The following is a 55901-nucleotide window of genomic DNA, read 5'->3' as shown; positions in this document are numbered from 1 at the left end:
TCCTTGATATCGCAGGTCTTACAGTGCACGCAGTTTTGCGCGTTGATCTGGAAACGCGGATCCCCACCCGGTTCGACGACGATCTCGTAGACGCCCGCCGGACAGTACCGCTGAGCAGGCTCGGCAAATTCGGGCAGGTTGATGGCAACGGGCACACGAGCGTCGGTAAGCTTAAGGTGAACCGGCTGGTTCTCCTCATGATTGGTACCTGAGAACGACACGTTCGTGAGGCGGTCGAAGGTCAGCACGCCGTCGGGTTTGGGGTAGTCGATGGGCTTGGCGTTCTGCGCCCGCTTCAGGGTGGCGTAGTCGGGCTTTTTGTGGCTCAGCGTGAAAAGGCCGCCGGGGATCAACGTGTTGATCCACATATCGAGACCGCCCAGGGCAATGCCGAGATAGGTGCCAAAGCGCGACCAGAGCGGCTTGGCATTACGCACCGGCTTCAGGTCGGCGGCGATGTCACCTTCCAGGACCGCGGTCTCATAGGCTGAAAGCTCGTCCTGCTGGCGGCCTTCGGCAAGGGCTGCGAATGCCGCCTCGGCGGCGGCCATGCCGGAGAGGATGGCGTTGTGACTGCCTTTGATGCGGGGAACGTTGACGAAGCCCGCGGCGCAGCCGAGCAGGGCGCCACCCGGGAAGGTCAGTTTCGGGATCGACTGCCAGCCGCCCTCGGTGATGGCGCGGGCGCCGTAACCGATGCGCTTACCGCCCTCGAATGTGCCGCGGATTGCGGGGTGGGTCTTGAAGCGCTGGAACTCGTCATAGGGCGAAAGGTAGGGGTTCTCGTAGTTGAGGTGCAGCACGAAACCCACCGCCACGAGATCCTCGCCGTAGTGATAGAGGAACGAGCCGCCGCCGGTGCGGTCATCGAGCGGCCAGCCGAACGAGTGCTGGACGAGGCCCGGCTGGTGCTTTTCGGGCGCGATGCGCCACAACTCCTTGAGGCCGATGCCGAATTTCTGCGCATCGCGGCCATCGGAAAGACGGAACTGCTCGATCAGGCTCTTGGTCAGCGAGCCTCGTGCGCCTTCGGCGAAGAAGGTGTACTTGCCGCGCAATTCCATGCCGCGCACGAACGCGTCGGTCGGCTGGCCATCGCGGCCGACGCCCATGTCGCCGGTGGCGATGCCGACGACGGCGCCGTTGTCGTCATAGAGAACCTCGCTGGCGGCGAAGCCCGGATAGACCTCGACGCCCATTTCGGCTGCCTGCTCGCCGAGCCATGTGACCAGCGCGCCGAGGCTGACGATGTAGTTGCCGTGGTTGCTCATGAGCGGCGGCATGAACATGTTGGGCAGCCGCAGAGCCTTGGTCTTGGTGAGGAAGTAGAAGCGATCGTCGGTGACCGCGGTCTCGACGGGGGCGCCCTTCTCTTTCCAATCAGGAATGAGGCGGTTGAGGCCTTTGGGGTCGATGACGGCGCCCGAAAGGATGTGGGCGCCAACGGCGGAGCCCTTTTCGACCACGACGACGGAGACATCGCTGCCGGCCTCGGCAGCGAGCTGCTTGAGGCGGATCGCAGCCGCCAAGCCCGCGGGGCCTGCGCCGACGATGACGACGTCGAACTCCATCGCCTCTCTGGGCGGCAGCTCGGCTGCGTTTTCGGCCTCGGCCATATTGGATGTCACCTCGCTGTCGGGGATTTTCAAATATGTCTAAAGTGGTCGTAGGTCTGGAGGGGCGGCAGCGTCAAGCGCCGCGGAGCCGCGAATTGCCGCGACTTGCCATAAGGCGCCGGCGATGACGCTGTCAGGCAAAGGCAGCGTGTTATAGGGTCCCGGCATGATCGAGGACGAGACAATTCGGAAGGCTGCCGGCCGGCTCCTCGCCTGGTACGAGGCGATGGGGGTCGATGCCGCCCTGGCGGATGAGCCGGTGGACTGGCTCGCCCGCGGTGAGACGGCGCCGGGGGCTCGCTTCGCTTTGCCGGGGATGGCAACCGCTCCAGAGACCGCGCCGGGACCCCCAGCAGCTCGGCCTGGCGCTGCACCTGCGCCTCGGCCTCCGCTCAACGCACGCCCCCCGACAACGACACGGCCGGCACGACAGTTCCCCGCGAAGGCGCCGGCGGCCGGCGACGCTGCGCCTGATGTCGCAGGCGTTGCCAATCTTGCTGAGCTCAAGGCGCGGCTCATGGCATTCGAGGGGTGCGGGCTCAAGGCGACAGCGAAGAACCTGTGTCTCTACCGGGGCGCGGAAACGGCTCCGCTGATGATTATCGGCGAGGCGCCCGGGCGTGAGGAAGACCTCGAAGGAAAACCCTTCGTCGGCCGTGCCGGACAATTGCTGGACAAGATGCTGGCTTCGATCGGCATGGACGAGACGAACACGCACATCACCAACATCGTCTATTGGCGCCCGCCGGGGAACCGCACGCCGACACCGCAAGAAGCCTTGGCATGCCGGCCGTTCCTGGAACGGCAGGTTGCGCTGGTGCGGCCGAAGGTGGTGCTGGCACTTGGCGGGGCATCGGCGAAGCATCTATTCGACGCAGCCGACGGCATCATGCGCATTCGCGGCAAATGGCGCGAACTCAATATCGGCGGGACCAGCGTGAAGGCGATGGCGACGCTGCACCCCGCCTACCTGCTGCGTACACCGGCGGCGAAGAACATGGCGTGGCGCGATCTGCTCGCCGTGAAGGCAGAGCTGAAATAGCAAAGAACGACAGATGGCAAAGATCGACGAAAGCTTCGAATTCAAGCCGGTGCGCTTCGCAACGCTGACGGTGTCGGACACGCGCGACAAGGCCACGGACAAATCCGGCGACACGCTGGAGGAGATGATCCGCGCGGCGGGGCATGCGCTGGTGAAGCGCGAGATCGTCACCGACGACATCACGCAGATCCGCGCCAAGGTCGAGAGCTGGATCGCCGATCCCGGCATCGAAGCGATCATCACCACCGGGGGCACCGGCTTCACGGGCCGCGACGTCACGCCGGAAGCGGTGAAGCCTTTATTCGAGAAGGAGATCGAGGGCTTCTCGGTCATCTTCCACATGATCTCGTTCAAGACCGTGGAGACGTCGACCATCCAGTCGCGCGCGTGCGGTGGCACGGCGAACGGCACTTATATCTTCTGCCTGCCGGGTTCACCGGGCGCATGCAAAGATGCGTGGAACGGCATTCTCAAGTGGCAGTTCGACAGCCGCCACCGGCCATGCAATCTGGTCGAGATCATGCCGCGGCTGAAAGAGTCGCGCGGCTGAGCCTGGTTTCAGGCGGCGGCGCGGGCGCGCTGGATGGCGGTCGCTTCCAGCGTCGCGTTGGCGCTTTCGAACAGCGCAGCCGCGAGCTGGCCGCCGACCACGAACACGAGGCCGAAGAGGACCGCCGGTAGCCCGAGCATCACGCCGAACGGCGCACCGAACAGGCCAAGAGCGGAAAGCTCGCCGACGAGGCCAGCAAAGCCAGCAGCAGCCGCGAAAATTCCGGAGAGAAGCATCAGCCAGCCAGCGCCGCTGAGCATATGCGCGAACGCCTTGCCGACACCGAAGCGTGCTTCAAACGGGACCCGCTGATCCGCGGGGGCGTGCTGACGCGAGATGATCTGCGGCAGGTTGCCAGCGGCGGGCCGCTGTTCTTCGCTGGCGTAGCCAGCCTGCTCGTTGTTGGCGACGTTGTAGACGCGCTGGCCGGTGGTTGCACTCGGCGGCGTCTGCGGTGGCTGCGGCCCGGTTGCGGCGGCGCCACCGGCTTCCTTGCTGCGCGCGACGCGCGCTTCGCCCCAGCGCCACTCGGCGATGCGGAAAAGACCTTCGCGTGCTTCCTGAGCTTCAGGCGTGCCGCCATGCTGTTCGACGAGATGGCGATAGAATTGGAGGGCGTAGTCCATCTTGCCCTCAGCTTCCGCGCGCCGCGCGGCCTGAAGCACTTGCGCGGGCGTGAACTGCACCGAAGAAGAAGAAGAAGTCTGCACCATGACGCAACCCCCTGACACTCAAACAAGTGGTGCAACGCTACCACTGTCAATTGCCGAAGTCCGCATCAATGCTGCGGGATGCACGGCAAAACCACCAACTTTGCTAACGCCACGGCCGACAGATTGTCGCGGCCACGCCGCAGTTCGTATTGCTAGAGATCGTGCGGCTGTTCGAGGCGGGCGATATGTAACCCCGGAAAGCCGACAAGAGTTTCAGTGAGACGATCGCCATTCGCGCTCGTCCGATTGCTTGCTGGACGCACCAGCCAATATCCGCGCGCGCCGCGTGCCTTCAGCGCTGCGCCGACATGCTCGACCTTGAACGAAGGAACGCCCGACGCAACGATGAGCACAGGCACATCGAGCGGCATGTCGCTGACGCGCGGGAGACGTCCGGTTTCGATGGCGAGCTTATCGGCGGTGTCTTCGTCGATCAGAAGGAAACGTCCGGCCGCGGAGCGAGCGACGGGCTTGCGACGGCGGACGGGTGCGGCCCGAGGCGGCAGCGGCAGAGAAGACAGACGCGATGAATTGCTGGTGGACACAGCTTTTACCCCCGTAAAGCGCTGAGCGTTCTTAAGTCACCTAAATCTAACGGCAAAATTACGACCGCACGAGAGCGCGAATGCGGCGCGGGCGAGTTTGCTGTCGGAATTGTAAGCTGCCGTCAGGTGCGCATGGCGCGCGGAGCGAGCTGCGGCGCGAGATTGCCGAGCGCACCGCGCATGTAGCCATCGCGGCGATAGCGGGTCGCGTCGGAAATAGCGCGGGCCGACAGCACGCGCACACGGCGCGGGCCGATGCGGCGGATGAGATCGACGTCCTCGCGCGCGGTCAGCGGACGATGGCCGCCGGCCTCGTCGTAGTGGCGGCGTGAAATGAGCAAGCCCTGATCACCGTATGGCATGTGCAGGAGCGCACAGCGCAAACGGGCAATGCCTTCCAGGGTGCGCGGTGCGAATCCTTCATCGTCGAGGGCATAGCGGAAGGCTGCAGCACGGCAGCGCGTTGAGCCGCGGTCGACGCGCTCCATGAAGTTGTCGGCCTCGCGCTCCCACCCGGCCTCGAGAACCGTGTCGGGGTAAAGGAACAGCAGCCAGGGGTGACGGGCGGCGTGGGCGCCGGCGCGCATCTGGGCGCCGCGATTGGCGGGCGTTGTAATGAGGTCTGCGCCGGCGTGGTCGGCGATCATGCCCGTGTGGTCGGTCGAGCCGCCGTCGACGACGATCACCTCGCGGACGACGCCTTCCAGCGCCGCCGGGACCAGTGCGGTCAGGGTCGCCGGCAGGCTCGCTTCAGCATTGAGGGTGGGAATGATGACCGAGATCATAGGCTTCTGTGCCACAGGCTGAGCCAAGCCAACAACAGGTAATGCGAGAGCTGATCGATCTTAAGTCATGTTCTTGCTTTGTTCGCAATGATGCGATAGCCTCGCGGGTACACAAGCCTGAGAGGCGAAGGTGCGGAAGCGACAGCGGGAAAAGCCGACAATCGATGCGACGCCTGGCGGCCTCGTCGACGATGAGCGTCGGCGCGGGCGAGGTGCGCGCTCGAACCACACGGGGCGTTTCGAGGGAGAGCGGCGCGAGACATTCGACGACGGCTGGGAAGGGCTAGGCGACCTCGACGCCTTCAAGACGACCGTGTTCGATGATCCCGCGCGCACCATCATTACGCGCAACGACAGCCCGGACATCTCATTCGATCGCTCGATCAATCCATATCGAGGCTGCGAGCATGGTTGCATCTATTGCTTCGCGCGGCCAACACACTGCTTTCTGGGGCATTCAGCCGGGCTCGACTTCGAGACAAAGCTCTATGCGCGCACCAACGCGGCGGCGCTGCTGGAGCGTGAGCTGGCCAATCCGCGCTATCAGCCGGCCTGCATGGCGATCGGCACGAACACAGATCCCTATCAGCCGATCGAGCGCGAGCGGCGCATCATGCGCTCGGTGCTGGAGGTGCTGGAGCGCACCAATCATCCGGTCGGCATTGTCACGAAGTCGGCGCTGATTACGCGCGACATCGACATTCTGACGCGCATGGCAGCGAAGGGGCTGGCGCGGGCGGCGATCTCGGTGACGACGCTCGACGCAAAGATTGCGCGCGCGATGGAGCCGCGGGCGCCGACGCCGCGACGCCGGCTCGATGCGGTGCGCCAACTGGCAGAGGCCGGCATTCCGACGACGGTCATGGTGGCTCCGATCATACCCGGCCTCACTGACCCGGAGATCGAGCGCATCCTCGAAGCGGCCAAGGAGGCGGGTGCGCGCTCGGCGGGGTACGTGATGCTGCGGCTGCCGCTGGAGATCAGCGTGCTGTTCCGCGAGTGGCTGGCCGGCGCGTTCCCCGACAAGGCCGACCGCGTGATGCATCTGATGCAGTCGATGCACGGTGGACGCGATTACACGTCGGAGTTCGGCATGAGGATGCGCGGCTCGGGGCCCTATGCCGAGCAGATCGGCGCGCGGTTTCGGCTGGCCGTCAAGCGATTGGGACTCAACGCAGATCACAGCGAGCTGCGGGTCGACCTGTTCCGCCGGCCCGTGCTCGCGGGGCAACAAATGCAGCTTTTCTGACGCTTTTCCTCAGGGAGATGAAGACGCCGCTTTGACTTGGCGGGAGCGACGGCCGAATGATCGGCGGTCATGGGAACGCCTGTCGCCGAGCCACGTCCGAGACCGACCTTCGAATTGGAGGCGGCCGAGCTGCAACTGCACGGCGGCCCGGTAGCTGGCGTCGACGAAGCCGGGCGCGGTCCCCTCGCGGGGCCGGTGGTCGCCGCGGCGGTGATCCTCGACCCGGAACGCATCCCCGACGGGATCGATGATTCCAAGGTGCTGGACGAGGACGCACGGGAGTTCCTCTACGGGCGCATCAGGGCAACTTCGATCATCGGCGTCGGCATCGCCAATGTCGAAATGATCGACGAGATCAACATTCTGCACGCCACGATGTGGGCGATGGCGCAGGCGGTGTCGCAACTGCCGCAGCTGCCAAAGCTGGTCGCCATCGACGGCAACCGAGCGCCGAAGCTGAATTGTCAGTCGCGCACTGTGGTGAAAGGCGATGCGCGCTGCCTGTCGATTGCGGCGGCGTCGATCATTGCCAAAGTCACGCGCGACCGGATCATGGTGAAGCTCGGCACGAAGCATCCCGGCTACGGTTTCGAGCGTCATAAAGGCTATGGCACGCCAGAGCATCATGATGCGATCAAGCGGCTCGGCGTGACGGTGCATCACCGGCGCTCGTTCCGCACCGTGCAGCTTGCGCTCGGCCTCATCACGGAAGACGTGAAAGTCCTCTGAGCGCTTCGCGCATCGATGATGCGCCGTTATTCCCAGAAGTTCTTGATCGCACCCGCTTCGCGCTTTCGCGCGAAAGGCATCCAGCGGCGCCCAGGCTTCCGCGTTGTATAGATTCCTCAAGCATGCCAAGTGCTTGAATAGACTCGCCTCTGCATCGACAACCGAGAAATCGCTGGTCAAGGGAGTCCACGGCCCGCTAGACTCGGGGCTGTCGAGGCGAGTTGGAAGCTCGGCTCGACGCGTGTTCCCCCGTTGTTTGAGAGTTGCGTTCCCATGGTTCTGCGTCGTTCGCCTGCGGCCCAATCGGCCAATCGCATCATCGTCGGTGATTGCCTTGCGGCCCTGAAAAAACTGCCCGACGCTTCGGTCGATCTGGTCTTCGCCGACCCCCCATACAATCTGCAGCTCTCAGCGGACCTGATGCGTCCGAACAATACGCGCGTCGATGGCGTCGATGACGAGTGGGACAAGTTCGCGAGCTTTGAGGACTACGACAAGTTTTCGCGCGCGTGGCTGACCGAGTGCCGGCGCATTTTGAAGCCGGATGGCGCCATCTGGGTGATCGGCTCCTATCACAACATCTTCCGCCTCGGCGTGGCGCTGCAGGATCTCGGCTTCTGGATCCAGAACGACATCGTCTGGCGCAAGGTGAACCCGATGCCGAATTTCCGCGGCAAACGCTTCACCAATGCACACGAAACGCTGATCTGGGCGGCGCGCGATCAGCGGGCGCGGGCGACGTTCAACTACGAGAGCCTGAAGGCACTCAATGACGACTTGCAGATGCGCTCAGACTGGCTGTTTCCGATCTGCTCGGGGCCGGAGCGCCTGAAGGATGACGGCGGGCGCAAAGCGCACCCGACGCAGAAGCCGGAAGCGCTGTTGCAACGTGTTCTGCTCGCCTCGACGAAGCCTGGAGATCTGGTCCTCGATCCTTTCTTCGGCACGGGTACGACCGGTGCGGTGGCCAAGCAGCTTGGCCGCCGGTACATCGGGATCGAGCGGGATGCCGACTATGCGAGGGCGGCCGAGGAGCGTCTCGCGCGGGTGCAGCCGCTGCCGCTATCAGCGCTGCAGACGGTGAAGGGCAAGCGCGCCGAACCGCGCGTTCCGTTCGGGACCATTGTGGAGATGCGGTTGCTGACACCGGGCGCGATGCTGCTCGATTCACGCAAGCGTATCAAAGCCGAGGTCAAAGCCGACGGTACCCTCGCATGGGGCGGAAACCAGGGCTCAATCCACCGTCTGGGGGCGATGGCCCAAGGCAAGAGCGCGTGCAACGGCTGGACCTATTGGCACTTCGAGGTCGAAGGCAAATTGAAGCCGATCGATATCCTGCGCGACGAGGCCAAGAGGCAACTGGGATTGAGCGACACGCCTACGGTCATTGCTGCTGAATAAACAATGACTTTGAGCGAGACATCCGCTCCTATTTGAGACAATTTGGCCCCGATGCGCGTTCGTAGACTGACGTAAATCGGGGCCAATCAGCCGTGCTCGTCGCCGGGCGATGACACCGCAGTAGACTGATAACCCTTCTCGGCGTAAGGCAGTAGCCCTTCACATCGATATTCCTGGGACGGGCATGCGTCGCAACTCGGTGAGAACCGACCGCTTGCTGGTAATCGGAGCGGGGCCAATCGGCTTGGCTATGGCGGACGCGCTGAAGCAGCGCGGGGTCGCTTTCGATCACGTTGACGTCAGCGACGGAATTGGAGGCCTTTGGCGCCACGGCGTCTATCAGGGCGTCCATATCGTCTCGTCGAAAAAGTCGACCGGCTACACGGATTATCCGATGCCGGCGCACTATCCCGACTTTCCCTCCAGCGCGCAGATGCTGCGATATCTCGAGAGCTTCGCGCACGACCGTAGCCTCATGGACGGCCTGGAGCTGCGCCGCAGGGTGGTGCGGGCTCAGCCGCTCGCGGACGAGAGCTGGCAGGTGACTTTCGATGACGGCGAGGAGCGCACCTACAAGGGCGTGGTCGTCTGCAACGGGCATCACTGGGACAAGCGCGAGATCGACTATCCGGGGCGCTTCACGGGCACTCTCATTCACTCCGCGGAGTACAAGGAGTCCCGGCAGCTGGCCGGCCAGCGCGTACTGGTGATCGGAGGCGGCAATTCGGGCTGCGATATCGCATGCGAGTCGGCCAGGGTTGGCGCGTCGTGCGACTGGAGCCTGCGTTCGGGCTACTGGTTTCTGCCGAAGACGGTGTTCGGCGTTCCGCTGACGGACCTGCCAATCTGGAACCTTCCCGTTACGCTGCAACGGTTCATCCTGCATTCCGCCGTGCGCATTTTCATCGGCGACTATCGCCGCTACGGGCTGCAGAAGCCGGGGCACAAGCTGTTCGCGCGACACCCTGCGTTCGGCACGGACGTGCTCAACTATCTGCGCCAGGGCCGCATCAAGCCGCGGCCGGATATCGAGCGGTTCGCGGGCACGAAGGTGCACTTCGTCGATGGCAGCGTGGGCGAATACGACGTGGTGGTCGCCGCCACGGGCTTCAAAAACTCGATCCCGTTCCTGCCCAAGAGCCTGGTGCCGATCGAGAACGACGTGGCGCACGTCTATGGCGGGGCGTTTCCGGCCAACGTGAAGAACCTTTACATCGTCGGCTGGGCACAGGCACGGAACGGCTTCGGCACGATCATCTCGCCGGCATCGAAACTCTACGCGGACATGATCGCGCTACAGGACGAGATGGAGCTGCCGATCGGCTTCATCCTGAAGTGGCGCGGCTTCAAGATTCCGGAAACGCAACTGCTCGATCCGGGCGCGACACGGCGCACGATCTGGGTGGCGCGACGGATCCTGCCGCTGCTGAAGCGGCGCTCGCGGCTGCTGGCCGAGAAGGGGTTGCGCGAGCCGTTCGATCCGGCACGCTATCCGTTCGAGGATGAGGACGGTCGCATCCAGGCGACGCAGGCTTAGTTGCTAGGCGACGCAAGCTGAGAGAAGCTTGATGTGCGGCGGGCGTCACGCACGCTGAGATCCGGCGCTCACGCCGGGGCGCCTTGCGCCCTTGCCGCCTGAGGCGGCGTTTTTCTTGGTGACGCGAGCTGAGAGAAGCTTGATGTGCGGCGGGCGTCACGCAACGCTGAGATCCGGCGCTCGCGCCGGGGCGCCTTGCGCCCTTGCCGCCTGAGGCGGCGTTTTTCTTGGTGACGCGAGCTGAGAGAAGCTTGGCCGTTGGGCAGCAGACAACGGTTCATGGCCGCGGAAGCGGCCATGATGTTCAGCTAGAGGGCGTTCGCCCGTTTAGCGCTGGACGCGCTCGCGCTGCGGCACGTCGGTGGGGCGCAGCTCGCCGGTGCGCTCACGATAGGCGAGGCCCGGATAGTACGGGTAAGCGTAGCCGCGATAATAGAAGAGGTATGGGCCAGTGGCGTAGTTCTGGTCCGGACGGCGATACTTCACCTCGCCCGACGGCGTGCGATAGAACTCGGCCTTGGCGGGGGCTTGTGGGACAGCGATGAAGGCCAGCGCCGCGAAGGCCGCCGAGCCAAGTGCTAGGGTAATCCGCATTATTCGCCTCGTTGATCCTGAATAAGGACCACGGAACATCGTTCCCCCCGGGTCCGCCTCATTTTGAGAAGGTAACAACGGACGCTTAACTAAGGGTGACTGCAATGCCACGCATTGCGGGCAATGCGCAGCGGAACGGGCGTCACAAGGGAGCGTTCGCAGGTGCGAGACAGGCCCGCGGGTTGACCCTGCCAAGGGACCATGAGGGGGGGCGGCGCCCCACGCTCGCGGCGGGTTGCCGCTACCCTGAGGAGGGCCCTCCCCTGAGGTCGATGCCGGGCGGCCGACTGAGCCGGCGAGGCAGCGGCCCGTCACCCGACCGGGCACCTGGACGGGCCAGAAGGAGACGACTGCTGCTAGGTGCAGCAATCCTCCGCGTCAGGAACTTTTCTGTTATCATTGGCGTCATAAGGTGGGGGTCGCGTTTCCCCCTGAGTTGCGGAGCTTACTATGGCCGCGCGTGCATACTGGAAGGGCTTTCTCCGGCTCTCCCTCGTTTCGATTTCGGTCGAGCTCTACAACGCCGTCGAGACGAAATCGGAAATCTCCTTCAGACAGATCCATAAGCCCTCGGGGCGGCGCATCAACTACACCAAGACGGTGCAGGGCGTCGGCGAAGTGAAGAGCTCGGACATCGTCAAGGGCTACGAGGTCGATCAGGACACCTACATCACGCTCGAGCCTGACGAGATCGAGGCGGTGAAGCTCGAGAGCAAAAAGACCATCGATCTGGTCAAATTCGTCGATGCGACCGAAATCGATCCGCGTTACTTCGAGCGGCCCTACTACATCACGCCAGCCGACAAGCACTCGGCGGAAGGCTACGTCGTCATTCGCGATGCGCTGAAGAAGACCGGCAAGGCGGGGCTTGCCCAGCTGACGATCGGCGGGCGCGAGTGGCTGGTGGCCATCACGGCGCTTGGCGACGGGCTGCTGATGGAAATGCTGCGCTATGCCAACGAGCTGCGCGAGCCGGCCGACTTCTTCGATACCGTGCCTTCGCTGAAGCCGGACAAAGAGATGGTCGATCTCGCGGTGGAGCTGATCGATCGCAAGGCCGGAAAGTTCACGCCCGATCAGTTCGAGGATCACTACGCGACGGCGCTGCACGACCTCATCAACAAGAAGATGAAGGGCCAGAAGATCAAGGCGCCGCACGAGGAGGTTTCGCCGGGCGGAGCCAAGGTAATCGACCTGATGTCGGCGCTGCGCAAGTCGATCGGCGAGAGCAGCGGAGCCAAGCAGAAGAGCACGAAAACCGCGAGCCGGCGTGCACCAGCTGCCCGGCGCAGCGCGAAAAAGCGCGCCTGATCTTCTCGCCGGAGCAGCGTGCGATGGCTTCGAAAAAAGCGGCGGGGAGCGACGGCAGAGGCAAAGCACCGCCTCGGCCGGAGCGTGATCCACGCAAACTGATCAGCTTCGATCCTGAAACTCTGCAGGCGCTGGAGTTGCTGGGACGCGACTCCATGAAGGACATGCAGGATCTCGCAGATGAAGCGTTCCGCGACCTGTTGAAGAAGCACGGCCGTCCGAGTTCGCTGAAGGAAGCGCTGAAGCAGTCGACGCGGCAGATTCCGGCCAACGATGGGGCGGCAAACTCGCGGCGAAAGTCGCGCTGAAGCATCCGGCCGAAGCTTCGTATGCGCGCTTTGCATGAGCGCGATACTTAATGGACAGCGTTAAGCGCAATTTCTTGATCACTCGTACAAAAGGCGATCAAAGCGCATTATTGCGGGGCCCGCTCTAGTTAACAGAAGGTATATTGCAAATCGTTTCAACTCTTTGAAAGAACTCCCTATTCCCTTCCTGCGTTTGGGATGCAACGAAGCCCCCGTCTGCAACAACTGAGGGAGTTCACATGCAAGCCCTACGCGCTGGAATGCTCGCCGCCGCGGTCGTGCTGCCTTTCGCAGCCGCCCATGCTCAGACCGGTATCGCATCGCACTATTCGGACCTGTCGACGACGGCCAGCGGACGTTCGTACAGCTCGGGCGCCATGGTAGCCGCGCACCGTAGCCACCCGTTCGGCACCAAGCTGCGCGTCAAGAACCTCCGCACTGGCAAATCCGTGATCGTTACGGTCGTGGACCGCGGGCCTTTCGTGAAAGGCCGCATTATCGATCTGTCCAAGGGCGCGGCCAACGCGCTCGGCTTCTCCGGCCTGCAGCGCGTCGAAGTCGCTGTCGTCGGCAAGGGCAACAAGTAACGGACAGAAAGCCGAAGCTCCCGAGCTTCTGCCTACTTCGGTGCAATGCCGAGGGAAAAGAGGCCTCCCGGTCATGTCCGGGGGGCCTTTTTCGTTTATCGGGCCGCGTCGGAGGCGATGATCGGGCTGGGATGAACAACAGTTAGAAGGTGAAAAGTCGAAACTGGCGCTTTGGGAGGCCGGCGGAAAACGTACATTGCCGGTGTAGGGGGCTCGGTTTTGCGTAGCGAAGGAGCAGGCGAGGGCAAATAATTCCGGGGGCGCCGGTGGCTTTGGCTTACCGATCCGATATCGACGCCATGCGCGCGGTCGCTGTCGTCATTGTTTTGTTGTTTCATTTTGATTTTGCGATCGTTCCGGGCGGATATGTCGGCGTCGACGTGTTCTTCGTCATTTCCGGCTTTTTGATCACGTCCATCATTCTCAGCGAGCGCGACACCTTCTCGATTGCGACGTTCTACGCGCGGCGCGCGCGACGAATCCTGCCGGCATTGCTGCTCGTCATTGGAACCTCTCTTGCAGCGGCGATGGTGCTCTTCATTCCGCAGGACCTGGCGCGTGCGGCCGAGAGTGCCGTGGCGGCAATTTTCTTCGTCTCCAACTTTCTGTTTCAAGACCAGTCTGGCTACTTCGATGCGGCCGGCCATCTGAAGCCGCTGCTGCACACGTGGTCCTTGGCGATCGAAGAACAGTTCTATCTCGTCCACCCCATCTTCCTTCTGGCGCTGGCGAAGTTGCCGTGGCGCGGGGCGATGGTTGCAGGGCTGATGGCTGTCTTTGCGGCGTCGCTGGCCATCAGCGCGATTACGACCTTCACCGACCCGCTTGCGGCTTACTACCTGCTTCCGGCGCGAGCCTGGGAGCTGGCAACAGGCTCGCTTTTAGCCCTCGGTCTTTTTGGGCAGCCGAATTCCGGCAGGACTGCTGCGCTGGCAAGTCTGTGCGGACTTGCCTTGATCATCACTGCCGCGACCACGTTCAGCGAGAGCACAGCGTTCCCAGGCGTCGCGGCTCTCATGCCGGTGGGGGCGCGGCGATGATGATCTGGGCGGGACAGCGGCCATCGGCGCTGACGCCGGCGCTAGCGTGGCGACCGTTGGTGTGGATCGGCCTGATCTCGTACTCGCTCTACCTATGGCATTGGCCAGTGCTGGTGTTCGCACGCTACGCAAACGGGGGCGAACTCGATGCCGTGCAGACGGCGCTGGCTCTCGCGATGGTTCTCGTGCTCGCGACCGGCAGCTACTTTTTCGTCGAGCGGCCGGCCCGCGCCTGGACGTTGCCCGACCTGTCGCGCGCGCTCGGCGGCGGTGCCGCCCTTGTTGGTGCAGCGGCGTGCATTGCGTGGCTCAGCGGCGGTCTACCTCAGCGCCTTTCGCCGGAGACGGCTGCGGTTCTCGGCAAATCCGAAAGCTCGCCGCGGCTCGAATGCGTCGATCGCGGTATCTCGACGGAAAGCGGCAGCAGCTACTGCGTGTTCGGTGCGAAGGGACGAACGCCCTCGTTCGTGCTGGTTGGTGACAGCCACGCCAACGCGGTAGCCCCGGCCGTGTTCAAGGTGGCAGCCGACATCGGCCGAGCAGGATATTTCATCTGGGCTCCCGGATTTTGTCCGCTGCCGGGCGTTACTGAGATCCGAAACCCGGACTATAGCCGGCCAATGCCGGACTTCATCGCGCTGATGGCGAAGGCTCCGCAGGTCAAGCGCGTAGTGGTCGTCTGTTACTGGGGCCTGCATGTGAGCCCTGAGCGGCAATTCAGAAAGCTGGAATTTCGAGATGCGGGATACGACGGCTCCGGCCGCGCCTATAACAGGACATCTCTAGCGCGGGGGCTTTCGCGACTGACGGAAGCGCTGCCGGGCCGCAGCCTCGTGCTGTTCGAAGACGTGCCGACGGGAGCTGAGCTCGATCCAAAAGCTGCGGCGCGGCTGATGCACGTTTGGGGAGATGCTGGCGCTGGCGGCATCGGCCTCGACCGGAGCGCGTACGAGCGGCAGCGCTCGCATTATCTGCCGATCCTGCAATCCGTCGCCGCCGAAAGGCCCGAGGTCGAGATCATGCCGGTCTCACAGTATCTGTGTGGCCCGACTCGGTGCCTTGGATGGCTCGATGGGCAGCCACTCTATCGCGACGACGATCACATCGCGCGCGATGGTGCAATGCTCATGGCGGATGCGTTCAGGCGAGCTATTGCGCCATCGCCCGCGATAGAGCCCGCAGCGAGTGACGCGATCATCACCGGAGCTATCCCGAAGGCAAAGACAAATAGCTCGGCATTCTCGCTAGATCGAAGTTGCTGGAACAACAATGCATTAAACCCGGTGTGCCACGACGGCGGGCGTTGAACCCGCAGGAGACTGGCGCCACCACGCGCTCCACTCCCAAACGGGCCAAAGTCTGTCCTCAAAGGGAGATGCACATGTCGACTAATCTGGTTGCGAGCGTTGCCAAGCTACTCACCCCCGAACTGCTATCGCGCGTCGCCCAAGCGCTCGGCATCGACCAGTCGATGATCGAGAAGGCTGTTTCGGCCGGCGTGCCTGGATTGCTGGCTGCGTTCATGTCGCTGGTGAACAAACCGGGCGGCGCGACGAGATTGGCCGACGCTGCCTCGCAAGTGCAGCCGGGAGCGCTGGCCGAATTTGCCAACAACGGACCGGCGGGCCAACGCGATGCGATGGACATGGGGCTCGGCGCGATCTCTTCGTTGCTGGGCGGGAATACGGTGTCCACGCTCGCGCAGTCACTGGGGCGCTATTCCGGCATCGGCGAAGGCGCATCGAAGGGCCTCATCGGCTTGCTCGGTCCAATGGTGCTTGGCGTGCTCGGGCAGCAGCAGCGGGCGAGCGGTCTCAGTGCCTCTGGGCTTGCGAACCTGCTGCAGTCACAGGCAGGCAACATCTCTCGTGCGCTTCCATCCGGATTTGCGCGGCAGCTCAGCGACGCCGGTATTCTCGATCAGCCAACGAACGTGACGGGTATGAGCCGCACGCGTGCGGACGATCGTTCGCAGTGGGGTTGGGTCGCGCCGGCACTCGCGGTGGTCGCGCTCGGTGCGCTGGCCTGGTACCTGTTCGGCCGGCCGCACGAGACGACTACGGTTGCCAACGCGCCGTCCGCGGTAGAGACACCGATGCAGGCTCCAGTAGCGCGCGACCTGACGGTTACGGCCGCTGACGAGCCGCGCTGGATCGGTCGCCCCATCTTCAGCCGCAACAATGAGAAAGTCGGCGAGATTGCCCAGATCAAACGCGGCGCGGACGACAAGATCACCGACATCTTCTTCGACGGCGGCACGTTCCTGGGCATGGGTGACCGGCGCTATCACATCACAGCGAACCAAATTCAGGAGACGCGCCCAGACGGCGTGGTTCTGACGCTCGATGAAGCGCAGGTTAAGTCGCTGCCGGAAGCTCAGGGTGCGATGAAGCCGCAGTGAGAGATCGCATCTGCGGACGCTTGCTGACGGCGAGCGTCCGCTAGGTCTCGCTCAAGGCGTGGGAGATGATCTTGCGCATGACACTGGGAATGGCGGCGCCGTGCATGTCGCGGCGCGCGACCCATTGGCAGCGGTCGGGCTCGGCCCAGAAGTTGAGCGTTGCATCGTTCGGCACCAGAGCGCGATAGACGACCACCTCAAGCCGGAAGTGCGTGAAGACGTGCACAACCGTGCCCGGCACCGCCCACCAGTCGGCGCGCACGGGCGCTGTGCGGAGCGCCTCCTTTACCGGAGGGAGAAGGTCGCCCCAGTGGGTTCCGGGCACCTCCAGCATTCCACCGAGAAGACCTGCTTCGGCGCGCTTGCGCAACAGCACGTGGCCATCCTCGCGAAGGGCGACGAAAGCGTAGCCGACACGTTGCGGACGCTCGGCGCGCTCGAGGCGCATCGGCAATTGCTCGGCGATGCCGTGCGCAGAGGCGGCACAGTCCTGCTGCACAGGGCAAACAAGACATGATGGGCGCTTGGGTGTGCAGATGCCCGCGCCCAGGTCCATCATCGCCTGGGCAAAGTCGCCGGCGCGGCGCTGCGGCGTGAGGCTCGCGGCAAGACGCTTCAATTCGGTTTTCGCTGCAGGGAGCGGCTGTCGCACCGCGAAGAGGCGCGCGACGACACGCTCTACGTTGCCATCGACCGGAGTTGCCGCCTCACCGAAGGCGATGGCGGCAATGGCGTTGGCTGTGTAGGGGCCGATGCCCGGCAGCTTCTGCAGCTCTGCGACGGTGGAAGGGAATTTGCCGCCGAGTTCGGTGGCGACCACCACTGCGCACTTATGCAGGTTGCGGGCGCGGCTGTAGTAGCCGAGGCCAGCCCAGGCCGCGAGAACGTCGTCGAGCGGTGCCGCGGCCAGCTTTTCCACAGTCGGCCAGCGGACGAGAAAGCGAAGGTAGAACGGGATGACGGCTTTCACCGTGGTCTGCTGCAGCATGATCTCGCTGAGCCAGACGCGGTAGGGATTGGCGCGCTTTCCAGGGGCGACGCGCCATGGCAGGTCGCGGCGCTCTTCGTCATACCAAGCGAGCAGCGCGTCGACCGTATCGGGGCCGGCCGGCCGTAGCGGCAGTTGCTTTCTCGCAACAGCAGTCAAGGGATGATCTCCCGGCGCCCGCGAATCGATCCCTTGATGGTAATCGTCGAAGTCATCGCTGGATACGTCCTCGCCCGGGTTCCTCACATGGCTGTCACCGCATCGCAGTTTCGCCGACCATATGCGCCGCAGACTCGCGGGCAGGGTTTCATATCGGCGCGGGCCGTCGGCAGCTACGTTCCGAAGCTAACGCATAAGGCCTTCGAGAAGTACGGGTTTGCAGCGGCGGCGCTGATTACCGATTGGGCGGTGATCGTCGGCAAAGAGGTTGCCAGCTATACCTTGCCGGAGCGGCTGAAGTGGCCGCGCGGGGTGGATTTCGGCGCCGAGGCGGACGAGATGCATTCGGGCCGTCCCGGCGCTACGCTGATCGTGCGGGTGGAGCCGGCGCGGGCGCTCGACGTCCAGTATCGGGCACAGCAATTGATCGAGCGCATCAACGGTCATTTCGGCTATCGGGCCGTGGCAGAGCTGCGCATTCTGCAGGCGCCGTTGCCGGAGCGGCCCGCTCCGCGCGCTCCAGTTGCAACGGGGCCGGTATCGCAGATTCCAGCGCCGGAACTATCCAGCGTGGGCGACGAGAGGCTGCGCACGGCGTTAACAGCCCTCAAAGCAGGCCTGCTGCGGCGCGGCGAGACCCGCTGAGCGGGCGCGCTCAATCCCCTGAAACGAACCAAACTTACGCTTCATTCACTTGGACGGCAGCGCGTTTTGCCTTATTCCGACGCCCGATAGCGTGGTAGTCGGGGGTGGACCCCGGCGCCCGCAGACGGCGTCGTGAATTCAGGCAAGGAGCACACACGTGTCCGCATCGAAGTCCTCATTTGGCCGATTTGAGCTTTCGCGGCGTAGCGTGCTCGCCGTCATGTGCGCAGGCGCTGCTGTCGCCGCCGCGCTGCCGGCCCTCGCCCAGTCACGTGGGCCCGCCGAAGTCCCTGTCGAAGAACTGATGAAGCCGGTTGGCCTGCCCGACCTGGCGCTCGGTCCGAAGGACGCGAAGGTTACGATCGTCGAGTACGCGTCGATGACGTGCGGTCACTGTGCGCACTTCACCAAGGACGTGTGGCCCGAGTTGAAGAAGAAGTACGTCGACACCAACAAGGTGCACTACGTGTTCCGCGAGTTCCCGCTCGACAATCTTGCGGCGGCCGCCTCGATGCTGGCGCGCTGCACCGGCGAGGACAAGGCGTTCTCGCTGATCGAGGTGCTGTTCGAGAAGCAGAACGAGTGGGCGTTCGGCGAGGGCAACCCTGTGCCGCGCCTGTTCGAGATCGCCAAGCAGGCGGGCTTCACGCAGGAATCGTTCGACAAGTGCCTGACCGACCAGAAGCTGCTGGATGAGATCACGGCGGGCCGCACGCGCGCCGGCGAAGTGTTCGGCGTCAGCGCAACGCCGACGTTCTTCATCAACGGCAAGAAGCTCGATGGCGCGCCGACGATGGAGAAGTTCGACGCGATGATCGAACCGCTGCTGGCAAAGAGCTGAGCGGGGCAATCGTGAAAAAGGCGGGCGTCGTCGCCGCACTGTTGGTGCTGTCCTCGCTGCAAGGATGCGGGGGCAGTTCCTTGGTGAACACGACGGCGCTGACGCCAGAACAGGCCGATGCCGGCGGCGCCGGCTCGGCTTTTGCGTCTTCAGAGGGGAGCAAGGCGGAGGAACGTTTCAATCCGTTTGCTGATCCTAACGAGCGGTCGACGGGTGGCCGCGAGGTGCTCGCGGATCCGACGTTCGCCGACGTCATGAAGACGGGGCCGCTACCGGAGATGAGCTTCGGGCGCGCCGATGCGCCGGTGACGATTATCGAGTACGCGTCGCTGACGTGCCCGCACTGCCGGCACTTCCACATGACGACGTATCCGGCGTTCCGGAAGGAATTCATCGATACGGGCAAGGTGCGCTACATCCTGCGCGAGTTCCCGATCGGCAAGACGTCCGGCGCGGCGACCATCGCGCTGCGCTGCGCGCCACCAGACAAGTACCTGACTTTGTTTGGTAAATTCATGGAGCAGCAGCCGTCCTGGGTCTCCCAGGAGGTGCGGCTCGACCCTATATTCAAAGTCGCCTCGCAAGTGGGGATGACGCGTGCGCAGTTCGATGCGTGCCGCGAGAATCAAGCCATGATCGAGGGATTGAAGTGGGTAAAGGACCGCGGACGCACGCTCGGCGTCATCGGCACTCCGAATTTCTTTGTCGGGAACAAGCTCGTGAAGAAGGAGCTCTCGATAGAGGATATCCGTGCCATGGTCGGACCGCTCGTGGCAGCGCGTGCCACGGCATCGGCTGATACGCCGCGCTAGTCGTTCACAGCAGCCCATTCCTGTTGTGGCGCAGGCCGTCTGCGCTTGGGAACCGCTATGAAGATTACGCGCCTCAGACTTCTGGGCTTCAAATCGTTCGTCGAAGCGACCGAGCTTTTGATCGAGCCCGGACTGACCGGCGTCGTCGGCCCGAACGGCTGCGGAAAGTCGAACCTGCTCGAAGCGCTCCGCTGGGTGATGGGCGAGACGTCGCACAAGAGCATGCGCGCGGCGGCGATGGACGACGTCATCTTTGCGGGCACGAACGGGCGGCCGGCGCGCAACTCGGCGGAAGTGACGATCTTCCTCGACAACACCGCGCGGCGGGCGCCGGCTGAATTCAACAACGCCGATCACATCGAGATCACACGACGCATCGAGCGCGAAGCGGGCAGCGCCTATCGCATCAATGGACGCGAGGCGCGGGCGCGTGACGTGAAAATCCTGTTCGAAGATGCCGCGACGGGGGCGCGCTCTCCCGCGCTGGTGCGGCAGGGGCAGATTGCCGAGATCGTCAGCGCGAAGCCGGAACAGCGGCGGCGCATCCTGGAGGATGCCGCGGGCGTCGCCGGGCTGCACAGCCGCCGACACGAGGCGGAATTACGCCTGAAGGCAACCGAAGCCAATCTTGCGCGCCTCAACGACGTGCTGGGCCAGCTCAACACGCAGGTGGAAAGCCTGAAGCGGCAGGCGCGGGCGGCGCGACGCTACAAGGAGATTTCCGAGGCGATCCGCCGGCAGGAGGCGCTGTTAGGTCACCTCTCGTGGATCGACGCACAGGCGCACGTCGATAGCGAGGAAGCGGCGTTGCGCGATGCCGTGGTGTTGCAGGCCGCGGCAACGGAAGCGGAATCGCAGGCGCTGGTCGAAGAAGCACGACTGGCAGAGGGCATGACCCCGCTGCGCGAGGAGGAAGCTAAGCGTGCGGCGATCCTGGGCCGGTTGCGTATCGAGCAGGAGAATTTCGAGCAGGAAGCCGAGCGCGTCGCAGAGCGTGAGCGCGAGCTAAGAGCGCGCGCCGAGCAGCTTGCTGCCGACGCCGCGCGCGAGGAAGCGCTGATCGCCGAAGCCCACCAGATCCTCGGCGATCTCGAAATCGAGATCGAGGATCTGGCCTCAGCGGAGGTCGAAGCCGGCGATAAGGAACGGGCGGCTCGCGAGCGGCTGGAAGAGGCTGAGGAAATCCTCGCCGAAACGGAAGCGCGCCTTGCTGAACTGACCACGAAAGTTGCCGAGCACCGGGCGCGCAAGCAGAGCGCGGAGGCCAGCGTCAGCGAGCGCCAATGGACGGTAGAAAAGCTGACGCGGCAGCTTGGCGAACTCGAAGCGCAGGCGCGCGAGATCATGGCGCGGGCGCCGGACGCGCACAAACTGCAGCAGATCACCGAGGCGGGGCAGCAGCTCGCCGACCAGATCGCCAAGTTCGAGGTGCAGGCGCTGGCGGCGGAGGACAATGCGCGTACGCTGCTCGTTGCTTCTGACGAAGCGCGCGAAGAAAGCAGCAAGGCGCGGCTGCGGCTCGCGTCTCTGCGCACCGAGCGCGAGACGCTGGTGAAGCTGCTGATCGGCAATCAGCCGACGCAGTATCCGCCGGTCGTCGATCGCATGAGCGTGGCGCCCGGATACGAAGCGGCGCTCGGCGCGGCACTGGGCGATGACCTGGAAGTGCCTGCCGCCGAAGAGGCGGCCGTGCACTGGCGCCATGTGGATGTGCCACGCTCCGATCCGGCATTGCCCGCGGGTGTCGAGCCTTTGGCCGCGCGGGTCGAGGCACCGCCGGAGCTCGACCGGCGCTTGCGGCAGACCGGCGTCGTGGCCGGGCGCGAACAGGGACACAAGCTGCAGCCTTCGCTAAAGCCGGGCCAGCGGCTCGTCACGCGGGCGGGCGACCTTTGGCGTTGGGATGGGTTCACGGCCGCCGCCGAAGGCGTGACACCCGCGGCGCAGCGCTTAGCGGAGCGCAACCGGCTGTCGTCGCTGGAACTGGAGGAAGCGGAGGCGCGCACGGCTGCTGCCTCCACCGCCGAGGCCGAGCAGGCGGCGGCGCAAGCGCTGGCGGCGGCACGCTCCGAGGAACAACGTCTGCGGCAGCTCGGCCGCGAGGCGCAGGCGATGCTTGCGAAGACGCGCGAGAGCCTCACCACAATCGAACGTGCCGCACGCGAAACGGAAGCTAAGCTCGCTACCGTTTCGGGTGCCCGGGCGCGCGCAGAAGAAGAGCTGAAAGCGGCGCAGGAAGCGTTGGAGGAAGCAGAAGCCAGTGTCGAAGCTCTGGCGAGAACCGAGAACCTCGAACCGTCACTCAATGCGGCCAAGAGCGAAGCGTCGGTGCAGCGGATCACGGTCGCGGAGGCGCGTGGCGCAGTTGGCGACATCGAGCGCGAGCGGCGGGCGCGGGCCGATCGCGGTGCCGCCATCGGCATCGAACGCGATCGGTGGACGATCCGCTCTTCGGGAGCCGAGCGGCAGATTGCAACGTTGAGAACGCGTCTTGGCGAAACCAAGACCGAGTTGGAGAGCCTTGCCGACATTCCGGCGATGCTGGAGGAAAAGCGCGGCAAGCTGATGAGCGCGTTGTCGGACGCAGAGCGCGAGCGGCAGGTTGCGGCCGACGCGCTGGCGGAAGCCGACAGGGCGCTCCGCGCCAGCGTGCAGGCGTTGCGCGCGGCACAAAATGCGGTGTCGGAAGCGCGCGAAGGGCGCGCACGTACGGAAGCGAAACTGGAGGCGGCGCGCACGCGGCGACAGGATGTTTCGCGCCTCATCCGAGAGAACCTCGGCATCGCGCCGGAAGGTTGCCTGGAGATGGCGCAATTTCCCATCGGGGAGAGGCTGCCAGCCCTGCCAGACGTCGAGCGCAAGCTTTCAAACCTCAAGGCCGATCGGGAACGCCTTGGCGGCGTCAATCTCGCGGCCGACGACGAGTTGCGGCAGCTCAGCATTCAATCGGCAGGGATGGAAACCGAGAAGGCGGACGTCGAGAATGCGATCGCCAAGCTGCGCAGTGCTATCGGCCAGCTCAATCGCGAAGCACACAAGCGGCTGAACGAGGCGTTCGAAGCTGTGAACACGCATTTCGGGCGTCTGTTCACGACGCTGTTCGGCGGCGGCGAAGCGCGGCTGGAGATGATTGCGGGCGATGATCCGCTGGAAGGGGGCCTCGAAATCATCGCCAAGCCGCCGGGCAAGAAGCCGGCGACGCTGTCGCTGCTTTCGGGCGGCGAGCAGTCGCTGACGGCGATGTCGCTCATCTTTGCGGTGTTCCTGACCAATCCATCGCCGATCTGCGTGCTGGACGAGGTCGATGCGCCGCTCGACGATGCCAACGTCGATCGCTTCTGCCGGCTGCTCGAGAGCATGGCGGACGAGACGGCGACGCGGTTCCTCGTCATCACGCATCATCCGATGACGATGTCGCGCATGAGCCGGCTGTTCGGCGTGACGATGGCGGAGAAAGGCGTATCGCAGCTCGTGTCTGTCGATCTGCAGACGGCGCAGCGTTACCGCGAGGCGGGCTGACACCCGCTGCAAATTGAAGACAATGGGGGAAGGAACGATGCGGTTCGTATTGATCGCAGCAGCACTGATGCTTGCGGGCTCGGCACATGCCGAAGGCTATGACCGCAGCCTCGCAGAGGCGACGCCGGCGGCGGCGGACTTGATCCGCGGCAAAGCGCACGACTGGCGCCAGGCTCCGGAAATCGTCAAGGACCGCGCGGGCGACATGATCTTCGAGGCGGGCAAATTTCCATACAAGGGCGACATGAACCCCGACGATATGATCGCGTGCCTCGACGAGCTGGCGCTCAAGTCGAACGCGGCCCGCACGGTCGATACGATGATTGCCGAGTGCGGGGGCGTGCCGGGCTTCGCGGACGTGGACTAATCGCGCGGTGAGCCGTCGCGGCGGGCGCCGAGGTGCTGCAGCACGGGCTTGCGGAGCGCACGCACCTTCATCGGTTTGCCGATGGGGGCGACGAGTTCCTTGCTGGCCTCGACGATGAGCACGCCGCAAAAGGCCGGCGATACGCCTTCGCCGACGCGCTCCCACGCGGTGGCTGAGCGGAGCAACATACGGCGGCCGATCGGCGGGAAATAGAGCGCGCCGCCCCAATCGAGCGGCGAGAACATCGCAGCGGTCAGCAAGTGATCGAGCTGGCGCCGGCTGTAGGGGCGGCCCTGTCCGAACGGCGTGTTGTCGAGCCGTGCCCACACACCGCGGCGGTTGGGGACGACGAGGATGACGCGTCCTTCGGGCGCGAGCACGCGCCACATCTCGCGCAGAAGGTGCCGGGTGTGCTCGGCCACCTCCAGACAATGCACGACGAGGAGCCGATCGACCGAGCCATCGGCCAGCGGCAGACGGTCGTCATCGACGAGCACGGTGTGGGACGCGCCTTCACGCGGCCAGCGGGCCGCGCCCTGACTGTCAGGCATAAGCGCGCCGAGGCGGCGCACCTCGCCGCGAAAGGCGCCAAGGTAAGGCGACGCATAACCAAGGCCGACTAGCGTCGATTGCTGCAGCCCGCGCCAGCGCGCGCGGATGCGATGGGCCAGCAGGCGGCGCACCGTCTGGCCGAGCGGCGTTCCGTAAAATTCCTGCAGTTCGTCGACGTCCAGCAGCATGCTGTCTCGAGACTATTCGCGTTGCCCGTCAATCTGACGTCTCTGCGCGGCATTTCAAGCCTCGCCTTGGGCTACGCGTTGTCTTAATGACGGCGCGCGGATACCCTCTTGGCGTCGCCCGACATAGCAATGAAGAGAGCCGGTCGTTATGCCGAAGCTCGAAATCGAGCAATTCCTTTGTCTTTCCGACAACTATGGCGTCCTCATTCACGATCCTGAGGCGGGGGTTACCGCTGCGATCGACGCGCCTGACGCCAAGACCATCCTTGCGCAGCTCGAAGCCAAGGGATGGACGCTGACACACCTTTTCGTGACGCACCATCACGGCGATCACACGGGCGGCAACCTCGCCCTCAAGGAGGCAACGGGCTGCACCATCTATGGGCCGGCCGCCGAAGCGGAGCGGATTCCGGGCATCGATGTCGAGGTTACGGATGGCGACGTCATCAGGTTCGGTGATTTCGACGTCAAGGTGATCGAGACGCCGGGGCACACGATCGGGCACATCGCCTACTGGATACCGGACGCGAAGGTGGCGTTCGTTGGCGATACGCTGTTTGCGCTCGGCGCGGGGCGGGTCTTCGAGGGCACGGCGGAGGTGATGTGGCGGTCGCTGCAGAAGCTGATGCGGCTGCCGCCGGACACCGAGATCTATTGCGGACATGAATATACCCAGGCGAATGCGCGATTTGCGCTGACGCTGGAGCCGGATAACCTCGCGCTGGTCAACCGCGCGAAGGAAGTCGACCTGTTGCGGGATCAGGGGAAGCCGACGCTGCCGACACGGCTTGATCGCGAACTGGAGACAAATCCGTTCCTGCGCCCGAACGTTACCGCGATCCGGGCGAAGCTCGGGATGCTCTATGCGCCTGATTGGCACGTGTTTGCAGCGATCCGCGAGCGCAAGAACAAGAGCTGACCTGAATGGCCGAGCCCAGCGCCGAAGAAATCATCCGGATGCTTGATCTGAAGCCGCACCCGGAAGGCGGGCACTATCGCGAGACATTTCGCGACGATCGCGGCGATGGAAAGCGCGCAGCTTCAACGGCGATCTATTTTCTGCTCGCGGCAGGGGAAGTCTCGCACTGGCACCGGGTCGATGCCGCCGAAGTGTGGCTGTGGCACGCGGGGGCGCCGCTGGAGCTGGCGATCGCACCTCCCGATGGCCCCGCGAGCAGGTCAGTCTTGAGCGCCGATCTTGCCGCCGGGGAACGGCCGCAGGGCGTTGTTCCTCCGGGGTTTTGGCAAAGTGCAAAGAGTCTGGGCGAATGGACCCTGGTGAGCTGCACGGTGGCACCGGGATTCCAGTTCGAATCGTTTGAGCTGGCACCGAAAAGTTTTGCTCCGCCCGAAGCTTAGGGTGTTGCATGTGCGGCGCAACCGGCTGTTGCGCACAAAGCTCATAATCGAGTTTTCCACCGCTAATGCTCAGCCACAAAAGCTGCTAAGCGACCGATCTCGCAGAGTTTTCCCCTGGGCTTGAAGGAGTGACGGTTGCCGCATCCCTGCGACTCACCAAAGAGTCGTTGCAACTCAATATTCCTACGGCCACGCGGGGGATGCCGGTTATGAAGCGCGAGTCATCAGGGCCAATTCTGACCACGGTGTTCGTCGATTACGACAACGTCTATCTTTCTCTGAAGCGCAAGAACGAGGAAGCAGCCAAACGCTTCTCGAAGGATGCCGGTCTCTGGCTCAAGGAGATTGCGTCGGGCGCGCTGATGACGCCGACGAATACGCCGGCTCTCGATGTGGAGCGCCGCATCGCCATCAGCCGCTGCTATGGCAACCCCGTGCCGCGCCGGAACCAGAGCGACAACTCGACCGACATGAGCTCGTTCCCGTTCGTGCGCCATCACTTTCTGCGCGCGGGCTTCGAGGTCGTCGACTGCCCGCCGCTGACGCAGCAGCTCAAGAACTCCGCGGACATCCGCATGGTGATGGACGTGCGCGACTTGCTCACGCACGACACGCGGTTCGATGAGTTCGTGATCCTGTCGGCCGACGCCGACTTCACACCTGTGTTGCATCGCCTGCGCTCGCATGCGCGCCGCACGGTGGTGTTCTCCAACGATCACACGGCGACGCCGTATACGGCGATCTGCGACGCGGAGATCCGCGAAGCCGACTTCCTGTCGCTGCTGATCGATGGGCAGCTTCCGAACCGCAATCAGGGTCGTGGCGAACAGGCGGCACTGCCGAGCGCGGCTTCCATCGAGACGGTGCGCAGCGAAATCCTCGCCGAGGTGGCGACGGCCGTGCGGACGGCAGACCAGCCGCTGGCGCTCGAGGCTCTGGCCGATCGCTGCGTGCGCGTGCTCGGACACGACAAGACAGTCGGCTCGGCGTGGGGTGGCACGGGAAGCTTCCGTGATCTGCTTTCGCGCGGGCTGCCGGACGACATCCGCCTGACCGGTCAGCCGCCGTATTTCGTCTATGACGCCAACCGCGCCATCCAGGACGACGCTCCTCGCATCGAGAAGCGTGTTGAGCCACGCATCGACACTCCTCGCGCAGATGTGCGTCCGCAGCCTGCGGCGCCGGCTGCACCGTCCGAGACGATGCGTGCAGAGCCTTCGATGATGCAGCGTGCGCTAGCGCCTTTGCTTGGTGCCCAGTCCACTGCACGTCCGGCTGGTCCGGCGCCCGAGATGCAGGCTCCGATGCAGCGCGCGCCGATGGGACCGATGCATGCAGATCCGATGATGGGCCAGCCGATGCAGGTGCGGCCCGCAGCGAACCCGGGTGCACCGCAACCGCAGCCGCAGCGGACCGCGCAGGGCGCCGCAGCGATCCAGCAGTCGATCGCACGCATCCACGAGGCGAGCCAGGCACCGACGCTGTCGCCGCAGGACTACCGCACGCTGTTCGACGTGATGGCGCAGGAGATCGCTGCCAACGGTCTCGCGGGCCAGCAGACGCTGACGAACATCGTCAAGCGTGCGGAAAACCATGGCATCGACATTCGGCGCGACGACGTGCGCTTCGTGCTCGATGTGGTGAGCGAAGCCGATCCCTGGTTCGACCAGGGCGCCTCTCCGAGCCTCTTTGCCTCGCGGTTCCGCAACTTCGTGGTGGCGCGCTGCCGTGGCCAGGGGCTCAACCTTTCGGCCGACGAACTCGATCTGATCGAAGCGTGGTTCGCCGCTCCGGTTTCGCAGCAGCAGCCGCAGCGCAACGTTGCACCGGGTGGTCAGCCGGCTCCCTCGCGTCAACCGCAGAGCATGAGCGCGATGGTTTCTCCGCAAGAGCCAGTGCAGCAGGCCGTCGGCGGCGGAATGGTCGACAGTGGACAGCAGGAGCGCTGGTGGAACTACGGCGAGGCGCAGCCGCAGGGCAACGCCGACCAGGGCGACGATTATCCGAGGATCATCCGCACGCGCCTCAGAGGCTGAGGGGCGGAGCGAGAAGCAGATACAAAAATGGCCGGGCAAATGCCCGGCCATTTTCTTTTGTCGATTGATACGACCGATCAGGTCGCCATGTAGTGACCGCCGTTGACGTCGAGGCAGGCACCGGTGACGAAGCCGGCGTTGTCCGAAGCCAGGAAGGTCACCGCACGCGCGATCTCCTCGGACTCGCCAAGGCGGCCGACGGGGATCTGCGGGATGATCTTGGTGTCGAGAACTTCCTTCGGCACCGCGGCGACCATCTCGGTGGCGATGTAGCCCGGCGCGATGGTGTTGACGGTGATGCCCTTGGCGGCGCTCTCGTAGGCGAGAGCCTTGGTGAAGCCGTGCGTGCCGGCTTTGGCCGCGGAGTAGTTGGTCTGGCCCATCTGGCCCTTGCGGCCGTTGATGGACGAGATGTTGATGATGCGGCCGAAGCTGCGCGCGCGCATGCCGTCGATGACGTGACGGCACATGTTGAAGAGGCTGTCGAGGTCGACGTTGATGACCTCGTTCCACTGCTCCTTCGTCATGCGGTGAAGCATGGCGTCGCGCGTGATGCCGGCGTTGTTGACCAGCACGTCGACGGGGCCGACCTCTTTCGTCACCTGAGCGATGCCGGCGGCGCAAGCGTCGAACTCGCCGACGTTCCACTTGAAGACGGGGATGCCGGTCTCGGCCTGGAACTGCTGCGCGGCGGCGTCATTGCCGGCGTAGTTGGCAGCAACGCGGTAGCCTGCGTTCTTGAGCGCGACGGAAATGGCGTGGCCGATACCGCGCGTACCTCCCGTCACCAGGGCGACACGAGCCATGAAGAACCTCCCTCGGATGGTCTCTTGTTGATTTGATCAGGGGTGGGCGGGCGCTCCGGCCGCTGAGGGCCGGAGCGGATTTCGACGAACTTCTATCAGTCGCGCGCAAGGCACATGGCGATGCCCATGCCGCCGCCGATGCACAGCGTGGCAAGGCCCTTCTTGGCGTCGCGGCGCTTCATTTCGTGCACCAGCGTCGTCAGCACGCGGGCACCGGAAGCGCCGATCGGGTGACCGATGGCAATGGCGCCACCGTTGACGTTGACCTTGTCGGTATCCCAGCCGAGGCCCTTGTTCACGGCGCAAGCCTGCGCAGCGAAGGCTTCATTGGCTTCGACGAGGTCGAGGTCCTGAGCGGTCCAGCCGGCCTTTTCCAGCGCCTTCTTGGCGGCGGGGATCGGACCGGTGCCCATGATCGAGGGATCAACGCCGGCCTGGGCCCACGACACGATGCGGGCGAGCGGCTCGATACCGCGCTTCTTGGCCTCGGCCGCCGTCATCAACACAACAACCGCCGCGCCGTCGTTGATGCCAGAGGCATTGGCAGCGGTGACTGTGCCTTCCTTCGGGTCGAAGGCCGGGCGCAGCTTGGCGATGCTGTCGAGCGTGACGCCGTCCTTGATGTACTCGTCCTGGTCGACGACGGTGTCGCCCTTCTTGCCCTTGATGACAACGGGGACGATCTCGTCCTTGAACTTGCCGGCCTTGCGGGCGGCCTCGGCCTTGTTCTGCGAGGCGACGGCGAAGTTGTCCTGGTCCTCACGCGTGATCTGCCACTGGCGCGCGACGTTCTCGGCCGTGGTGCCCATGTGATAGTTGTTGAAGCTATCCCAGAGGCCATCCTTGATCATCGTGTCGACGAACTTGACGTCGCCCATCTTGGTGCCGTTGCGCATGTGAGAAGCATGCATCGACTGGCTCATGCTCTCCTGGCCACCGGCCACGACGATCGAGGCGTCGCCCGCTTTGATCTGCTGGGCGCCGAGCGCTACTGCGCGCAGGCCCGAGCCGCAAATCTGGTTGACGCCCCAAGCCGGCGCGTCGACTGGAACGCCGGCGCCAATGGCCGCCTGGCGGGCTGGGCCCTGGCCCTGACCGGCGGTCAGTACCTGTCCCAAGATGACCTCCGAGACGTCGCCCGGCTCGACCTTGGCGCGCTCGAGAGCGGCCTTGATGACGATCTCGCCCAGCTTGGAAGCGGGAAGACCAGCGAGGGCGCCGTTGAACGAGCCAACTGGGGTGCGTGCCGCACTGGCAATGACGATGGTGTTGTCGTCGCTCATCCGTAAAGGCTCCTCCTCGAGCATGCGGATTCTTATAGATCGGGCTAGCGCCGAGGCGACGGTGCCCGTTTTCAGGGGCCCGGCTGGCCGCGGTGCATAAACCACGTATTACCAAAGCTTAGGCTTGCCGCCAGCTAATGCGCCAAATGACTGCGCCGGTCAACACAAACGGCTGGCACCGGTGGGCGGGGGTGTGTTACGCTGCCGCAGTGCAAAAATCTTCTGCAACGGCCCAGCAATGTTGAACAAACCCGACGCGCCAGCCGACAAAAGAGAAGCGGTTGTCATAAAGAAATATGCCAACCGGCGACTCTACAATACCGAGACGAGCACCTACGTCACGCTGGAGGATCTGGCGTCGATGGTGCGGTCGGATCGAGATTTCGTCGTCTACGATGCGAAGACGGGCGATGACCTCACGCATTCGGTGCTCACGCAGATCATCGTCGAGCAGGAGAACCGGCAGGGCGGTCAGACGCTGCTTCCTGTCCCGTTCCTGCGCCAGCTCATTCGCTTCTACGATGACAGCATCGGACGCATGGTTCCGGGCTACCTGCAGTTCAGCCTAGAGAATCTGGTGAAGGAGCAGGAGAAGATCCGGGCTCAGTTCGCCACTGCGTTCTCGAACCCGACCGCTGCGTTCGAGGTCTATCAGGACCAGGCACGCAAGAACATGCAGATGTTCGAGCAGGCGCTGTCGATGTGGAGCCCGTTCACCGGCGTGCCCGGCACCGGCAAGATGCGGACCGAGGGCGAGAAGCCGGGCGCGAAACCCGGTGAAGCCAGCGAGATTACCGAGCTCAAGGCGCAGCTCGCGAGCATGCAGCAGAAGATCGACAAGCTTTCGGGCGACAACTGATCCTTCTGCACTGACGCCAAAGTCGGAATCAAAAAAGCGACCGTCAATGCGGTCGCTTTTTTTATTTCAGTGGTCGCCGCGGCGCTGCGCGATCAGTCGACCGCGCCGCCGATGGCGAGGTCGCGACGGGCGACGCGGATGCCGATGGTGAAGCCGGCGACGACGTCAATGGCAGTCGCAACCATGATGAGGAAGAAGGTCGACGTCGCAGCCTGCGGCACGAGCAAGAATTCGACGATGCAAGCGATGAACACGACCATCGACAGGCCGTGATCAACGAGCGAGGAGGTCGATGTGTACGTCGACTTCACGATCTCGGCGAAGAGGAGGAACAGGGTCAGCAGAACGATGAGATCGCCGACCGTGAACTGCCAAACGCCGCCGCTCAGCATGTTCAATTCGAACAGCGAGGACTTCAGCACGTCGGTGCCGCCGGAGACGAAGACCACGACGTTGTACAGAATGAACGCGAGGATGATTGACGGCAGCGACCTAAGCGACATTACGCAGTCCCCCTGTTCGGCGCGTGTGGCCGGGCTATGACAAATCTATTGCCACGGGGGCCTTGCTGCTGCAACGCCGAATGCCCCCCGAGCATCGGCGCAATGTCCCCTGCCGTCAGGGCCTTTTTTAGACGTCGGCCTTCGGCTCGAGAATCTGACGACCGCGGTACTTGCCGGTCTTCAGGTCGATGTGGTGGGGACGGCGAAGCTCGCCCGACTCCTTGTCCTCGACGTAGGCCGGCGCGCTGAGCGCGTCGTGCGAGCGGCGCTGCCCGCGCTTCATCGGGGAAACCTTCTTCCGCGGAACTGCCATAGTCCTGAACTCCGTAGTCTTTTCCGGGGAAAGGGCTAAATTCGCCCCGCTCGGGCCCAAAGGCCCGCCGAAACCCCGTTTGTGGGAAATTTCCGTTGCACAGCCCGGCGCAGGGTTCACCCCGCCGGGCACATGGGCGCGCCTTATACCGACATTCTAATGGGAGTGCCAGAGGCAAGCTGAGCGTTAACGCTGGATGTCGACGCAGGCTGAAGCCGAGCGGCCCCGGGCGGCCCGGGATTGGATGACCGAAGCCTTGCGGGCGGTGCGGGGTCCTGGCGAGCCGGCATCGCGGATGATCGGGTTGGGCAGGACTGCCGCTAACTGGGCCGCCTGACGCGGACTGAGGCTGGCGGCGGAACGGCCGAAATGGGCGCGGGAGGCCGCTTCGGCGCCGAACACGCCCGGGCCCCATTCAACGATGTTCAGATAAACCTCGAGGATGCGCCGCTTGGACCAGGCCAGCTCAATCGCGAAGGTGAGGGGAATCTCTACAGCCTTGCGCAGGTAGCTCTTGGTTGGCAACAAAAACAGGTTCTTGGCGACCTGCATGGTTATCGTGCTGGCCCCGCGCGGGTAGCCGTCGGAGGCGCGCCGCAGCGCGTTGGCAGCCTCGATGAAGTCGACGCCCCAGTGCTGACAGAAGCGGCCATCCTCAGAGACGATGACGGCGCGCTGGAGGTTGGGCGAGATGCGCTCGATCGGCACCCACTGCTTGTTTATCGAGTTGCCGGTGAGGAAGCGCTGGACCATCAGCATTGAGATCGGCGGGTTGACGAAACGGTAGGCGACGATCAGCACGAGCACGGCGATGAACCAGCCGGCGAATACAAGGAAAAGGGCGTGCGCGGCGCGACGCGCCAGATCGCGCCAATCGCGGCGGCCCGGTGCGATTGAGACGGGTGGCGCCTCGGCATCGACGGCGGATACGGGCCGGACGGCGAAATCAAACGATGGATCGGGGCGCGGAACGGGTGGCGGCGGCGGCGCGGACGGACGTGCGGCTGGCGGGGGCTGAGGCCGCGGTGGCTCGCTCCAGCGTGACTGATCGCCGGGGAGAGCCGGCGGTGACGCCGGCATTGGCGGCACGGGCGGGCGCGGCGGAGGTTGATATCCGCGGGCGAAGGGCGGCGGGGCGGCGACCGGCCTCGGCGGCAGCGGCGGTGGCGCGGCGTTGGGACGTGGAGCCAGCGGGCTAGGCTGCTGGGGTACTTGCGTCTGCGCGGGCAGCGGAGGCGGGGCGCTCTCACGCACCTTCTCCGCGGCCGGTGCGGCGGGTATCGGCTCGGACGCGATCGGCGGCGGGCTCTCGGATTTGCTCTCGGGCCGCAGGGCGGCATCGGGCCGGGGTTGGGGCTCGCGCTCGGGCTCCGCGCCAACCGTCCCGCGCGACGCCGACGCGTCCGGGATAGACGGCGACGCTGGCTCGGGTGACGCCTGCTGCTCGACATGCCGCTCATTTGGCGGGTCGGTCTGCTTGGCTGCGATGCTGGCTTCGACCTGCCTCTCCGTTTCGGGTGCCGCGCTCGCGCTCGGAGGCTCGACAGGAGATGCGGGCGCGGGTGCTGCTTGCGCGGGTGCGACCGAGGCAGGCTTAGACGGCGGCTGTGCGGGGGGCGAGGGTTCTGTCCGACGCGGGACCTGCGGCAACGGTCGATCCGACGGCCGGGGCACGGCAAAGGGCTGCGGCTCGAACGTGCGCGAGATCGGCGGCACATCGGGCTCGGAATAAGGCTCGGGCTCTGGCTGGGGCTCTGGGTCTGGCGTTACCGGGGCTTGCGGCGGCTCCGGATCGGCGGGCTGGTGCGCTGCGGCGTCTCTGTTCAGTGGAGCGGGGCGCGTCTGCTGGTCGAAGAGCGGCACACCGGCATAACGGCGCACGGGTTGCGTCGTGTCGCGTTCCAGATGATCGAAATAGGCGCGTTCCGCTGCATCCGCTTCCGTCTCCCCGAAGCGGGCCGGATCCTGCACCGCGGCAGTCTCATCGGACGTTGCTTTGGAGTGATGTTGCTCGCCGGAGGGCTTTTGCGCCTCGGCGTCGGCATCTGCCTTGTTGCCGGGTCGTGCGCGCTGAGGATCGGACCTGTCCATACTTTGCTTGCATCGCCCCGATGCTGTATCCGCTCGCGTGTCGCTTGTGCCGTATGGCACCGGCGGCCTGGCCCGGCTCTAGATCTTTGTCTTGTCGCGCTTCTTCTCGGAAAACGGGTTCCCACTTTTCCGGAAGCGCTCTAGGTACTCTGAGAATGACGTTCATGCAAAGGCTCGGCGCTGCAGCGGGCCTTATCGAGCAGCGCCTCTCCGAATTGCTCGCAGAATGCGGGCCGGAAAAGGGCGAACGCCTCGCTGATGCGATGGAGCATGCGCTGCTTGGAGGCGGCAAGCGCTTCAGGCCGTTTCTCGTCGTTGAAACAGCGAGACTTTTTGATGTGGTCCCGGACAAGGCGATGGACGCCGGTGCGGCCTTCGAGTGCGTCCACTGCTATTCGCTGGCGCATGATGATCTACCAGCGATGGACGACGACGACCTGAGACGCGGGCGTCCGACGGTGCACAAAGCGTTCGACGAATGGACCGCCATATTGGCCGGCGATGCCCTGCTGACGCTCGCCTTCGAAATCATGTCGCGTCAGGGGACCCACCCTGATGCTGCGGTACGGTCGGAGCTCACGCGGCTACTCGCACACGCCGCCGGCGGCCGCGGGATGGTGCTCGGTCAGATGCTGGACCTTGCCGCGGACAAGCGAGGCGAACCGGCGGCTCCGACGATCGGGCATGTGCAGCGGCTGCAGGCGCTGAAAACCGGTGCGCTTCTCGCGGCAGCGTGCGAGGCCGGCGCTGTACTGGGCGGGGCGACAGGCGAAATGCGCGCGGCGGTCAGGCGCTATGGCGAGCATCTTGGGCTGGCCTTCCAGATTGCCGACGATCTGCTCGATGCCGAAGGCGACGCCGAAACGGTCGGCAAAGCGACGGGCAAGGACCATGCTGCGGGAAAGGCGACGCTCGTGTCGCTGCTCGGGATCGAGGCTGCACGCGCAAGGCTCGAAGACGCCGTGCGTGGCGCCGAGCGCGAGCTAGCTCCGTTCGGCGATAAGGCCGCTACGCTGATCGAAGCGGCACGCTTCACAGCGAGCCGTGGGCACTAGTCGTATTTCTGGCTGACGCGAGTGGCGGGATGCTTGGCTTGCGACGATCGTCGCGCGAGCTGATAGCCGGCGCATCTTTGCGCCGCCGATTCACGCCCTCGCTGATAGGTGCTCGGACGATCGGGGCGTGACGCCGGGCGCCCTTGGCGCCTTGCCGCTTCGCGGCATGGGGGTCTGAGCTGAAAGCAAAAAGGCGCCCGCAAGGGCGCCTTTCGATTAATCGATCACCGCTGACGTCAGAAGTGGAAGTTGACGCCCGCGCGCACGGTGTGGAAGTCGGTATCTGTCGTGTAGGTGCCGGACGGGCCCGACAGCGTCTGTTCGCCGAGATCGACATAAAGATATTCGGTCTTCAGCGACCAGTTCGGCGCGAACTTCCACTCCATACCGCCGCCGAGCGTGTAACCCGAGGCGATCTCGTCTTTGCTCATCGAAACGCTTGGCGTCGTGATGCTCTGATTGAGATCGGCGAAGGCCCAGCCGCCGGTGAAGTAGATCAGCGTCGAACCAGCGGCGTAGCCGATGCGGCCGCGCACCGTCGAGAACCAGTCGATGTCGGTCTGCACGTTGGCGAAGCCGCTGTTGAGCGACGTGGAGTCGCTGATGTCAGCGCCTTGCAGGTCGGCTTCCATGCCGAGCACGAGCCAGTTGAACTGCGCGTTGTAGCCGATCTGGCCGCCGCCGTACCAACCGTCCGGATTGAGCGAGCCGCTCGCACCATTGTAGTAGGCGGGGTTATCATTGCCCCAGCCGTAGCCAGCGTTGGCGCCGAAGTAGAGGCCTTGCCAATTCCACGCGTTGTGCTCGCGCACCGGCTCGTAGATCGGCTCAGCGCGCGGCGGTGGCGGTGTATATGGTCCCAAGTCTGCGGCGGATGCGCAGGTCGTCCATGCGCCAGCGGCGAGGCCGGCAAGCAGCAGCTTTTTCATGATTAGATCCCCGTTCGTCTGATGACGATTGCGCTCTTAACGTTCAGAGAAGCGCGCAGGTTCCCGTCTCGTGCGCGGGCTAGGCCATAAAGCTATGCAGCTCCAATGGCCTAAGCTTGGCGAAGGAGAGTCGAAATCAGGGAAGGAATTTGACGTCGGCTAGTTTGGCAGGCCGGGCGTCTTCTTTTCACGCGGATCGCCGGATTCGGCCTTCTTGTTGTCGAAGATCTGCTCGCTGTGAGCACGCGCGCCCGCGACTTGGTTCGCCGACAATCTGCATTCGTTGTTCTTGTCGAGCAGGGCAAACGCCCGGTTCGGCCGTTCGACAAATTCCATGCGGTCGACTTTGCCGTCCTTGTTGGAGTCGTAGTAGCTGAAATCAGCCGTCTCGAACATGCGATCGATGGAAATCACCTTGGCGTATTCGGCGCTGTCGAGAGCGCCGTCACGGTTGGTGTCAGCGGCGTCGAAGAGCTCGCCGGCGTACGCCTTCCATTCATCGCAGGTGACGATGCCGTCGCGGTTGCGATCCCAGTTGCCTGCAGCGGACAGGAATACGCGATCGACATCGGGAACGGACGAGCCAGAGCACGCCGCGAGAAGAAGCGCGAAGGCACTCACTGGACCGACGTGCAAAGCGCAGCGCAATGCGGGTGTTTTGATCTTCATTGTCGTTTCCCCCAATGCACGACCGCGCCTCTAGGCCGTGTGACGTTCTTCAGTCGACGCTTCGTTCTTTTCTGCCGCGCCGGCGTGATGGCCCCCGCCACCGAATCGACGCTCGATATAGTCTTCCACGAGCTGCTGGAATTCAGCGGCAATGTTGGGACCGCGGAGAGTTGTCACCTTCTTTCCGTCAATGAAGACGGGGGCGGCGGGTGCTTCGCCGGTTCCGGGCAGCGAGATGCCGATGTCGGCTTGCTTCGATTCACCAGGGCCGTTCACGATGCAGCCCATGACCGCGAAATTGAGCGTCTCGACGCCGGGATAGCGCGTGCGCCATTCGGGGATACGGTCGCGGATCATGTCCTGGACGTTGCGTGCGAGCTGCTGGAACACCGTCGACGTGGTGCGGCCGCAGCCGGGGCACGCGGTGACGATAGGCATGAATGAACGCAGGCCCATCGATTGCAGGATTTCCTGAGCGACGCGCACTTCGAGTGTGCGATCGCCGCCAGGCTCGGGTGTCAACGAAACACGGATGGTGTCGCCAATGCCGGACTGGAGCAGGAGGCCGATGCCGGCGGTGGAGGCGACGATACCCTTCGAACCCATGCCTGCTTCGGTGAGGCCAACGTGCAGTGCATACTGGCTGCGCCCGGCGAGCAGCGTGTAGACCGCGACGAGGTCTTGCACAGCAGACACCTTGGCGGAGAGGATGATGTCATTCGCCGACATGCCGAGTTCCTCGGCGCGCTGCGCGGAGATGAGAGCGGACTGCACGATCGCCTCGTGCATGACGGCGCGCGCATCCTTGGGCGAATTGGAGCTGGCGTTCTCGTCCATCAGGCGCGTCAGCAGCTCTTGATCGAGCGAGCCCCAGTTGACGCCGATGCGCACGGGCTTGGCGAAGCGCAGCGCGGTCTCGATGATGGCCGCGAACTGGCGGTCCTTCTTATCCTTGAAGCCGACGTTGCCGGGATTGATGCGGTACTTGCCCAGCGCTTCGGCGGCGGCGGGATTATCCGCGAGAAGCGTGTGGCCGTTGTAGTGGAAGTCACCCACGAGGGGCACGCTGACGCCGCGCTGCGCAAGGCGGTCGCGGATGTGGGGCACGGCCTTGGCGGCTTCATCACGGTCGACGGTGATGCGCACAAGCTCGGAGCCGGCCCTGGCGAGAGCTGCAACCTGGGCGGTCGTTGCCTCGATGTCGGCCGTGTCGGTGTTGGTCATCGATTGGACCACGACAGGCGCGCCGCCGCCGACGATCACGTCCGCAATACGGACGGGGTGGGTGCGGCGCCTCTCGGCGATGAGATCGGTGGGCGAAGCCCGCATGGGTGCCGTTTCCGCCAGTTGAACCAACCGTCTACCTAATCCAGTGCCGACAAGTTGGCCAGAGGGCGGCCGAAATCACACTATCCACGTGGCCGGTTGGCGCGGCTCAGCGAGGCCCAACTGAGCGAGATGGCCGCCAAAACCGACATAATCAGCACGATCGAGGGGCCGCCGGGGCTGTCGAACGTGGCGGAGAGCCACAGGCCGGATATGACGCTGCCTGCCGCAATGAGGGCCGTCAGGGCAACCATGCGCTGCGGGGTGCGCGACAGCGGACGGGCGGCGACGGCGGGCACGACCAGGAACGCCATCACCAGCAGGATGCCGACGATCTTCATCGCGACGGCGATGGCGACGGCGAGCAGCACGATAAAAGCGGTGCGCACCAGCTCGCGGTCGACGCCCTCTGCGGCGGCGAGATCCTCATGCACGGCCAGACGCAGCAGCGGCTGCCAGAGCCAGGCGACGATGGCGAGCACGATAGCGCCGCCGATGAGGATGATGGCAACGTCTTGTCCGGTGACGGCGAAGACATCGCCGAAGAGGAAGCCGGTGAGGTCGACGGGCGCGCCTTTAATCATCGAAGTGGCGATGACGCCGGCGGCGAGGGCTGCGTGATGCAGCAGGCCGAGGATGGAATCGAGCGCGACGACTTTCTGGCGCGAGAACCACAGCAGCAGGGCAGCGACGGCGAGCGCAACAATCAGCACGCCCCAGGTGACGTCCATCTGCAGCGCGAGGCCGAGGGCGACGCCGATGAGGCCAGCCTGGGCAACCGTCTCACCGAAGTAGGCCATGCGCTGCCAGACAACGAAGCAGCCGAGAGGCGCGGCAACGACGGCAAGCCCCAGGCTGGCAATGAGGGCGCGCAAGAAGAATGGCTCGAGCACTATTCGTCTCCGCGCGCAGGGCGGCTCGGCTCACCGTCTCCGCCCGCCTCGTCGGCGGCTGCAGGCTTAGGCATGCCGGCAAGGTCGTGGCTATGATCATGGTGATGGCGATAGAGGGCGAAGGCGCGTGCAGCCTCGGCGCCGAACAGGCGCCCATATGATGGATGCTGCGCTACGGCCTCGGGCATGCCCGAGCAGCAGACGTGATGGTTGAGGCAGATGACGCGGTCGGAACGGGCCATGACGATGTGCAGGTCGTGCGAGACGAGCAACACACCGAAGCCGGCTTCATCGCGTAGCCGGGCGATCAGGTTGTAGAGGTCGGCTTCCCCGCTGTAATCGACGCCCTGAACCGGCTCGTCGAGCACGAGCAGGTTCGGCTGGCGGAGCAGGGCGCGGGCGAGGAGCACGCGCTGCGTTTCGCCGCCGGACAACTCGCCGAGCTGCTGGTGACGCGCCGAGGCGGCGTCGACGTGCTCCAGTATCTCGTTGATGTGCGTATCGGAATAGCTGCCGCCGAGCCGGAGGAAGCCGTCGACCGTCATCGGGATGGCGATGTCGCTATCAAAGCGCTGCGGAACGTATCCGATCTTCAAGTCGCGGCGGCGGTGCACCACCCCGCGGTCGGGGCGCTCCAATCCGAGCAGCACGCGCACCAGCGTGGTCTTGCCGGCGCCGTTGGGCCCGATGAGGGTGACGATCTCGCGGGCGTGGATATCAATGTCGACGTCGATGAGTAGGTCGCGGCCATGGCGCGAGACGCAGATGCCGCGGGCGGAGATGAGCGCGACGGAATCGACTGGCTGCGAGCTGGCATCGCCATGGCGGTGCGCGCAGGCATGGCCAGAGCCATGACCGCACGGCGCCAGAGCCGGAGCGGCCGGTCCTTCGCGCTGCGACATCGGTGGATCAGTCCTTCTTAGACTCGCAGTTGCGGCACAAGCCCGACACTTCGACGAACTTCACGCGTGGGTGGAACGAAGCCTCGCGCGCCAGGCGGTCGATGGTGTCGAAGATGCCCTCGGAGTCAACCTCCTGCACGGCATTGCACTTCTCGCAGGAGAGAAAGATCGGGCGGCGGCCGGTGCGATGGTCCATGCGCCGGCAGGCGAAGAAGGCGTTCTTGCTCTCGAGGCGATGGATGACGCCGGCTTCGAGAAGGGCGTCGATGGCGCGGTAGACGGAGATGGGCGCAAGACGCGTGCCCTTCTCGGCCAGCTTGGCGAGGATATCGTAAGCGCCGATCGAAGCGTGCGTCGCGGCGATCTCCTCGAAGACGTCCTGGCGAAGCTTGGTGAAGCGCAGGTTCTTCTCGGTGAATGCCTGGTTAGCTCGTTCGACGGCTTTCGCCAGTTTGCGCTCTGCCTGGGTCGTCGACAGCGTCTGCTGTTTGGCGGTGGCCTCGGTCATCGCTTCATCCCGAGCGTTTCTATTTGCAGTTACTCTATACCACCGGCTTTCGCGAGCATAGGAGGCATGCGGGAAAGGGATCATAAACCTACCCGATAGTGATCCCTTTTCCGCCAACTTCATGTGGTTGCTAGCAGTACCGGAAGGAAGTCGGGAGCCGGCGCCGATGGGGCGCCATCGTTCGCTCTCTAACGTATTCAATCTCCGAGAGCCCCAAATAGAAAATATGCCTTCTCAATCCGCGTATATTATCGCGGCACGGCGGACAGCCATCGGTCGCATCGGTGGACTGCACAAAAGCCGGCGCCTGGAAGAGCTTTGCGCTCCGCTGATCGGCGTTGCACTGCAAGATAGCGGTGTCGATCCGGGGCAGGTCGACGAGTTGATCGTCGGCAACGCTTCGGAGGGCGGCAATCCGGCCCGGCTGATCGCACTGGCTGCCGGGCTGCCCGAGATCACGCCAGCGGCGACGATCGACCGGCAATGTGGCTCGGGTCTCGATGCAATAGTCGCCGCCGCCCGGTCGATATCTCTCGGAGAATCCCGCGCCATCGTTGCCGGCGGCGCGGAGGCGATCTCGATGGCACCCTGGCGTGTCGCCAAGCCGCGTAGCCTGCAGCAGCTTCCGCGCTTCCTGAGCTACGACCCCGGTGCCGCAGAAGAGCGCGACGGGCCGTTGCATCTTGAATCGAGCGAAGCGCTTGCAGCGCGCCTCGGCATCAGCCGCGCCGATCAGGACGCTTACACTTTGCGGTCCTATCTCAAGGCGGAACAAGCGCGCGAGAAGAAGCGCTTCGTCGGTGAGATAGCGCCGATCCGCTCCAATCCGGAGGAGGCGCGCGATCAAAGCTCGTCGGCGCCGGACTTCAAGGACTTGGCGCAACTGGCCCCCTATCTTCCGCCGGATGGAACGCTGACGCCGGGCAATACCTCGACGCTGCACGATGGAGCTGCGGTCGCGGTCGTCGTCTCGCACGAGGTATGGTCATCACTCGGCAAGCCACGGGGCCTGCGGCTACTGGCGCACGCGACGCGCGGCACCTCGCCTGATGACGAGGCTGCGGCGCCGATCGAAGCGATGAGGAAGTTGAAGGCCGGATACCGCGGCTACAAGGCATCCGACATCGGCGCGATCGAGATCAGCGAGTCCTCGGCGGCGCAGGCCATCGCGCTGGTGCGGACCCTCGAACTGGACGAGGACATCGTCAACGCCGACGGCGGGGCGATCGCACGCGGACACCCGTTCGCGGCGGCAAGCTCGGTGCTGGTGACGCGGCTGTTCACGCGGATGGCGCGCGGCGAGAGCAAAGGCCCCTCGCTGGGCATTGCGACGCTTGGCGTGGCGGGCGGCATGGGCATTGCCGCACTTTTCGAAGCGGTCTGACGCGATCGCTCGCCCCATACCCAAAACCTACTCGCAGTTGGGCGCGAAGTGCCCAAATTAACGTTACGCTTGCATTTACATCGGCCTCTGCCCAAATCTCGCTAGAGCGCGCGCTGGACGTCCCGGCCACTCGGACACCCGTAACAACATCCAAGTGCATGGGATCGCCGCAATCCTGCCCCGAAGTGGCCAGGAGCTGTGGTCATCCTGCATCGTCGCGTGACCTTTGCGCCGCAACGAAGCGATGCGGCGACGGATTGTCCGGCACCGGCCGGTTGAGCGGGATATGCAGATGGACGTGAATCAGACTTTCGACGCGGTGATGGCCAACCCGGCCGCATACGCGCGCAACATCCTTCTCGGCGTGCTGGTGATCGCCGCGCTGATCGCCTTGTTCAAGGTGGGCCCGCGGCTGTGGCGGGTGATCGAGGACGTCTTCTTCTCGAACTGGCAGCTCGCGATGCTGGGAACGGCAGCGATCGTGCTGTCGCTGGCCGGCGGCTGGACCACCTGGGACGGCATGACGAATTTCACTGGCGAACCGGTGCTGTCTTTGATGTTCACCTTCGGCATTCACGGCGTGATGCTGATCGTGGCGTGGCTGATCGGCGAGAGTTTTGCCACCGGCATGAGCTCGGTGCCGCGCGGCGGCTACGCGCGGGTGACGGCGCCTCTGGTGGTGGTAATCGGTCTTGCCGTTGTGCTGCTGACCGCGGCCGTCTCGTTCTACCAGTGGAAGCACGGCATCGAGGCCGATTACTGGATCCAGGCGCTGGCCGCGGGCGGACTGTTGTTCGGCGTGCTCGGTCTCATTACAGTGTTCGCGCGCACCGATATCGTCGCGCCGTATGCCCAGGCGCTCCGCATCATGGCGAAGAACTCGATGCTGTGGGTGATGTTCCTCGCCTGCATGTCGACATCGGTGTTCTTCTCGTTCGACAGCCGCTTCAACGTGGTGTTCCCGAAGGAGCAGCGTGAGCGCGTCTCGGAGCTGCGCGCGACGAACCAGGTTTCCGGCATCATCGCGGACATCGGCGACACGATCGCCAAGCAGGAGCTGGAGCAGACGTCGGCGCTGTTCCAGAGCGAGGGCTGGCATGCCTACGAGGGCCAGCTCGACCAGCTCGCCTCGGCGGCGCAAAGCTCAACCGGCGAAATCGAGAAGTACTTCAACGACCAGATCGAATTGCGCAACCGCGCCATCAAGGAGCAGCAGGAGCGTATCACCACGGCTCAGAGCGGGCAGGCGGGCCTTGCCGGCAAGAAGACGTCGCTGACGGACGAGCTGGCGCGCCTCGAAGCCGACCGCTCGACGCTGGCGGCGGACTACGCCTCAACGAAATCGGAGCTGGATAATCGTGCAAAGGCGATCGATGCCAAGCGCGTCGAGGCGATGGCCGAGAGCAAGGGTGTCGAAGGTACGCTGAAGGAAGGGCGCGGGCCGGTCTATCGGCAGATCATGGGCGACCTCGGCAAGATGCAGGCCGCCTACAAGATCCAGGACGACCGCGTCAAAGATGCCAAGAAGCGGCTCGACACGGCGGAAACGCGCATCTCGCAGATCAAGCGCGAGCTGGCAGTCGTCGACGGTGAACTCGCCAAATACAAGGGCGAGGAAGAGACCGCGTCGCAGCGCATTCAGATGACGCAGCAGAACACGAGCGCCGAGGACACGAGCCAGCGGATCGATCCGGGCCGCATGCTGCCCGCGTTCGAGACGGCGCGGGCCGAGTTCCGGCAGGCGCCGACCGCTGAGCGGCTGGCCGAGGTGCAGCAGCGCTGCTCGCAGCTCTACAGCGCGATGTACTCGGCCGATGTGACGAAGTCGAAGGTGTCGGGCATCGACTGCGATCCCAAACAGGCGACGGAAGCGGCGGCATCGTTGTTCACGCTGCAGAGCGGCACCAAAACGTTCAATGCGAATTGCGTCGGTGGCGACAAGCTAGCGGCACAGCGCTCCACGGATGCGCTGTTCGGCTTTGCGGTAAAGTGCCTTTCTGACAGCGGACTGCCGAGCAAGCAGACGGACGAGCTGCGCACCAAGATCTCGTTCGCCGAGATGAACCGCGACGACAAGGCCCATCGCTTCGTGGTGTCGTGGAACGCGTTCCAGGACGGTAACCGGCTTGCATATCTGGCGCTGGCGATTGCCATCGGCATCGACTCGCTGATCTTCATGACGGGCCTGTTCGGGGCGAACGCTGTGCGCTCGCCGCTGGCGGACGTGCCTTCGCCGAAGGGTCGCAACTCGCAGCAGCTTGAAGCGATCGTCGAGAATGCGCTGCTTCCAGACACGTTCGAGAACGCCCAGGCGACGCTCAACGCGATGCGACCTATCACCAATGCGTCGGGCTTCATGGCCGAGGTGCGTCCGGAGCGGCTCGATCCGCACACGGCGCAGCGGGTCATCGGCGTGCTCAATGCGGGGTCCACTATCAACGCCGTCGAGTACGACGAGGCGGCCGGGCGGTACCTGGTACGGGCGGAGCTCTACGAGTTCCTGTCGATCGTGTCGAAGCGCTCGTTCGAGGCGGACAAGTCGAACGTCGATATCGCGGAGCTGGAGAAGCTCGTCGGCGTCGCGCTGCTGCCGAACATCAACGAGAACGCCGACACGGTGCTGCACTACATGCACCCGATCGATGAGGATCGCGGGTTCACGGCGGAGATCAACCTCGGCGAAGTGATCGACGAACACCGACGTACGGTGCGTTCGACGCTGAACGCGGGCGCAACGCTCGGGAGGGTGCAGCGGCGCGGAAAAGGTGCTGACGAGTTCTGGATCCACAAGGATCTCTACAAGACTCTGGCGCGCATCCGGGCGCGCACGCTGACGGCCGACTACGGCGCGCCACGCCTAACAAACGGGGCTGCGACGCAGCGCGCGAGCTTCGGCGGATCGCTTACGCAGCGGACGCAGTCTTTGGAGCAACTGACCGAGCCGACGCGGGCGCTGGAGCACAAGCCTGTTGCGAACGAGGAGACGACCAAGGCCATTCGCAACAATTTCCTGGAACAGCTGCTGGCGGCGCTCAACCTGAGGCCGGAAGCATGGGAGCGGGTTTCGGGCAGCGCGCACATGGCGGCGATTGCGGCGAATGAAGCCTTCAATCGCGCACGCCGGGCGCACGCATCGCTCGACGCGCTGTTGCGCACGCGGGACGACGAGGCACGGCTTTCGTTCGATGAAGCCTATTCGATGATCAAGAGCACGCTGCAGCCGCATTCGAGCTGGGAGCGGCAGATGCTGGACGACGCATACCAGGAGCTGGACCAGCATTGGCCGGTGCTGATGCTGCTGCCGAACGGTCCGTTTGAATTGGTGCTGCGCGATATCGTCGAAAAGCTGGAGCCGGATGCAGGTGGCGGCGCGCTCACCGCGGATCAGCAGTCGCTGCTGGACATCTCGCGGGCGCTGTTCGAGGCCTTCCAGGCGAACTCGCGTTCAGATGAAGCCGCCTGGCGCCGCCTCGGCACGAGCATCACGGCGGCACAGCATGCAGAAGCGCGCGTCGCGGCCGGTTCGACCCCGATGCTGCAGTAACGCACTACAAAGGACGTCGGAGCGCCCCCTGTTGCGGATGAGCAATGCGGGGCGCTCTACTTTTTTCGGCCATTGCATCGACCCCGTTTCGCCATCGCACCTGCCCGCTTCCGCCGCGCGCGCGATTTAAGTTGCGCGCACATTTTCAAAGGCGAGGAGATATTGCGATGTCGATAATGCGATACGCGGCGCTCACCATTGCGCTGGCCGCTCCGCTGATGAGTGCGCGGGCAGGCGAAGTGAAAATCGATGCCGAACTCGGCCAAAGCGTAATTGCCGCCAGCAAGCCCGGAACGGTCTACCTGCGCTTGAGCCTCAAAGGCCTTGCGGCCGAGAAGCGCGGACGGCGCACGCCGATCAACGCGGCCATCGTCATCGACCGGTCCGGATCGATGCAGGGACAGCGGATCGAGGCCGCGCAGGAGGGCGCACGGGTGGCGCTGAAGCGCCTTTCCTCCGACGACAAGATCGCGCTCGTTGCCTACAACCACAATGTCGACGTGCTCTCGGCCGCGGCGCCGTTGCGCGATCCTGAGCGGCTCAACGCGGCGATCGACAAGCTGGAGGCCAGCGGGACGACGGCGCTTTATGCAGGCGTCGAGGAAGGCGGGCGGCAGGTCGAAGAATACCTGTCGGAGAACGGCGTCAATCGCGTGGTGCTGCTTTCGGATGGGCTTGCGAATGTCGGGCCGTCGCAGCCGAGCGATCTCGCCAAGCTAGGCCGCAAACTCGCTTCAAAGGGCATCTCGGTTTCGACGATCGGGCTTGGCCTCGACTACAACGAGGACCTGATGCAGCGGCTGGCGGCTGCATCTGACGGAAATCACGCGTTCGTCGAGCGGCCGAGCGACTTGGCTGAAATCTTCGATCGTGAATTCGGCGATGCGCTGGCGGTTTCGGCGCGCGACATCACGATCATCATCGAGTGCAAGAGCGGATTCACGCCCAAGCGCATCCTCGGCCGCGACGGCAGCATCGAGGGTGACAAGGTGACGTTGAAGCTGAACCAGCTTCAGGCGGCGAACGAGCGCTATGTCGTGATCGAGATGGAAGGCGCGGATACGCACGGAGAAGGTGCGGCGGACGTTGCCGACGTGCGCGTGACGTACACCGATCTCGACAGCGGCAAGGCGGCCGAGGCGGAGGCCAAGCCGACGGTGCGCTTTTCTAGCAATGCGAAGGAGATCGACGACAGCCTCAACAAGACGGTGATGAGCCAGGTGACACAGCAGATAGCGACCGAACAGAGCGAGAAGGCGGTCGAGCTGCGCGACAAGGGCGACATCACCGGAGCGCGCAAAGTTCTGGAGGACAACGCGCTGTACCTGAAGCGGTCGCGCGATACCTATTCCTCCGGGGCAGCGCCCGCGGCGACGTCGTCGATCAAGGGCCTGAGCGATTTGGAGAAGCAGAGCGTAGAGGCTGCAAACAACCTCGATGAGGAAGCTTGGAGCCGCACACGCAAGATGATGCGCTCCGAGCAGCACAAGGCGAAGGTGCAGCAGGCTTATTAGGTCTGGGTGACACGAGCCGCGGGAAGCTTTGCCTACGGCTGGCGTTGCGCAAGTTGAGGTCCGCGCCACTATTGCGCTGTCGATTCACGCCCTCGCCGAGACGCTCGGGCGATCGGAGCGACGGCGCGGGCGCCCTTGGCGCCTGAGCATGGCAGCGGAGCTGCCATGCTGACGAGACACGCTGGGTCCCGGGTCGGCGCTCGTCTGTCGCCTCGCTTGCCCGGGATGACAGAAAAACTAGGGCTGGAAGGGGATGACCTTGGAGCGCTGCTCGCCGAGGCCTTCGACGCGAAGCAAAAGCTCATCGCCCGCTTTCAGGTACTCAGGCGGCTTCTTGGCGGAGCCGACGCCGGGCGGGGTGCCGGTGGTCACCACGTCGCCGGGGTCGAGGACCATGAAGCGCGAGATGTAGGCGAGCAGGAACGGAATCGAGAAGATCATCGTCGCCGTGGAGCCGGTTTGCTTGCGCTCGCCGTTGACGTCGAGCGACATGGCGAGGTTCTGCACGTCGGCGATCTCGTCGGGCGTTGCGAGGAACGGGCCGAGCGGGCCGAAGGTCTCCGCGGACTTGCCCTTCACCCACTGGCCGGCGTGCTTCACCTGAAAGCGGCGCTCAGAGACATCGTTGCAGAGGCAGAAGCCGGCGATGTGCGCCATGGCATCCTTCTCTTCGACGTAGCGCGCCCTGGTGCCGACGACGAAGGCGATCTCCACCTCCCAGTCCATGTGGCGCGCGTCCTTGGGGTACATGATGTCGTCGTTGGGTCCGACGATGCAGTTGGGCGCCTTGTTGAAGAGGATCGGCTCGGCCGGAATCTCCTGGTTCGTCTCCTTGGCGTGATCGGCGTAGTTGAGGCCAATGGCGATGAAGTTGCGGGTGCCGGCGACAGGGGCGCCGATGCGCACACCTTCCGGGACGAGCGGCAGGCTCGCCGGATCGATGGCGCGCAGCTTGTCGAGCGAGGCGGGCGAGAGCGCAGCGCCGGCGAAGTCGTTCACGTGGGCGGAGAGGTCACGGATGTTGCCCTGGCTGTCGATGAGCCCGGGCTTCTCGCTGCCGGGCTGGCCAAAACGCACAAGCTTCATGGATCGGCGCTCGCTGGTGAGATGATGGAAGGAATGGGCGGGATAATTATGCGGTACTCGCTATCGCACTCTGCCTCCCGGGGCAACTCGCCAGCTGCGGGAATTGGGAATCTGCGCGCCAGTCCAGACCGTTAACGGAAAGCGGCCGCCGCGTGCTGCCGACTGCCGCAGCGTGAGGGGGCGCGCGCGGTGCTAAACGCGGCGCATGGCAAACCTGCTGCGCACCTGCATCGCACTGGCGGTGCTGACATTCGGTCTGCAGGCTTCGGCTGCAGCCAATGACGACCTCGAAAAGCGGCTCGGCGATGCGCGGAGCTGGGTGACAGCCGCGGGAAGCTATTCCGGCCAGCGCTTCAGCACGCTGAATGAGATCACTGCCGACAACGTGCACGAGCTGCAGCCGGTGTGGAGCTTCTCGACCGGCGTGCTGCGCGGGCACGAGGGTGCGCCGCTGGTGGTCGGTGGCGTGATGTACGTGCATACGCCGTTTCCAAACATCGTCTATGCACTCGATCTCGATCACGAGGGGCGCATCCTGTGGAAGTACGAGCCACGGCAGGACGCTTCGGTAGCGGCGGTGATGTGCTGCGACACGGTCAGCCGCGGACTCGGCTATGGTGATGGCAAGATCCTGCTGGCCCAGGCCGATGCAACGCTTGTGGCACTCGACGCCGAGACCGGCGCGGTGGTGTGGGCGGCGAAAAACGGCGATCCCAAGCTCGGCGAGACGATGACGGGCGCACCGCTCATCGTGAAGGACAAGGTGATCGTCGGCATCGGCGGTGGCGAATACGGCGCGCTCGGGCGGTTGTCCGCCTATCGGCTCTCCGACGGAAAGCCGCTGTGGTCGGCGGCGTCGGCGGGGCCGGACGCGGCGATGCTGATCGACCCGCAAAAGACGACCGAACTCGGCAAGCCGGTGGGCGAGAACTCGTCGCTCAAGAGCTGGGAGGGCGAGGAATGGAAGACAGGCGGTGGCCCGACGTGGGGCTGGATCACGTACGATCCGAAGCTCGACCTCATCTATTATGGCACGGGCAATCCGGGCACCTGGAACCCGATCCAGCGCCCGGGCGACAACAAATGGACCGATACGATCTTCGCGCGCTCGGCTGAAACCGGCGTTGCCAACTGGGTCTATCAGATGACGCCGCACGATGAGTGGGATTACGACGGCATCAACGAGATGATCCTCGCCGACATTCCGGTCGGCGGCGCGCTGCGGCAGGCGCTGGTGCATTTCGACCGTAACGGGTTCGGCTATACGCTCGACCGCGTGAGCGGCGAATTGCTGGTGGCGGAGAAGTTCGATCCAAGCGTCAACTGGGCGAGCGGCGTCGATCTGGCGACGGGGAAGCCGCAGCGGGCCCAGGCCTTCAGTCCGGAAGCGGGCGGTGAAGACACGGTAACGGAAGGCATCTGCCCATCGGCGCTCGGAGCCAAGAACCAGCAACCGGCGGCGTTCTCACCGCAAACGCAGCTGTTCTACGTGCCGACCAATCACACGTGCATGAGCTATGAGCCGTTTCACGTGTCTTACACGGCCGGTCAGCCGTACGTCGGAGCGACGCTGACGATGACGCCGGCGCCTGGTGACGCCAATCTCGGCAACTTCATCGCCTGGGATGCCACCAACGGGAAGATCATGTGGTCGGTGCCGGAGCGGTTCTCGGTGTGGTCGGGGGCGCTGGCAACGGCGGGGGGCGTGGTGTTTTACGGCACGCTCGAGGGGTATCTCAAAGCCTTGGATGCCCGCACGGGGCGCGAGCTCTATCGCTTCAAGACGCCGTCCGGGATCGTTGGCAATCCGATGACCTACGAGCACAACGGCAAGCAGTACGTTGCCGTGTTGTCGGGGGTCGGAGGCTGGGCGGGGATCGGACTTGCAGCGGGATTGTCGAGCCCGGATGACGGCTCGGGCGCGGTGGGCCTAAATCTGGCGCTATCGAACTACACGGCGCTCGGCGGGGTGCTGACGGTGTTCGCGCTGCCGTAACGGCGGAGGCAGGCGCCCTGGTCCGGGGTGGCGGAGAGGGTGGGATTTGAACCCACGATACCCTTGCGAGTATGCCGCATTTCGAGTGCGGTGCTTTCAGCCACTCAGCCACCTCTCCAAACCCGCAATTCCGGGCCGAGGCGATGCCTCGTGGCTGATGGCAAACCGGCCCGGGAAGTTCGGAACGGTGCTCTTAAGAGAAACGCGCGAGCCTGACAAGGCCCGCGTCGGGCCGCGCACGCAGGCTGGACCAAAAGTCGCCGAAACGGGCGAGTTGCGCCAGCACCGGGCGGGGTCGGCATCGGTGTGGAGGCTCTGACTGCACTTGCGCACCCCCCTCTCAGCTCTCATGCCCCCGCGCTACAACCGCGAAGCGCAACCAAAAGGGTGGACGATCGATACGCGAGTGTTGCCACTTAGGGCTAGGAGGAGCATTGCATTGCGCATAACTTCGGGCGTCGGTGGGGGCCGATTGTCATGCGTTTTTTGATCCTTTTCTTTTCACTCATTGTCATTGCCGGGTGCGCCACGATCGTCAAAGGCACAACCCAAATGGTGGCGATTGATACGCCCGGCGCGCCGGGAGCCAGCTGTGAGCTTTCTTCGCCGGGGATCGGATCGCGCAGCGTCGTGACGCCTGCCACGATCGAGCTCGATAAGAGCCAGCACAACATAGCCGTGACCTGCCGGAAGGCTTGCTTCCAGGACAGCGTTGCTATGATCCCGTCCTATACGGAGGGGATGGCGGCCGGCAACGTGATCGCAGGCGGCGTCATCGGGCTGGGCGTAGATGCGGCGACGGGCGCGATGAACAAGTATGCCGATCGCACGTCTGTTACGATGATCCCAATCCAGGGTTGCCGCGCTTAGCGTCCAACAGCCCGCGCATCTTCATGCGTGCTCTGCCCGCATTTTAGCGCGCGGAGCGCTTACTCTTGGCCCGCTTTCGCCGATACCGCGACTTCGCCTTTCTGCCACGTCGCCATACGGCAACTGGGTCTCGGCTTCGGCCCATGCAGAGAGTTGCGCCAGCACCACGCTGCCGGCGCGGTAAGACGAGCACCCAGCGGATAACGGGGATAAGGCAGGTGTGCCGCTGGCTCGCCGATCCCGGCTGACCACAAAATGCCTCAGTCGTATTACGCGGAGGTCAGTCGATGCTGAATACGCAATCTCTCGAATGGCTGATGGCATGCGAACGCCTCAAAGACGAAGCCATGGCCGTCGAACGGCAGTGCGAGTACATCCTCAACCGGTTTGAGCGTCTCGATCGCGAACCGACTGCGGCTGAACGCGATGCCCGGCGCCACGACTATATCGAAAATCGCGATCGGCTGTTCCAGCTCAACGCTGAGATCGATGCGATTTCACGGCGCCTGGAAGGCAATCACTAGATTTCAGCCGCACACGAAAAAACGCGAATTTGCGTGGCAATTTCGGTTGCCGCGCAAACTCGCGTTGAAAAGCGCTAAAGCCCCGGGAGCTTTTGTCGTGACCTCAGGCGACCGGCACGCCGACGAGGCGCCAGACTTCGCCGATGACATTTCCGAGCAGAAATGCCGACCAAAGATAAAGGCCGACGCCTGCCCACCAATGGCGGTCGTGCGACCGCGCCACGCTTTCGACGGTGTCGCGGCATGCGGCTGCGTATTCGCTCGCGACCAGCTTCAATGCCTCGGTCATTGCTGTTCCCCTTGCGATCCTAAATCCCACCAGACTCTGAGCCGATCCTGGTTAATACCTTGCCAATACGTGATTTGTTTATGAGCGTCGATCAGAAATTTCGAGGTGCAGATACCGCGACAAAGAATTATTTCGGCGGGATGCACAGTTTCAGGGGAGCATGTGCATAGCGGGCAAAACGCATTCGAGCTCATTGGTTGCCCAGATGCTGCCATGCTAGCAAATTGGGGTCGCCGTCGAATGTAAAGAGGTGGTAAATTGAAAGCGTTTTGTCTTGCTTTTGCATTTCTGCTGGCATCGCTTCCAGCGAATGCCGAGGAATTGCCGCAGACAAGTAATGCGTGGCGTGCAGTTGAGCCCGATCTAGCAGAACCGGGCAGTTACCAGTGGACCGTGGTCGATGACGCAACGGGCAGAGCACAAGCTCCGGCCGTGGCGGACGAAAGAGCCCAGAAGAGTGCTGCGGCGCGCGCTGCGCTGGCGCAGATCAGAGCAGAAACCGATCGCGTGATGGCCGAAGCCCGTAAGAACGGCGCCAAGGTTTCGCGCATCCGCTACGACTTGCGGATCCGCTGCATGGTCGAAGAGGTCGAGGTCGGATCCGAGACCCAGGCCGTATCGGCGGGCGGCATGCCCTACATCTGGGGTTCAAAGGACGAAGAACAGCCCGCCAGCGGCACGATGGAGCTTTGCGAGGTGGACTATTCGCAGAAGGTGCGCTCGCGCCCAATCGAAGGCGAAGCAGCGCCCGCCCAACCGGAAGTAGTCGATTTCAAAGTCGCCTTCCCGGTGGACTGAATGCCTGACGCGGTCCTCCCGTCTCTCGGGATCGCGTTGTCGAGAAGCGCGCCGGGGCCCGCGGGGTGTCCCGGCGCGCTGCGTTTTCAGGGACGGCGCTGACGGCGCGCCCAGTAGATGGCGAAGATGCCCATCCACAAGAGCAGCGCGACGACATCGAGCAGCGTCGAGAGTTCCTGGACGGCACGCTGCCATGGCTGATCGGGAGCGCCGAGCCAGATGGCCGCGCTCGCAACTACACCGGCAATAAGACAAAGGCCCGTGAGGACCCAGATCGTACGGACAGTTCGTCGAGTCATGGTGCGATCATAGCGATGCTACGTGCAATGCGCGAGGCCTTACGCGTCGCGGAAGCGCGCCAGTTGCCAAACCAGCCGGCCGAAGACGGCGTTGGTCAACTCAAGCGAAAAGGCGAAGCTGCCGGCGCCCAAGTCGCGGTGCTCGATAGTCATTTGGCCGGGGGAGAAGAGGCGCGGAATGGGCAGGCGCCGGTCGCCCAGCGCGAGGAAATAGCGTGCCGAGCGAAAAACAAGCGCCTCGCCTTCGACGGTGACGCGCAGCTCCATGCCGATGCCGCGGCCGACATACTCCTCAAGGCCAGTCGGGCCACGAAAGCGCTTTGCCGAGTGGATCGCCTGCGGAAAGCGGCCGGGGCGATTATAGATCCGCAACCAGCATTGGCCGCCAAGACGCTCGTCCTCGCTGACGATGACGAGTGCCGGTCCTGTGGCGCCGCTCGTCAGCGGCAGGGGCGCTCCGACGGCGCGGGCGAGGAATGACAGAAGGCGCCCAGCCCACGACAGGGAAGTGGCTTCGACTTCACCCGCGTAGATGATGGTTTGGCCCGGCGCGAGGCGCTTGGAGAAGCGCCGACGCACCGCTTCGGGAAGCTGCGCCCATGCCTCTTCGCCGAGAAGAGTGCGGAAGCGGATATCGTCGATGGCGACTTGCCTGTCAGGTGACGCGACTAACGCGGCTGGCAGCTCATTGGGCGGGCTGGATTGCGGAAACGCGGACACGGCATATCATCCTCATTCATAAATTGATGATCGAAAATTCAGGTTCGGTTTTGGCGCGGCGGCTTGCGGGATGCCTTGCCGACGAAGCGAGCGACGGTTCCGCCCATACGGATCAGAGACATCAGCGTCGGCGCGGGCAGGCGAATGAGTTCGCCGAAGCTGCGGTCTACGGTTTCGGTGAAATCGAGCATGGAGGCGAGGCGTTTGCGCACGCCCGGCCCTACTGCGGTGTCGTTCTTTGCATCGGCCAAACAGGTTCGCAGCACGGCGATGGCAGGATCAATCTCGCGAGTCTTGCGGGCCTGGGCGATGCGCCGGACCATCTCGAAAACGTCGGCTTCCGCTTCGTAGAAGTCGCGCCGGTCGCCCATCGCGTGCACACGGCGAATAAGATTCCAGGACAGCAGCTCGCGCAGACTGGTGGAAACGTTGGAGCGGGCCATGCCGAGGCGCTCGGAAATATCCTCGGCCGTCAGGGGCGTCTCGCTGAGGTAGAGGAGCGCGTGAATTTGCGCGACCGAGCGATTCACGCCCCAGTTTGCGCCCATTTCACCCCAGTGGACGACGAAGCGCTCCACCGGCCCGGGCATGAAGTCATCCCTTGCTGTAATTTCTGTCATGACAGAAATTTGCGACACGGGAGATGGACTGTCAACCTTTATGTCTGAGCGAATGATGCCGATTCAGGCGGCAGACTGCCCGCCTTTAGCGCTCGATCGAAGCGCTTTGCACGGTGCTTCAAGCGGTCGGCAGTGCTATCATTACAGTAATGAACTGCCGCTCATTCCGTCTTTTGATGTCAGCCCGCCGGCTTCGGTGGGCGCCTACTTGCGCGAAGTCACGCAGGAACTCCGCCGGCGTGAAGTGCGTTGTTCCTTCGCGAGAGGATTTGCTCATATGCTCATCAATTACGGCTTCGAGATCGCTATCTCGGTCCCACGTGCGACCCCTTTGATCTGCTTGCTCGACGTTCATCCCGAGCGCAGAGCCGATATAAACTTCGAGGCCCCTTTTCAGTCGGAGCCGGCGACACAAGCGCACACTTTTGTCGATGGCTTCGGCAATCAGTGCCGCCGTTTGATGGTGCCAGCGGGTGAGATCAGCCTTACGCTGGACGGCACCATCGTCGACAGCGGGGCTCCTGACGCCGTCAACCCGACCGCGCAGGAAGTGCCCGTCGACGCCCTCCCCAATCAAGTGCTGACGTACCTGCTGGGCAGCCGTTATTGCGAGACCGACCGTTTGAGTCAGGTTGCGTGGGACATGTTCGGCGGCATGAAGCCGGGCTGGGCACGCGTGCAGGCCATCTGCGACTTCGTGCACGGGCACATCACGTTCGGATACCAGCATGCGCGGGCGACGCGAACGGCACTCGAGGCCTTCGAAGAGAAGAAGGGCGTGTGCCGTGACTTCGCCCACCTGATGATCACGTTCTGCAGGTGCCTCAACATTCCTGCGCGCTACGTCAATGGATACCTCGGCGACATCGGCGTGCCGGCCGATCCGGCGCCGATGGACTTCAGCGCGTGGACCGAGGTGTATCTGGGCGACCGCTGGTACACGTTCGACGCGCGGCACAACAAGCCTCGCGTTGGTCGTATCGTCGTGGCTCGCGGACGCGATGCCACCGACGTAGCGCTGCTCAACACGTTCGGGCCGCACACGCTCAAGACGTTCAAAGTGTGGACGGACGAGCGCGTGCCAACCGTGCGTGCGGCGAGCGCCTGACACAAGGCGCGCTTCGGGAATTTCCCGGAATTATCGTCCAATTGCTGACTTGTTCGCGCCACCCAGGTGCGGTTGTCTCCGCGGCATCGATTGTCGTGGAGACTTCTCGTGGAAAGCCTGTCCGCAGCCGTCCAGAGGTTGTTCAGCAGCCCCGCCTTCAAGTTCTTCCTGATCTGCGGACTGATACTCATCATGACGATCCCGCTGCTGCTCGTGTGGGGTCTCGTCAGCGAACGAGAACACCGCGCCGAAGAGGTGCGTCGCGGCGTCGCCAACGAATGGGGCGGTCCGCAATATATCGACGGCCCGCTGCTGGTCGTGCCGTACACCGTCAAGCGCGTTACGGGGGAAGCCGATAAGCGCGTCGAGGAGATCGTGGAGCGGCGCGCGGTGTTTCAGCCGCAGACACTGAAGATCAGCGGCAAGGCGGCGACGAAGGTGCTGCACCGCTCGATCTACGATGTGGCCGTCTATACGGGGCTGCTCGATTTCGCCGGCAGCTTCGCAGCGCCCGACATGTCCGAAGTGGCTGCCGACATTCAGGCAGTGCGCTGGTCCGATGCGGTGCTGGCCGTTGCCATCAGCGACGTCGCCGGGCTGAAACGAACCGCAGCACTGACAATCGATGGCAGCGATAATCTCAACTTCGAGCCGAGCATCGGCGTGCCAGCCATGCAGGGCAACGGCATCCATGTGAGGCTGGCACCGGCAAAGGCGCTATTCGAGAATGGCGGTGCCGCAGCGACGGGCGCTGGCGGCATGCGCGGGTTCGACTTCAAGTTTTCGCTGGCGCTCAATGGATCGTCCGAGCTGACGTTTGCACCGGTCGCACGGCAAACCATCGTTGAACTCTCGTCGGACTGGCGCGATCCAAGCTTCATGGGCGCGTTTCTGCCGAACGATCGCGTACTCAATCCAGCGGAGTTTGCTGCGCGGTGGAACATTCCGCATCTTGCGCGCAGCGTGCCGCAGTCCTGGAGCCTTGCCGAGCAGCCGCTCGAGCGAATGCGTTCTTATGCTTTCGGCGTGCGCTTTTTCGTGCCGGTCGACTTCTACCAGCTGGTGACGCGAGCAGCGAAGTACGCGCTGATGTTCCTGGCGACGGCGTTCATGGCTGTATTCCTGCTGGAGATCGCTT

General features: G+C 64.2%; 54 protein-coding genes and 1 tRNA gene (2 of these 55 running past the window's edge). 31 read left to right on the top strand and 24 right to left on the bottom strand.

Features of this window, described 5'->3' with window-relative positions:
• Positions 1-1616 carry the 5' portion of an electron transfer flavoprotein-ubiquinone oxidoreductase gene (locus NDB2M4_RS05755; RefSeq protein ID WP_210186509.1) on the bottom strand. It extends 67 nt beyond the left edge of the window, so the window shows 1616 of its 1683 coding nt (coding positions 1-1616); it begins with the start codon at positions 1614-1616; its stop codon lies beyond the left edge, outside the window.
• Positions 1617-1782: 166 nt separating this feature from the next.
• Between NDB2M4_RS05755 and NDB2M4_RS05750 the strand changes: the two genes are divergently transcribed.
• On the top strand, positions 1783-2658 hold the full coding sequence (locus NDB2M4_RS05750; protein ID WP_072371311.1) for a uracil-DNA glycosylase: 876 nt from the start codon (positions 1783-1785) through the stop codon (positions 2656-2658).
• 13 nt (positions 2659-2671) lie between these two features.
• Entirely contained in the window at positions 2672-3208 is a 537-nt protein-coding gene (moaB, locus tag NDB2M4_RS05745; RefSeq protein WP_072371308.1) for a molybdenum cofactor biosynthesis protein B, read from the top strand.
• A gap of 8 nt (positions 3209-3216) precedes the next feature.
• Here the strand turns inward: moaB and NDB2M4_RS05740 are convergent, their stop codons facing one another.
• The 3 genes from NDB2M4_RS05740 to NDB2M4_RS05730 form a co-directional block, all read right to left on the bottom strand.
• A complete protein-coding gene (locus NDB2M4_RS05740; protein ID WP_072371305.1) occupies positions 3217-3921 on the bottom strand; it encodes a hypothetical protein in 705 nt (234 codons plus the stop codon).
• A 152-nt stretch (positions 3922-4073) separates the two neighbouring features.
• A complete protein-coding gene (locus NDB2M4_RS05735; protein ID WP_072371302.1) occupies positions 4074-4466 on the bottom strand; it encodes a hypothetical protein in 393 nt (130 codons plus the stop codon).
• 122 nt (positions 4467-4588) lie between these two features.
• Positions 4589-5266: a glycosyltransferase gene (locus tag NDB2M4_RS05730; protein WP_244536051.1), complete on the bottom strand. Its 678-nt coding sequence runs from the start codon at positions 5264-5266 to the stop codon at positions 4589-4591.
• Between the two features lie 115 nt (positions 5267-5381).
• On the opposite strand from NDB2M4_RS05730, the gene NDB2M4_RS05725 reads away from it, so the two are divergent.
• The 4 genes from NDB2M4_RS05725 to NDB2M4_RS05710 all read left to right on the top strand — a co-directional run bounded on the left by NDB2M4_RS05725 (position 5382) and on the right by NDB2M4_RS05710 (position 10167).
• Positions 5382-6500, top strand: a complete 1119-nt coding sequence (locus NDB2M4_RS05725; protein WP_083555831.1) for a PA0069 family radical SAM protein — start codon at positions 5382-5384, stop codon at positions 6498-6500.
• Positions 6501-6569: 69 nt separating this feature from the next.
• Positions 6570-7229, top strand: a complete 660-nt coding sequence (locus NDB2M4_RS05720; RefSeq protein WP_072371296.1) for a ribonuclease HII — start codon at positions 6570-6572, stop codon at positions 7227-7229.
• Between the two features lie 273 nt (positions 7230-7502).
• A complete protein-coding gene (locus tag NDB2M4_RS05715) occupies positions 7503-8630 on the top strand; it encodes a site-specific DNA-methyltransferase (RefSeq protein ID WP_072371241.1) in 1128 nt (375 codons plus the stop codon).
• 184 nt (positions 8631-8814) lie between these two features.
• Complete coding sequence (locus NDB2M4_RS05710) at positions 8815-10167, top strand: flavin-containing monooxygenase (protein WP_072371238.1); 1353 nt, start codon at positions 8815-8817, stop codon at positions 10165-10167.
• 327 nt (positions 10168-10494) lie between these two features.
• On the opposite strand, the gene NDB2M4_RS05705 is transcribed toward NDB2M4_RS05710, so the two are convergent.
• Positions 10495-10761: a hypothetical protein gene (locus NDB2M4_RS05705; protein WP_072371235.1), complete on the bottom strand. Its 267-nt coding sequence runs from the start codon at positions 10759-10761 to the stop codon at positions 10495-10497.
• A gap of 450 nt (positions 10762-11211) precedes the next feature.
• Here NDB2M4_RS05705 and NDB2M4_RS05700 point away from each other — a divergent pair, with 450 nt between their 5' ends.
• The 6 genes from NDB2M4_RS05700 to NDB2M4_RS05675 all read left to right on the top strand — a co-directional run bounded on the left by NDB2M4_RS05700 (position 11212) and on the right by NDB2M4_RS05675 (position 16408).
• The gene (locus NDB2M4_RS05700; protein WP_072371232.1) at positions 11212-12072 is read left to right on the top strand and encodes a non-homologous end joining protein Ku; all 861 of its coding nucleotides are present in this window, start codon (positions 11212-11214) and stop codon (positions 12070-12072) included.
• 23 nt (positions 12073-12095) lie between these two features.
• On the top strand, positions 12096-12380 hold the full coding sequence (locus NDB2M4_RS05695) for a hypothetical protein (RefSeq protein ID WP_244536050.1): 285 nt from the start codon (positions 12096-12098) through the stop codon (positions 12378-12380).
• Between the two features lie 239 nt (positions 12381-12619).
• Entirely contained in the window at positions 12620-12967 is a 348-nt protein-coding gene (locus NDB2M4_RS05690; protein ID WP_072371229.1) for a septal ring lytic transglycosylase RlpA family protein, read from the top strand.
• Positions 12968-13233: 266 nt separating this feature from the next.
• Positions 13234-14007 carry an acyltransferase family protein gene (locus NDB2M4_RS05685; RefSeq protein ID WP_139247091.1) on the top strand — a complete coding sequence of 258 codons (774 nt, stop codon included), beginning with the start codon at positions 13234-13236 and terminating at the stop codon, positions 14005-14007.
• Entirely contained in the window at positions 14004-15314 is a 1311-nt protein-coding gene (locus tag NDB2M4_RS05680) for an acyltransferase family protein (protein WP_072371223.1), read from the top strand. Before NDB2M4_RS05685 ends, NDB2M4_RS05680 begins: the two co-directional genes overlap by 4 nt.
• A gap of 74 nt (positions 15315-15388) precedes the next feature.
• A complete protein-coding gene (locus NDB2M4_RS05675; RefSeq protein WP_072371220.1) occupies positions 15389-16408 on the top strand; it encodes a DUF937 domain-containing protein in 1020 nt (339 codons plus the stop codon).
• Positions 16409-16448: 40 nt separating this feature from the next.
• Here the strand turns inward: NDB2M4_RS05675 and mutY are convergent, their stop codons facing one another.
• Positions 16449-17555, bottom strand: coding sequence for an A/G-specific adenine glycosylase (mutY, locus tag NDB2M4_RS05670; protein ID WP_244536049.1), 1107 nt, complete (start codon positions 17553-17555; stop codon positions 16449-16451).
• 36 nt (positions 17556-17591) lie between these two features.
• Here mutY and NDB2M4_RS05665 point away from each other — a divergent pair, with 36 nt between their 5' ends.
• From NDB2M4_RS05665 to NDB2M4_RS05645, 5 genes are all read left to right on the top strand, one after another.
• Entirely contained in the window at positions 17592-18200 is a 609-nt protein-coding gene (locus tag NDB2M4_RS05665) for a DUF721 domain-containing protein (RefSeq protein WP_171988029.1), read from the top strand.
• A gap of 220 nt (positions 18201-18420) precedes the next feature.
• Positions 18421-19041 carry a DsbA family protein gene (locus tag NDB2M4_RS05660; protein WP_083555929.1) on the top strand — a complete coding sequence of 207 codons (621 nt, stop codon included), beginning with the start codon at positions 18421-18423 and terminating at the stop codon, positions 19039-19041.
• An 11-nt stretch (positions 19042-19052) separates the two neighbouring features.
• Entirely contained in the window at positions 19053-19853 is an 801-nt protein-coding gene (locus NDB2M4_RS05655; protein WP_244536048.1) for a DsbA family protein, read from the top strand.
• Positions 19854-19910: 57 nt separating this feature from the next.
• Positions 19911-23372 (top strand): chromosome segregation protein SMC, encoded by a 3462-nt coding sequence (gene smc / locus NDB2M4_RS05650; RefSeq protein ID WP_072371209.1) that lies wholly within the window; start codon positions 19911-19913, stop codon positions 23370-23372.
• A 37-nt stretch (positions 23373-23409) separates the two neighbouring features.
• Positions 23410-23739: a hypothetical protein gene (locus tag NDB2M4_RS05645; protein WP_072371206.1), complete on the top strand. Its 330-nt coding sequence runs from the start codon at positions 23410-23412 to the stop codon at positions 23737-23739.
• Here NDB2M4_RS05645 and NDB2M4_RS05640 read toward each other — a convergent pair.
• Positions 23736-24479 carry a methyltransferase domain-containing protein gene (locus NDB2M4_RS05640; RefSeq protein ID WP_072371203.1) on the bottom strand — a complete coding sequence of 248 codons (744 nt, stop codon included), beginning with the start codon at positions 24477-24479 and terminating at the stop codon, positions 23736-23738. The genes NDB2M4_RS05645 and NDB2M4_RS05640 overlap by 4 nt on opposite strands.
• A gap of 148 nt (positions 24480-24627) precedes the next feature.
• Between NDB2M4_RS05640 and gloB the strand changes: the two genes are divergently transcribed.
• From gloB to NDB2M4_RS05625, 3 genes are all read left to right on the top strand, one after another.
• Positions 24628-25398, top strand: a complete 771-nt coding sequence (gloB, locus tag NDB2M4_RS05635) for a hydroxyacylglutathione hydrolase (protein WP_072371200.1) — start codon at positions 24628-24630, stop codon at positions 25396-25398.
• Between the two features lie 5 nt (positions 25399-25403).
• Positions 25404-25838, top strand: coding sequence for a cupin domain-containing protein (locus NDB2M4_RS05630; protein WP_072371198.1), 435 nt, complete (start codon positions 25404-25406; stop codon positions 25836-25838).
• 209 nt (positions 25839-26047) lie between these two features.
• Positions 26048-27874 carry an NYN domain-containing protein gene (locus NDB2M4_RS05625; protein WP_072371195.1) on the top strand — a complete coding sequence of 609 codons (1827 nt, stop codon included), beginning with the start codon at positions 26048-26050 and terminating at the stop codon, positions 27872-27874.
• A 77-nt stretch (positions 27875-27951) separates the two neighbouring features.
• Here the strand turns inward: NDB2M4_RS05625 and phbB are convergent, their stop codons facing one another.
• A complete protein-coding gene (gene phbB, locus NDB2M4_RS05620; protein WP_072371193.1) occupies positions 27952-28680 on the bottom strand; it encodes an acetoacetyl-CoA reductase in 729 nt (242 codons plus the stop codon).
• A gap of 95 nt (positions 28681-28775) precedes the next feature.
• On the bottom strand, positions 28776-29963 hold the full coding sequence (locus tag NDB2M4_RS05615) for an acetyl-CoA C-acetyltransferase (RefSeq protein ID WP_072371188.1): 1188 nt from the start codon (positions 29961-29963) through the stop codon (positions 28776-28778).
• A 238-nt stretch (positions 29964-30201) separates the two neighbouring features.
• Here NDB2M4_RS05615 and phaR point away from each other — a divergent pair, with 238 nt between their 5' ends.
• The gene (gene phaR / locus NDB2M4_RS05610) at positions 30202-30822 is read left to right on the top strand and encodes a polyhydroxyalkanoate synthesis repressor PhaR (protein WP_072371185.1); all 621 of its coding nucleotides are present in this window, start codon (positions 30202-30204) and stop codon (positions 30820-30822) included.
• A gap of 92 nt (positions 30823-30914) precedes the next feature.
• Here the strand turns inward: phaR and NDB2M4_RS05605 are convergent, their stop codons facing one another.
• The 3 genes from NDB2M4_RS05605 to mtgA form a co-directional block, all read right to left on the bottom strand.
• A complete protein-coding gene (locus NDB2M4_RS05605) occupies positions 30915-31325 on the bottom strand; it encodes a DUF5079 family protein (RefSeq protein WP_072371183.1) in 411 nt (136 codons plus the stop codon).
• Between the two features lie 127 nt (positions 31326-31452).
• Entirely contained in the window at positions 31453-31638 is a 186-nt protein-coding gene (rpmF, locus tag NDB2M4_RS05600; RefSeq protein ID WP_072371181.1) for a 50S ribosomal protein L32, read from the bottom strand.
• 186 nt (positions 31639-31824) lie between these two features.
• Positions 31825-33729, bottom strand: coding sequence for a monofunctional biosynthetic peptidoglycan transglycosylase (gene mtgA / locus NDB2M4_RS20330; protein WP_210186508.1), 1905 nt, complete (start codon positions 33727-33729; stop codon positions 31825-31827).
• A 155-nt stretch (positions 33730-33884) separates the two neighbouring features.
• Here mtgA and NDB2M4_RS05590 point away from each other — a divergent pair, with 155 nt between their 5' ends.
• Positions 33885-34784, top strand: a complete 900-nt coding sequence (locus NDB2M4_RS05590) for a polyprenyl synthetase family protein (protein WP_072371178.1) — start codon at positions 33885-33887, stop codon at positions 34782-34784.
• 236 nt (positions 34785-35020) lie between these two features.
• Here NDB2M4_RS05590 and NDB2M4_RS05585 read toward each other — a convergent pair whose 3' ends face one another.
• From NDB2M4_RS05585 to NDB2M4_RS05560, 6 genes are all read right to left on the bottom strand, one after another.
• Entirely contained in the window at positions 35021-35713 is a 693-nt protein-coding gene (locus tag NDB2M4_RS05585) for an outer membrane protein (protein WP_072371175.1), read from the bottom strand.
• Between the two features lie 159 nt (positions 35714-35872).
• Complete coding sequence (locus NDB2M4_RS05580) at positions 35873-36382, bottom strand: EF-hand domain-containing protein (protein WP_083555824.1); 510 nt, start codon at positions 36380-36382, stop codon at positions 35873-35875.
• 30 nt (positions 36383-36412) lie between these two features.
• Positions 36413-37711, bottom strand: a complete 1299-nt coding sequence (gene ispG, locus NDB2M4_RS05575) for a flavodoxin-dependent (E)-4-hydroxy-3-methylbut-2-enyl-diphosphate synthase (protein WP_072371172.1) — start codon at positions 37709-37711, stop codon at positions 36413-36415.
• Positions 37712-37791: 80 nt separating this feature from the next.
• A complete protein-coding gene (locus NDB2M4_RS05570) occupies positions 37792-38601 on the bottom strand; it encodes a metal ABC transporter permease (protein WP_072371169.1) in 810 nt (269 codons plus the stop codon).
• Positions 38601-39503 carry an ATP-binding cassette domain-containing protein gene (locus tag NDB2M4_RS05565; RefSeq protein WP_072371166.1) on the bottom strand — a complete coding sequence of 301 codons (903 nt, stop codon included), beginning with the start codon at positions 39501-39503 and terminating at the stop codon, positions 38601-38603. Before NDB2M4_RS05565 ends, NDB2M4_RS05570 begins: the two co-directional genes overlap by 1 nt.
• A 7-nt stretch (positions 39504-39510) precedes the next feature.
• Positions 39511-40011, bottom strand: a complete 501-nt coding sequence (locus NDB2M4_RS05560) for a transcriptional repressor (protein ID WP_072371163.1) — start codon at positions 40009-40011, stop codon at positions 39511-39513.
• 121 nt (positions 40012-40132) lie between these two features.
• Between NDB2M4_RS05560 and NDB2M4_RS05555 the strand changes: the two genes are divergently transcribed.
• From NDB2M4_RS05555 to NDB2M4_RS05545, 3 genes are all read left to right on the top strand, one after another.
• Entirely contained in the window at positions 40133-41395 is a 1263-nt protein-coding gene (locus tag NDB2M4_RS05555; RefSeq protein WP_083555822.1) for an acetyl-CoA C-acyltransferase, read from the top strand.
• 292 nt (positions 41396-41687) lie between these two features.
• A complete protein-coding gene (locus tag NDB2M4_RS05550; protein WP_072371157.1) occupies positions 41688-44939 on the top strand; it encodes a hypothetical protein in 3252 nt (1083 codons plus the stop codon).
• 167 nt (positions 44940-45106) lie between these two features.
• Positions 45107-46453: a vWA domain-containing protein gene (locus NDB2M4_RS05545; RefSeq protein WP_072371154.1), complete on the top strand. Its 1347-nt coding sequence runs from the start codon at positions 45107-45109 to the stop codon at positions 46451-46453.
• Between the two features lie 237 nt (positions 46454-46690).
• Here NDB2M4_RS05545 and NDB2M4_RS05540 read toward each other — a convergent pair whose 3' ends face one another.
• Positions 46691-47539, bottom strand: a complete 849-nt coding sequence (locus NDB2M4_RS05540) for a fumarylacetoacetate hydrolase family protein (RefSeq protein WP_072371151.1) — start codon at positions 47537-47539, stop codon at positions 46691-46693.
• A gap of 205 nt (positions 47540-47744) precedes the next feature.
• Here NDB2M4_RS05540 and NDB2M4_RS05535 point away from each other — a divergent pair, with 205 nt between their 5' ends.
• Positions 47745-49535: a methanol/ethanol family PQQ-dependent dehydrogenase gene (locus tag NDB2M4_RS05535; RefSeq protein ID WP_072371148.1), complete on the top strand. Its 1791-nt coding sequence runs from the start codon at positions 47745-47747 to the stop codon at positions 49533-49535.
• A gap of 28 nt (positions 49536-49563) precedes the next feature.
• On the opposite strand, the gene NDB2M4_RS05530 is transcribed toward NDB2M4_RS05535, so the two are convergent.
• Positions 49564-49653, bottom strand: a tRNA-Ser gene (locus tag NDB2M4_RS05530).
• Between the two features lie 359 nt (positions 49654-50012).
• Here NDB2M4_RS05530 and NDB2M4_RS05525 point away from each other — a divergent pair.
• Positions 50013-50405 carry a hypothetical protein gene (locus NDB2M4_RS05525; RefSeq protein ID WP_072371145.1) on the top strand — a complete coding sequence of 131 codons (393 nt, stop codon included), beginning with the start codon at positions 50013-50015 and terminating at the stop codon, positions 50403-50405.
• A gap of 287 nt (positions 50406-50692) precedes the next feature.
• The gene (locus tag NDB2M4_RS05520; protein ID WP_072371142.1) at positions 50693-50929 is read left to right on the top strand and encodes a hypothetical protein; all 237 of its coding nucleotides are present in this window, start codon (positions 50693-50695) and stop codon (positions 50927-50929) included.
• A 103-nt stretch (positions 50930-51032) separates the two neighbouring features.
• Here the strand turns inward: NDB2M4_RS05520 and NDB2M4_RS05515 are convergent, their stop codons facing one another.
• Complete coding sequence (locus NDB2M4_RS05515) at positions 51033-51218, bottom strand: hypothetical protein (protein WP_072371139.1); 186 nt, start codon at positions 51216-51218, stop codon at positions 51033-51035.
• Between the two features lie 432 nt (positions 51219-51650).
• Between NDB2M4_RS05515 and NDB2M4_RS05510 the strand changes: the two genes are divergently transcribed.
• The gene (locus NDB2M4_RS05510) at positions 51651-52016 is read left to right on the top strand and encodes a hypothetical protein (protein WP_139247090.1); all 366 of its coding nucleotides are present in this window, start codon (positions 51651-51653) and stop codon (positions 52014-52016) included.
• Positions 52017-52102: 86 nt separating this feature from the next.
• On the opposite strand, the gene NDB2M4_RS05505 is transcribed toward NDB2M4_RS05510, so the two are convergent.
• The 3 genes from NDB2M4_RS05505 to NDB2M4_RS05495 form a co-directional block, all read right to left on the bottom strand.
• Positions 52103-52315, bottom strand: coding sequence for a hypothetical protein (locus NDB2M4_RS05505; protein WP_072371132.1), 213 nt, complete (start codon positions 52313-52315; stop codon positions 52103-52105).
• A gap of 39 nt (positions 52316-52354) precedes the next feature.
• Positions 52355-52999 carry a DUF4166 domain-containing protein gene (locus NDB2M4_RS05500; protein WP_072371908.1) on the bottom strand — a complete coding sequence of 215 codons (645 nt, stop codon included), beginning with the start codon at positions 52997-52999 and terminating at the stop codon, positions 52355-52357.
• A 74-nt stretch (positions 53000-53073) separates the two neighbouring features.
• Positions 53074-53655: a GbsR/MarR family transcriptional regulator gene (locus tag NDB2M4_RS05495; RefSeq protein WP_072371129.1), complete on the bottom strand. Its 582-nt coding sequence runs from the start codon at positions 53653-53655 to the stop codon at positions 53074-53076.
• Positions 53656-53932: 277 nt separating this feature from the next.
• Here NDB2M4_RS05495 and NDB2M4_RS05490 point away from each other — a divergent pair, with 277 nt between their 5' ends.
• A complete protein-coding gene (locus tag NDB2M4_RS05490; RefSeq protein WP_072371126.1) occupies positions 53933-54763 on the top strand; it encodes a transglutaminase-like domain-containing protein in 831 nt (276 codons plus the stop codon).
• A 108-nt stretch (positions 54764-54871) separates the two neighbouring features.
• Positions 54872-55901 carry the 5' portion of a cell envelope integrity protein CreD gene (creD, locus tag NDB2M4_RS05485; protein WP_171988028.1) on the top strand. 356 nt of this gene lie beyond the right edge of the window, so 1030 of the gene's 1386 nt are visible here — the first part of the coding sequence; the start codon lies at positions 54872-54874; the stop codon falls past the right edge of the window.

Origin of the sequence: Hyphomicrobium sp. NDB2Meth4 (genome assembly GCF_900117445.1) — a bacterium.
Lineage (GTDB): Bacteria > Pseudomonadota > Alphaproteobacteria > Rhizobiales > Hyphomicrobiaceae > Hyphomicrobium_A.
This window is presented reverse-complemented; position numbering and strand designations above follow the sequence as displayed.

What these genes read in the sequence shown, in the direction of transcription:
- NDB2M4_RS05750 (WP_072371311.1), top strand. Translation starts at nt 1,783, where the DNA reads ATGATCGAGGACGAGACAATTCGGAAGGCTGCCGGCCGGCTCCTCGCC.
- moaB (WP_072371308.1), top strand. Translation starts at nt 2,672, where the DNA reads ATGGCAAAGATCGACGAAAGCTTCGAATTCAAGCCGGTGCGCTTCGCA.
- NDB2M4_RS05740 (WP_072371305.1), bottom strand. Translation starts at nt 3,921, where the DNA reads ATGGTGCAGACTTCTTCTTCTTCTTCGGTGCAGTTCACGCCCGCGCAA.
- NDB2M4_RS05720 (WP_072371296.1), top strand. Translation starts at nt 6,570, where the DNA reads ATGGGAACGCCTGTCGCCGAGCCACGTCCGAGACCGACCTTCGAATTG.
- NDB2M4_RS05715 (WP_072371241.1), top strand. Translation starts at nt 7,503, where the DNA reads ATGGTTCTGCGTCGTTCGCCTGCGGCCCAATCGGCCAATCGCATCATC.
- NDB2M4_RS05710 (WP_072371238.1), top strand. Translation starts at nt 8,815, where the DNA reads ATGCGTCGCAACTCGGTGAGAACCGACCGCTTGCTGGTAATCGGAGCG.
- NDB2M4_RS05705 (WP_072371235.1), bottom strand. Translation starts at nt 10,761, where the DNA reads ATGCGGATTACCCTAGCACTTGGCTCGGCGGCCTTCGCGGCGCTGGCC.
- NDB2M4_RS05700 (WP_072371232.1), top strand. Translation starts at nt 11,212, where the DNA reads ATGGCCGCGCGTGCATACTGGAAGGGCTTTCTCCGGCTCTCCCTCGTT.
- NDB2M4_RS05695 (WP_244536050.1), top strand. Translation starts at nt 12,096, where the DNA reads ATGGCTTCGAAAAAAGCGGCGGGGAGCGACGGCAGAGGCAAAGCACCG.
- NDB2M4_RS05690 (WP_072371229.1), top strand. Translation starts at nt 12,620, where the DNA reads ATGCAAGCCCTACGCGCTGGAATGCTCGCCGCCGCGGTCGTGCTGCCT.
- NDB2M4_RS05680 (WP_072371223.1), top strand. Translation starts at nt 14,004, where the DNA reads ATGATGATCTGGGCGGGACAGCGGCCATCGGCGCTGACGCCGGCGCTA.
- NDB2M4_RS05675 (WP_072371220.1), top strand. Translation starts at nt 15,389, where the DNA reads ATGTCGACTAATCTGGTTGCGAGCGTTGCCAAGCTACTCACCCCCGAA.
- NDB2M4_RS05665 (WP_171988029.1), top strand. Translation starts at nt 17,592, where the DNA reads ATGGTAATCGTCGAAGTCATCGCTGGATACGTCCTCGCCCGGGTTCCT.
- NDB2M4_RS05660 (WP_083555929.1), top strand. Translation starts at nt 18,421, where the DNA reads ATGTGCGCAGGCGCTGCTGTCGCCGCCGCGCTGCCGGCCCTCGCCCAG.
- smc (WP_072371209.1), top strand. Translation starts at nt 19,911, where the DNA reads ATGAAGATTACGCGCCTCAGACTTCTGGGCTTCAAATCGTTCGTCGAA.
- NDB2M4_RS05645 (WP_072371206.1), top strand. Translation starts at nt 23,410, where the DNA reads ATGCGGTTCGTATTGATCGCAGCAGCACTGATGCTTGCGGGCTCGGCA.
- NDB2M4_RS05640 (WP_072371203.1), bottom strand. Translation starts at nt 24,479, where the DNA reads ATGCTGCTGGACGTCGACGAACTGCAGGAATTTTACGGAACGCCGCTC.
- gloB (WP_072371200.1), top strand. Translation starts at nt 24,628, where the DNA reads ATGCCGAAGCTCGAAATCGAGCAATTCCTTTGTCTTTCCGACAACTAT.
- NDB2M4_RS05630 (WP_072371198.1), top strand. Translation starts at nt 25,404, where the DNA reads ATGGCCGAGCCCAGCGCCGAAGAAATCATCCGGATGCTTGATCTGAAG.
- NDB2M4_RS05625 (WP_072371195.1), top strand. Translation starts at nt 26,048, where the DNA reads ATGAAGCGCGAGTCATCAGGGCCAATTCTGACCACGGTGTTCGTCGAT.
- phbB (WP_072371193.1), bottom strand. Translation starts at nt 28,680, where the DNA reads ATGGCTCGTGTCGCCCTGGTGACGGGAGGTACGCGCGGTATCGGCCAC.
- NDB2M4_RS05615 (WP_072371188.1), bottom strand. Translation starts at nt 29,963, where the DNA reads ATGAGCGACGACAACACCATCGTCATTGCCAGTGCGGCACGCACCCCA.
- phaR (WP_072371185.1), top strand. Translation starts at nt 30,202, where the DNA reads ATGTTGAACAAACCCGACGCGCCAGCCGACAAAAGAGAAGCGGTTGTC.
- NDB2M4_RS05605 (WP_072371183.1), bottom strand. Translation starts at nt 31,325, where the DNA reads ATGTCGCTTAGGTCGCTGCCGTCAATCATCCTCGCGTTCATTCTGTAC.
- rpmF (WP_072371181.1), bottom strand. Translation starts at nt 31,638, where the DNA reads ATGGCAGTTCCGCGGAAGAAGGTTTCCCCGATGAAGCGCGGGCAGCGC.
- mtgA (WP_210186508.1), bottom strand. Translation starts at nt 33,729, where the DNA reads ATGGACAGGTCCGATCCTCAGCGCGCACGACCCGGCAACAAGGCAGAT.
- NDB2M4_RS05590 (WP_072371178.1), top strand. Translation starts at nt 33,885, where the DNA reads ATGACGTTCATGCAAAGGCTCGGCGCTGCAGCGGGCCTTATCGAGCAG.
- NDB2M4_RS05585 (WP_072371175.1), bottom strand. Translation starts at nt 35,713, where the DNA reads ATGAAAAAGCTGCTGCTTGCCGGCCTCGCCGCTGGCGCATGGACGACC.
- NDB2M4_RS05580 (WP_083555824.1), bottom strand. Translation starts at nt 36,382, where the DNA reads ATGAAGATCAAAACACCCGCATTGCGCTGCGCTTTGCACGTCGGTCCA.
- ispG (WP_072371172.1), bottom strand. Translation starts at nt 37,711, where the DNA reads ATGCGGGCTTCGCCCACCGATCTCATCGCCGAGAGGCGCCGCACCCAC.
- NDB2M4_RS05565 (WP_072371166.1), bottom strand. Translation starts at nt 39,503, where the DNA reads ATGTCGCAGCGCGAAGGACCGGCCGCTCCGGCTCTGGCGCCGTGCGGT.
- NDB2M4_RS05560 (WP_072371163.1), bottom strand. Translation starts at nt 40,011, where the DNA reads ATGACCGAGGCCACCGCCAAACAGCAGACGCTGTCGACGACCCAGGCA.
- NDB2M4_RS05555 (WP_083555822.1), top strand. Translation starts at nt 40,133, where the DNA reads ATGTGGTTGCTAGCAGTACCGGAAGGAAGTCGGGAGCCGGCGCCGATG.
- NDB2M4_RS05550 (WP_072371157.1), top strand. Translation starts at nt 41,688, where the DNA reads ATGGACGTGAATCAGACTTTCGACGCGGTGATGGCCAACCCGGCCGCA.
- NDB2M4_RS05545 (WP_072371154.1), top strand. Translation starts at nt 45,107, where the DNA reads ATGTCGATAATGCGATACGCGGCGCTCACCATTGCGCTGGCCGCTCCG.
- NDB2M4_RS05540 (WP_072371151.1), bottom strand. Translation starts at nt 47,539, where the DNA reads ATGAAGCTTGTGCGTTTTGGCCAGCCCGGCAGCGAGAAGCCCGGGCTC.
- NDB2M4_RS05535 (WP_072371148.1), top strand. Translation starts at nt 47,745, where the DNA reads ATGGCAAACCTGCTGCGCACCTGCATCGCACTGGCGGTGCTGACATTC.
- NDB2M4_RS05525 (WP_072371145.1), top strand. Translation starts at nt 50,013, where the DNA reads ATGCGTTTTTTGATCCTTTTCTTTTCACTCATTGTCATTGCCGGGTGC.
- NDB2M4_RS05520 (WP_072371142.1), top strand. Translation starts at nt 50,693, where the DNA reads ATGCTGAATACGCAATCTCTCGAATGGCTGATGGCATGCGAACGCCTC.
- NDB2M4_RS05515 (WP_072371139.1), bottom strand. Translation starts at nt 51,218, where the DNA reads ATGACCGAGGCATTGAAGCTGGTCGCGAGCGAATACGCAGCCGCATGC.
- NDB2M4_RS05505 (WP_072371132.1), bottom strand. Translation starts at nt 52,315, where the DNA reads ATGACTCGACGAACTGTCCGTACGATCTGGGTCCTCACGGGCCTTTGT.
- NDB2M4_RS05495 (WP_072371129.1), bottom strand. Translation starts at nt 53,655, where the DNA reads ATGACAGAAATTACAGCAAGGGATGACTTCATGCCCGGGCCGGTGGAG.
- NDB2M4_RS05490 (WP_072371126.1), top strand. Translation starts at nt 53,933, where the DNA reads ATGCTCATCAATTACGGCTTCGAGATCGCTATCTCGGTCCCACGTGCG.